Below are 47,630 nucleotides of genomic sequence, written 5' to 3'. Positions count from 1 at the left end.
GCGGCGGGGGAAATCGACTGGGACATCTCGGTGGACTCCACCATCGTGCGTGCGCACCAGCATGCCGCGGGCGCCCGCACCGATCCGCCGCCGGCCCCCGCGTCAAAGGGGGCCGAAGTCCCAGAACACCAGGGCGAAACGCCGTGGCAGAGCCTGGTCGCCCGCCTGGTGGAGGTGGTGCTGGAGGTGAAGGTCTGGGCCGCTCGCGCGGCGGATTCACCACCAAGCTCCACCTGAGTGCCGACGGCAGCTGCCGCCCGCTGTCTCTGATCGTCACACCGGGCCAGCGGGCGGACTGCACGCAGTTCAAGTCGGTCCTGGAGAAGATCAGCGTCCCGCGGACGGGGCCGGGCAGGCCCCGCGCGAAACCTGACTCTCTCGCGGCCGACAAGGCATACAGCAACCGGCCCTGCCGCGAGTACCTGCGGCGTCGAGGGATCCGGCACACCATCCCGGAGAAGGTCGACAGCCAGGCCGCCCGCCTCCGCAAAGGCTCACGCGGCGGACGACCACCCGGCTTCGACGAAGAGCGGTACAAGAAACGCAACACTGTCGAACGGGCCATCAACAAACTCAAGCAGCACCGGGCGGTGGCCACGCGCTACGACAAGCGCCTCTACGTCTACCTGGGCACCGCAACCGCCGCAGCCCTCACCATCTGGCTCCGCACATGATCGGCCGGACAAGTCCTAGCCGCTTCCACAGAGCTCGCCGTCTGGTACGAGCACGTCGCGGCCGACGATCTACTCCAGGAAATCGGTAACGCGCTGCAGCGCGCGCGGCTCCACCGCACCCTGGATCGGGCACGGGAGACCGGCAGCAGCAAGGCGGTCGCGGAACTCACCAAGCCTGGTCCTGACGGCACGCCCCGGTTCGTCCATTCCCCGCCACTGATCGAACCGGTCGACGATCAAGGCCGCGCCGTGGTCGAGCACGTTTTCGAGGACTACCGTGCCAGCCTGCCCTTGGCACAGGCCCGGCTACTGGACCGATTCCGGATCGTGGATGCGGCCCGCAAGGTGGTCGGCATCGGCAGTGTCGGTACCCGCTGCTACGTCCTGCTGCTGCAGGGACGGGCCGCAGGCGAGTTCCTGCTGCTACAGGCCAAGGAGGCTGAGCCCTCGGTCCTCGCCCCGTACGTAGACGTGTCCGTGACCCACCAGGGGCAGCGGGTGGTGGAAGGGCAGAGGCTGCTGCAGGCCTTCGGCGACATCTTTCTGGGCTGGTCCACCGGACCAACGGGACGTCACTTCTACTGGCGGCAACTGCTCGACATGAAAGGCTCCGCGAACACCCAGGGCATGTCCGGCAGTCTGATGCACCAGTACGCCGGACTCTGCGGCCGGGCACTGGCCCGCGGACACGCCCGCTCAGGCAACCGCGTTCCCATCGCCGCCTACCTCGGCCACGACACGACCTTCGACCAGGCCATCGCCACGTTCGCCCTCGCCTACGCCCAGCAGACCCAAAACGACTACACCACCTTCACCCAAGCCCTCAGCGACGGCCGCCTGCCCAACGCGCCCTCCTGACACCAGGGCGAAGGCGCAGCGCACACGGGAGCGCTCCGCCTTCGCCGACAGCTGGCTGCCCCGATGAAGTAGATCGCCGCGCTTCTCGGACAGCACCACCGGTGCCTTCGGCGGCGGGGTACGTTCGGCCGTGCGGGGTGCGGCGCTGGCGCCGCGTGCCGTTCGAGCGTCCGTATCGGCGGCTCTACGGCGGCCAACGGGGCGAACGGCCCTGCCACGGCTTGTCGGACGCCCGCTTACTCCACGGGCGAGGCCGGGCGGAGCGCAACGGCTACGGGGACTTCGGCTGGGGAGGACCCAACCCGCCGGCCGGCGACCAGGCGCACAAGTACTTCTTCCGCATCTACGCGCTGCCCGAGCCGGTCTCCCTGCCCGACGACGCCACGGCGGACGACGTGCACGCGGCCGTAACAAGCGCCAGTTGGCCAGCGGCACGCTCATGGGGCTCTACCACCGCTGAAGGCCAATGACCCACAGGTACCGGCAACAGGCGGCGTGGCCTTGGCCGCGCGGCCTGTTCAGGTTGGACCTCGGAGCGGTCAGTCTGTCGTCGGGACCACAAGGGCGCTACGAGAGCATTGGCGTGAGGATCGCTGCGATGACGATCTGGAGAGTGTGCCGGATCCCGTCGATACCGCCGGTGTCGCGCACGCCGAAGGCGGTGGCAAGCGCGTTGCCGCAGAGGGTGTCGGCGATAGCGAGGACAAACGTCAGCTTCAGAAGTGGGCTGGGGTCCGGGCACGATCCGCTTTCCTGCCCGCCTTGCCCGGCGTCGATGCCTCGCCCGGTGGCTTCCCGCAGTGCATGTCCGCCACGTAGAACCGCGCCCGGTGCACCGCACCCTGTACCGGCCCCATGAGCACGCCCCCGCGCCGGACACGCGGCGACGCGCTCACCCCCAGCCAGCCGTTGCAAGGGCAGCCACCGAAGAGACGAACGCACCCGAACGTGACCTCGTCAGGAGCCGGCCTTGCGACCACGCGACCACTTCGCCGTCGAGGACCAGGCCGTACGGGAACTGGCGCGCGGCAGGCGACCAGGTCGGGGAAGTGCTGGAGTGTCCGCGCCAACCGAACAGCATGACTCGCTACCCGCTGAGCGACACAGCCGTCTGTGCCCCTCACAACGCCGTCACCTCAGGAGGTATGCCAGGGCCGTGCGAATGCTGCACTGCAAGACCGGAAGCAGCAGTTACAGGCCCGTGCTGTGGGGCGCCCGCCTGGCTGCGGGGTGATCAGCCAGAGCCGGAGGCGCTGGTCGGCCTTATGGCGGGCGAGGTCGTTGGTCCCCTGCTGTTGTCGTGCACCCGTTTCGGATAAGCGGCACCCGCACCGCTGCCATACCGCCCGGCCCGGCTGCGCTGACCCGAGAGGCTGCCTCGTATGCCCGGGCAGAGAGGCTGTGCTGCGGCACCGAGTCGCTCAGCCACGCGTCTCATAGGCCGCGGGCGGCTCAGTCTTGCGCAGCCGTGTGAATGGCACAGCTGAGGCGAGCGCGAGAGCGACCACGCCCACGAGCAAGAGAACGAGCCAAGCGCCGGACCTGTCGATGACCACACCAGCTGCGGCGGATGCCAGCGACGCGCCGAGGTTTACGGAGGTGTTGATCCATGTCGACGCTTCCGTCCGGCTGGTGTCCGGAACGATGGTGTCGGCAATGAGGTATCCGGTGATGAGGGATGGGGCGAGGAACAGGCCGACGAGCGCGAGGCCCGCGGCAAAGAGACCGAGTGTGTCCAGTTGGGACACGAACACAGCGGCAAGTCCCATGCTGACGCACAGGCCGAACAGTCTCTTGCCGATGCCCGCCTCAAGGTTCAGCTGCCCATGAAGAAACCCTCCGAGAGCACTTCCGCCAGCAAAGGCCGCAAGGAGCCAGCCTGAAGCTGCCACAGCATCATGCTGCGCAGCGACGGCCGGCGCTGTGATCTCAGCGACGCCCAATACACCCCCGACGCCCAGCAGAACGATCAATACCCTTGCGAAGCCCGGCTGTCGCAACGGGTGATCACCTCGGGCGCCACTCCCGCCCGTGCTTCCCCGCAGCGCCTTCGACGATGCACTGGACGTCATCGCTGCAGTGCCGAGGCAAACCGCTGCCGCGGTCACCCAGAGCCCGATGCTGGGAGAACTGGCCACGACAACCGCGGTGATAATCACGGGACCACCGACAAAGAGGAGCTCTTCGCAAACCGCGTCGATGCTGAATGCCTTTGTTCGCTGGTAACCGGCCGTCGTGAGCGATGCCCAGACCATTCGCATCGCTGCGCCCAGGGGTGGAGATGTCAGGCCGACAACCACGCTAAGGACGAGGAACCACATAGCCGCAACCCCGTCGGCCTCTGTGATGAGCGCGAGAGCGATGAACCCCGAGGCTTGACCCGAGGCCATCGTGGTGAGCGGGATCCGTTGACCGAATCGATCGATGGCCCGCGCCCGCCAGGGGGCGGCGATGACGTTGGCGATTCCGAACGCCGCTGTTGCGAACCCGGCCTGGGTGTACGAACCCGTACTGTCCTGGACGGCGAAGAGGAGAGCAAGACCTCCCATCGCGAGAGCGGACCGACCGATGAGGGCGGGGAGGAAGGCGCGAAGCGCGCCGGGAAGGAGAAGCACTGCGAGCACGAAGAAGCTCCGATGATGTGCGACCGACGCTGAACGCGCGGCCGCCAAGAATCTGACGGTTATCGAGGTCCGGAGGGCAGGACAGACCGCACCCTCAACGGATCAGAACCTGGACGGGAGAGACCCAGGACCGTCAGATGAACATCACGATGAACATCCGGAGAGACTAGCAAGGTGCGGGTCGCCAATGGCGGTTGGGGCATTCATGCCGCCGCGAAGCCGGATGATCTAGGGCCTGTGTGATGTCATGATCAGTTGCTGGGTTCTGTCCTCTTTGTGGGGTGGAATCCGGTAGGAAGTGTGGTCGTGACGCGCAGCCAACTCACGCATGCGCAGTGGAAGTTCATCGAGCCGTACTTGCCGATCGGTAGATCCGGTCCGTACCCCGAGCGGTTGCGGGAGCAGTTCGAGGGGGTGATCTGGCGGTTCCGGTCCAGCGCCCAGTGGCGGGAGATGCCTGCCGAGTTCGGGCCTGGGCGACTGTCTACGGACGCTTCCGCGTCTGGCGGGACGCCGGTGTCTTCACTGCCCTGCTGGAAGGCTTGATCGCCGAGAGGGCCCGCGTGGGAAGGACGGACTTGTCGCTGGTCAGCGTGGATTCCACGACGGTCCGCGCCCACCACGACGCCGCAGCAATGCGGGTCAGCAAGCACCTCATGGAGGCCCTCGAAGAAGCCGCGCAGGAACAGGAGACGGCCCGCCAAAAGGGGCAGCGCAGCCGCGGCACCCTGGCCCCGGCTTTGCCTGCGGGAACTGACAGCGCTTATTCATCGGTGCGGGAGGCGTATGGCGGTCGCGGCTGCGCCGCGATGTTCACGGGTTGCGATTCTGGCTCAGCTTCGCGAAGTGCACACAGTGAGTGACGGCTGGCACTGGTTCGGGCCTCTGGAACATTGCCTGAGAATGATCAGTCGCCGTCGTGGTATGGCCGATAGTTCACGGCGGTGGAGGAGACGACGCTCCGGCTGCATCTGTTGTTCCGTTGGTTGCTGATATGGGGGTGCTGTCCGTGGACGTGGACAACAAGGCGGTTCCCATTGAGGCTTCGCAAGTCGGCGGTTGGGGCTGCGTGTCCTGCTGTGACAGTTGGTCGAGCCGAATACACAGCTCTTAAACATGATGGGGTAGCAGCCAGTGCTTCTGAAAACGTTCGGCTGGTCGTTCGCGGTCACCGCGCTCGGCCTGGTCGCGGCGCTGTTATACGGAGGGTGGACCGGCTTCGGGATCGTGGCGATCCTGTCCATCCTCGAGATCTCGGTGTCCTTCGACAACGCCGTGGTCAACGCCGGGATCCTGAAGAAGATGAGTGCCTTCTGGCAGAAGATCTTCCTAGCGTCCAGCGGCCCGCGGACCAGCTTTGCGTGGTCCTGGCCGTAGACCCGGCCGCGCAGCAGCTGCTCGTCACCGTCAATCAACCCGTTTTCCAGCCACCACCGACAACGCGGTCCGGGCGTCCGCCCCCGCCACAACTGATCGTCGACGGTCGTGACCTGCGGCGATGACGCAGGGAGCAGCCGTCCGTCGGAGACCTGGCTTTGTACGTGAGTAGCGAGAGCGCGTGTTGGTCCGGGGTGAGAGCACCCCAATCCCCATGGAAGTGATGTCTCGAGATTCGAGAGCACCTGAGTGCTTGCTCCGGGAGCGAAGCTGTGGTCAGCACTACGAGGTGGCAGGGGCCCGCGGCGATTCGGTGGCGCTGACTCTGAACTTCACAGGTTGACGCTGGTGGCGTGCAGCCTGCACCTGCTGCGCGTGGCGGAGACGGTGGCGATAGTCCAGGCCGCCGCCCATACGGCGCCGACGAGCAATGCCGTGAGCGCAGTGAGCATATGCGGAGGGGTGGCGCCCAAGCTCGGTGCCAGGCCCGCCGCGCGGGCGCCGAAGCCGAGGACGCCCGCTCCCACCATTGCGATGCCCGCCCAGGAGACGACTAGCGCTGGCCATCGGACGAGCGGGGTCCGCGGCAGGCGCACGAGGAGCAGCGCAACAACGGCCATCAGCAGGCCAAGGGCCGCGTTAGCCAGTTGGGCGGTCTCGACGTCGGCGACGGCGGCGTAGGCCTCAGCCGGCGCAGGGAAGCCTGGCATGCCCAAGTCGCCCTCGCGCGCCAGGTCCACCTTGCTGACGGTGTAGGCGAGGGCGCCGAGGCAGGCGGTGAGGGCTGCGGCCAGGTGCTTCTTCTGTGATTGAGGCATGGGTCCATCCTGCAGTGAGCAGCGGCCGGGCCACCTCCTCCGCAAGGATCGACTCCCTCCCCCGTCCGGGCGAGAGAGTCTGACTGTCACCGTGCGTCGGGCATGCTCCCGTAAGCCAGGCTCGGCAGCTCTCATGGTGCCTTCGGTGTCGTGTCGGCCGACGCAAGTTGATCAGGACCGACGCCGTGCTTTCCAAGCACGGGGGTCGAGTGGTGCACCGGATCTTCGCGTCGGCTCGGCCGTGTGGCAGCCCTGGGAACGCACCCGATCTTTCGCGGTCGAAGCGCCGAATCGACATCCGACCTACCTGGCCGACCGCCCCCACCGCTCCCAGGTGCTGCTACTTCTCATCGACATTGCTGAGCATGTCGAGTGAGAGCCGATGCCAGGAACCACCGACATCCGCTCTTCGCTCTCACCTACGTGGCCAGAGACCCCTGAGGGTCGCACTGAGGCGGTCGGGCGTCGGGGACGGGGACCAGGTGACCGCCGGTCAGGCTGGGCAAGCCTTGGGCTTGCCCGACGCGTGACCGGTCACCGCCACGGGCGTGACAGATCCGTACCCCGCTGTCGGTCAAAACGCACGACAGTGGCGTGACCGGTCCGTCAACTCTCAGCCGGATAGGTCACCGTTCACCGTGCCGTCGGCTGACTCGGTCAGCCCTTCTCGGCGCTGGGATGCATGGAGTTGAGACCGATGAGCAGGACCAGGGCCGGATCCACCTGTCCGCCGGCGGATGTGTACGGCAGTGCGCCTTCCGTCACCGCCTGAAGCAGCACCTCGAAGTCGACGTCGGCGAGGACGCCGGTGGTGACCGTTCGGCACCGGCGGCGGCGAGAGCCGCTCCGGCGGCAGCCCCGCCGCCCCGGTTCCCGGACCCTGCGCCAACGCCGGCTTCGCCGGTTCCGGCGGCCGCGGCGGCAACTTCGGCATGGACGGCAGCGACGGCGCAGCCGGGAACCCCGGGTGTGTCATCATCAGGTTTCGGTAGCCGCAACCGCTACGCGTACCGCAGCCTGTCGATCAAGAGCGAGTACGAACGCAGAGCGCATGGTGAACGTGCGAGGGTCGTGGTTGGCATCGGCCCCGGCACCGAGCGTCAGCTTCAGCTCGCCGTCCTCGCGGATCACGTTCGGGATCCATCCGCTCGTACGCGTGAAAACGACGTCGCTCATGGACTCAGTCTCTCCTGGAACGGCACCGGCTGGCATCACGGCGATGGTGCAGCCCCATCTCGCACCATCTGTTCACAACCACCGTGCAAATTCGACGTCGAGGCGTGCGTCGGTGCGCACCCAGACTTCGCCCCCGGCCGCCTCGGCCGGGGCGTCGACTCGTTCAACACCGAGGAACTCGATCAACCTGAGCAATTCGGCTCGTTCGGCTCGGTCGTCGTCTACACCATGCGAGTCGAAGAACACATAGAACTGGTCGCTCGGGTCCACGCAGCCCGAATCCCCCCAGATCCGAGCGACTTCTTCGATCGCCGCTGCTTCCGTCGTAATCGTGGCGGCGCGGGCGGCCCCGCGAGTCTCCGGTGACGCATCAAGGTCGGCGAGGTCGGAGAACCACTGGCCGAAGTGGCGGAGGCCAGCAAATCCGTTCTCGAAGAACAGCATCGCGCTCGGAAGGTAGCGATTGCCCCTGTCGACCCGGAGGTACTCCGACCGAGGCGGGTCCCCGTCTTTGATCCGGGAGATCACACCTTGCCCGGGCATGAGTACCAAACTCTGCCCCGACAATTCATCATTGATGGTGTAGGTGTCAGAATCTCGACCACGGAAGAACGCAGAGAATGCCACGTAGGCTTCCTGAGGGTCGCTCACGGAGACCTGTTGGTCGTTGCCGTCACCGACAGCGAAGACGAACTGTTTCGGTCCGGGGTCGTAGGGGCGAGCCATATGCGTCCTTCGTTCACGTGTGATAGCTCCACCACCGTAGTCGAATCAGAGCGGACGGACCTGCCGTTCATCGCCGACGAACACAGCCAGGAGAAATGGCAGATCAGCCTGCCCCCGCGCCCCATCAGGCCCACCTCGTAGGCGGCGATGGCAGCCTCCACCCGGTTGCGTACACCGAGTTTGCCGAGGGAGCGCTGAAGCGGGCCCTCACCGTGCCCTCGACCAGGTGCAGCCGCGCACCGATCTCGGCGTTGGAGAGCTCCCCTCACTCCCCGCCGCTCACGAGCAGCCATTTGAACGTTTATGCACAGCGTTAGGTCACGGCATGGTCGAAGGGTCGAGCGCGGGGGCACCGGGGCTCCCCGACCGAAGCTGCTCCGCCCGCACGGACTGCGGCCGGGTCACCCGCTGGAGGGCTGTACCCCTTCCCCGAATCTCGGCACCTCGGCCGCGGGGACGTCCAAGCGGAGCCGCACCAAGAGCAGCGGAGGGCTCGGCGCCCGGCGCCCGATCGCGGTGTCCTCGCTGCTTCCTCGACCCGCTCGGCAATGACGGGGCTGACATAGAGGGGTTCGCGGCTGCCCAGACGAGGGAGAAGCACACGCCGGTCAAGGGTGGTCGGAACCGGTCTGGCTGATGTGGTCGGTCAGTTGGCGGGGCGGGTCCGGCTTGAGTCCGTCGGTGCTGGTGGCCGGGTGCGGCCGGCGGACCAGTGCCAGCCGCCCGCTCAACAAGCGGCGCCCGTCTCCACGTCGTCCGGCTCTTAGCGGGCATCTCGGGCATCGTCGCCCGTACGGGTGGTCGTACGTCAGCCGGCGAACCAACCGTGCGAGGCGCGCGTCAATCCAGGCATGGAACAGGTCGACGAGCAGCACATCCGCGAGCCGGGGCTGGTAGTCCTGGACATCACCGCCGCCGACGAAGAGACCATCCGCGTGGTGATGGCCGGCCTGCAGCGGCAATGGGCCACCCCCGGCATCACTCCGGTATGGCGCACCCCAGGGGAATCCGGGGTCAAAGCGCGGATGTACGCGGACATCCGACGCCCCGGCACGATGATGTAAGCCCGCCCCGCTTGGGCTCGGGCGGCATTCCGTCCTGGTGTAGGACGCATTGACGGGATCTGGCGCAGCCCGCTATTGCTGTCGTTGACCGCGCGGCCGTGCAGAGCAGGGAGGGAGAGCACCGTGATCGCGATCTGGTGGGTGACCATGCTGGTTGCCCTGGGCGTCGGTTGGGCGATCTGGCGGCTCATCCGATTCCCGGGCGGATGGACGTATGCGTTCCATGAGGAGCATAAGGAGGAACGGCAGGCACTGGCTGCTGCCCGCAACGCCGTGCGAGAACTGCGGGTCGCAGCCCGTCGCGAGACGTGGCAGGCCCGAATCGCGGTGAAGCGGGCCGAGTGGGCCTATCGGCGCCGGGTCCGCCGGGCGGAGTTCGCCCTGGAGCAACGGCGTACACCGCACTGCGGTGCCCGGATCGAGCAGCTGGGCGGGATCATTTTGCACGAGCACGCGGTCTTCATCGGTGGCGATGAGGTGCCTTTGGCCAGTGTGGGTGTCCGGTTCAAGCTCGCCCGCTCCAAGCACGTCTCCTACGTGTACCTGAAGCAGCCCGACGGGCAGGAGCGCATGGAGCGCTACGAAGGCAAGGATTTTCCCGAGGAGGCGGTGCGCCGGTTCAGCATCCAGATCCAGAACGCAGCTGTCGCTGCGCAGCGCCTGCAAAGACGGCGTGCTCGCGACATCCGCACGCTGAAAGCGGAGCTGGATGAGGCACAGAAAGCGACACAGGCGATAGCTGTGGCACAAGAGCGGCTGGAGAAGACACTCGCCCGCCACGACGCCGACATCAAGCTCCCGCAGGCACGAGAAGCCCTCGACGACGCCCGGAAGGCGTGGCAGGACGTCACCGGGCGCCGCCCTCATTAACCACGACACGCGACCGACCAAGCGACCGCCTTGGCACATGACACACCAGACCAGCCAACACCCCACACACCGACGATCTCCCCTCCCAGCGTCACCCGACGCGGACACCCCGGCCACGGCGCCGGCCCGGGGCAGGTAACGGTGGCGCTGGGCTGCTGCACCCTGACCTCTCCGAAGCGCCTGAGCCGCCACGTGACCGCCATCCTGGGCACGCCGCGTGAGTCAGTTACGGCGCCTTCGGCGCTGCCACCGACGGACGGTGTCAGCCGACCGGTCCGCTCGCGGCGTCTCGGGCGGGGAAGTACGGCATGCCGCTGACCCCCACGGCAGTCAGCGGCAGCGGTAAGAGGCGTTCAGGTCAGGTGTGGTACGACACCGAGGACCCCTCGTACCGCCCTCGTCATGAGCTCGATGTCGTGGGGAGATTTGCCGGCGACTTCGATGGCGACCGATTCAAGGACCGCGAGGAGGGCGGCTGCGGTCAGCCGGGCCGGGGGGCCTGGAGGGATGGAGCCGTTACGGCGACCAGCGCTGATCAACTTTGCGCATTCCGTCTCGAGCTGATCGTAGGTCTCGTCCATCGCGCGCCCGACTGGATGGTCCTGCCCGGTGAACTCGACCCTCAGGGTGAGCATCACCTTGGCTCCGTCGTGGCGACGGCAGTAGAGGGTGTGCCCCCGGGTCATCGCCATGAGCGAGGCCAGGGGGTCCTCCTCGCGGAGGGCGGGCCGGCGCACCTCGGCATCCCACGTCTCGCTCACCCACGTCACGACGTCGAGCGCGAGCTCCTCTTTGTTGGCGAACAGGTGGTACAGGGCGCCCCGGGTATAGCCCGCGTCCCTGGCTACCTGCTCCAGCGCGAGCTTCGCGTACCCGTAGGTCGACAGGCCGCGCGCCGCGGCCTCCAACAGTGCCCCTCGCGTCGCCGCGCGACGGTCGGCCTGCGTGCGACGCGTCACCGTCTCGCTCATGGTCTTGATCTCCGTCTCCGGCCGCTTTCTTCACCAGCATACATACAGTGGTGCATGCATGTAAGGCAGCGGGCGGCGCCTACCTCCATCCGGACGCGCCGGGCGTCGCCGGGATCGGGGTCGACCGACCGCCGAGGGTGATCACGATTCCGGGCCAGTCCTGGCCGGCCGCCTGTGTGCCGGCCCCTGGGAAGAGGGTGCCGCTGAAGCCCCCGCACTCCAAGGGGGGGTCGGCCGGCGTCATGGCGGGGTACCTGGCCTGCACCTTGTCCCGCACCGACGCACTCCACGTTCGATCAACGCCTGTGTGCCGAAGGCGCGTTGACTTACATACATACATGACCGTATGTTGGCCTCATGGGAAGTCAGCTGACTGGGGAGTGTTCAGTTCCGCCCCGTCTCCGGTTCTCCGAGTACCTCCAGGGGCAGCCATGAGGCCGAACCGACCGGCCGGCGCCGAGCACACCGTCCGCCCATGGAGGATCCACCGAATCGCGCTTGATCTCGAGTCAAGGGCGTATGGGCCTACCGCGCACCGGATGCCGGACCTGACCACTTCCGCGTCATGGTTGCAACGCTGCGCCGCGCCGCTGGTCTCAACGAGAATCCGCCCTGGTCAGCCTCCTGTTCGCGGTGCGCTGGAAGCTTGCCGCCCTGTTCGGCTGGGACAAGCCCTACGGAGGGCTCGCGGACCGGATCGAGTCGCTTTGCGACCCGGTGCCTGTCGATCTGCGCCAGGACTCGGCAGGAGCAGCGGTGCCGAACACACCGTTCAGTCCCCACCTCGTCCGGAACGCCGTGGCGCCTCGCGAACGCGACGCCCACATCCAAGTCGCACAACAGCGCTGGGCCGCGTCCCGCAGCCCAGCAACAGGAGAGAAGGTTCCCCATGATCAAATGGGCTGGTCGGCTCATCGTCTTCTACGGGGCCGCGCACACCCTCGGCGCCCTGACGGTTTTGGGCGCCGCACGCCGTCATGCCGGGACATGGTTCAGCCGGGAAATGTGGGACGAGGACCTCTCCGACATGAGCCCCGCCATGAGCGCCTACTGGCTGAGCGTGAACAGCTTCGGCCCGCCGCTCATCCTGCTCGGCCTGACGGTGTTGTGGCTGAACCGCCGCGGTATCACGCCCCCACCGTTCATCGCATGGTCAATGGCCTGCTGGATCGGACTCGGTGTCCTGATCGCAGGACCGGGGATCGGGCAGGACCTCATCCTCCTGACCGCTTGCGGTCTCCTGCTCGCCGGCCCCCGTCGCTCAGCGCGCCACGACGACCCGGCGCCCCACCCCGTCGCGCCACGATCTCCTTGACCGCGGGCACGAGGAACCGGCATGAGGCGTCGCGGGGAGCGGGGAGCGGGGAGCGGGGAGCGGCGGAATGGTCAGACATTCGCCGACGATCCGCCCCCGTACGTTCACACCGGCGCGACCGTGCGCGGCCGCGGTGCCCGGAGACGACCGCGGCCGCCGCACGGGCGTCGTCGAGCGCTTCCACCGCACCGGCCGCGACGCTCAACTCGCTCTACGCGAGATTGAACCAGGAACGCGGCGTGTCGCCCTGGCACGTGGTGTCCTTCAGGCCGCGAGCGCAGCGGGCTCGCCGAGCTTTGGGCGGCGGTGCCCCAGGCCGCGGTGACGGCGTGGTGCGCGGCGGCGCACGCTGAAGCGATTTCGGGCGGCAGCTGGAGGGGACAACGAGTGAACGTGCAGTCGGGGAGCACCGGGCGAGGGCTGTGAGGAACGCGGCCACCTGCTTGGTACGACTGCCGGAGGTGATCCGGCGGGGACCGGCCTGGCCGATCGGAATGATCAGACCGCTGGAAGCGGTGGTGCCGGCGAGCGGGGCCGCTGTGGAAGGCTTCTGCGGCGCCCCTGCGGCCATGCGCCCCTCGCCGCAAGCGAGCAACGTGGCGGCCGGCTGTGAGCGCCGAGCTGCCCCGAGCTTCGGCGACGCGGCTGGTCCGGCGGTAGACGGGGACATGGCCGTCTTGTTCCAAGAGGTACCGCAGGACGGGAATGCGGCGCAGTGCGGCCAGCACGAACCCCGAATCCACGAGGGAGATGTGGTTGGCGACGAGGATGCCGGGGCTCCCTCTGCCCGGGGCAGCGTGTCAGGTGCTGAGCCTGCCCGTCCGCGTCGTGCTCGTACTTTGTCGCGGGCTGCTCGGGGTCGGTGACCGTCGTCGTGCCGGCCTTGGAGCCGTCTTCGGCGGTGTAGGGGTAGGTGTAGGTGGGGCCGGTGTGGCCGGTGCCGTTGAACTCGGTCGCCCGCAGCATAGACGTGAGCCGGTTTTGGGCGTCGTAGGTGAAGACCGTCACCCGCCCCTCCGGGGTGTTGATCTTCGTCAGGCGCCGGGACGAGTCGTAGCCGAAGACGGTGGCTTTGCCCTCGGTGTCCGTCGTCTTGGCCAGGTCGCCGGCCGCGTTCAGGTCGAAGACCGCGGTGCGGCCGGTGTGGTCCTTCGCCTGCCACTGCGGCGCGTTGGTCTTCACCAGGTCCACCCACCGGCCAGAGCGGGTCTCCGTCAGCTTGAAGCCCTTGTGCTCCGTGCCCTCGTCGTGCTGCGTGACGGTGATGGAGCCGTTGTTGCGGTCGGTGACCTTCGTCAGCGTGCCGTACTGGTTGTAGGTGTCCTTCGAACCGGGCTTCGTTTTTTGAAGGTCGTTTTCCAGAACACGGCACCGCGCTCGAAGGTCGCCGCCCCGAACACGGCGTCGCCCTCAAAACTCGCCCACTCGAACCCTCGCCGTGGAAGATCGCGAACTCGAACCCGGCGTCGCTCTTGAAAGTCGCCGACTGGAACCTGGCTTCCCCCTGGGGGGTTGCCGACTCGAACCAGGCGCCGCCCTGGAAGGTCGCCGACCGGAACCGGGCGTCGCCGAGGCGGGGGTATCTGGTGACAGGGTCGCGGAGGGCGTCGAGGAGCGCATCGAGAAGCGGTTCAGTGAAGGTGGTGCCACGGTGGTCGATGTCGCTGCCCGGGGTCAGGCCCGACAGGCAGGCGTCGCGGTCGGCATCCGCCAGGTGGGCGAGGCAGGCAGTATGGCCGGGGACGTGGATAACGGGGCAGCCGACCGGGTCCTCCGAGGTGGTGCCGTCACCACAGTGCGGCCAATCAGGTGGACTCGAGGACGGTTCAGGGCTCGGGTGTGGCATACCCGAAGGCCGATTGAGCACGGCGGATGGTTGCCGACCTCGCCTCTGAAACCGCCGGGGTGTCCACGAGGATGTCGCGGGTCAGTGCGGCGGGGTCGGCCGGCGGCGCGGTGGGCGCGCAGGAGGTGGTACTTGCAGTGCCAGTCCGCGCCGTGTGGGAGCAGCCAGTGGGGGGTCGATCGCCGTGAGGTCGGCGGCCCCGGGCGCAGGGAACTGGTCGCGGGTGGTGAGGTGGCGGTGCTCGGCGAGCCAGGCGCCGAGAAGGTGGCGGGTGCGGCGAGGTGGCCGTGCCCGGCTCCTCCTCCACCACCGCCAGCAGGGCGGCCAGGCGCTCGCGGTATGAACGACCGGTCTGCGGCCCTGGGGTGAGCCCTGGCCGTGCGGAACCGGGCGCTCGGGGTCGCACGTCTCCCCGTACATGCTGATCGTCCTGGGGATACTCTTCGCCGTCGCGCCCGCCGTCGTCTGGCTGACGATCGCCCGCACCCGCCCCGTCGGCTTCGCGATCGGCGGCGCGCTGCTCGCCGGAGCCGGTCTGCTGATCAGTGTCCAGCAGGGCTGGATCGACGCCCCCAGACCCGATGCCCATCTCGTATTCACGGCTCTCGCGCCCCTGCTCATCGCCTGCGGCGCGGGACTGGAAGGACGGCACGAGAACTCCCCTCCCCCGGAATGGACATCCCGCCGCAACAAAGCGATCGGCTTCCTGGGGACGCAGTTCGCCCTCACCCTCCTGGTCGGCCTCCTGTACGCGCTGCTGATCAGCGAAGGCTCGGAAGCCCCGCCGTCCAAGGCCCTTCCCCCACTGCCGCCAGGCATCAGCATGGTCAACGAAGGCACCAGCTGCGGTTCCGGCGGCTGCTGGCGCGCCGCGACAGTCACCAGCGAGAACGGCCTGTCCCACCCGGAGATCATCCGCGAACTGGGCCTCAAGCAGGAGAACTGCCGCTCCAGCGGCTGGCTGCTCGACTGGCGTGACGTGTGCGTCGGCGCCAGAACCAACGGCGAGAACGTCACCATCTACGCCACCTGGGGATACTGAGAGGTCGTTTCCCAGCCGGCCACGGTGGTCCCGAACGAGGATCTGTGACAAGCCGCCTGCCTCACTGATGAAGAGCAGGCCGCTTCGTCTGGTCTCATACACCGGCTCAGTCAGCTCTGCGGGTGACAACTGCCGTGCTCCGGCCCACCGGCGCGCTAGTACTGGAGCCGGACCTCGGTGTATGCCCTGGTCAACGGCCTAAGCGCGGTGATCGCAGCGGGATGAGCCCGGGCGAGGGCGGGTTGCCCGGCCTCAGCACGAACCAATGCTGCAGAGCGGTAGTTTGACCACCGCGTCGACGCCGAGCGCAGCCTCAAGGAAGCGAGAGTCAGCAGCTTCAGACCTATTGGCGGGCGTCGAGGCGGTGCTGGAGCGCGCCGTCCGGGCCAAAGACGTCCATCAAATAGCCCCGCCGCAACGAAAGCCCTTCCTCCCGCTCCAGATACCCCGTGATGGACCCCTTGAGGTCATCGAAGGTCTCGGCGTCTTCGTCCGGATCGTGCGTCCACACAATCAGCAGGGGCACGCCGTCCGGACCGGAGCTCCGCTGTATCCCGTACACATCATTCTCTCCGCCGGACTTGCGGTAGCGCTCGGCCACCCGGACTGCGGCATCAGGCGCGACGGTAGAGGTGATCGTGGGACCAGGTGCGAATGATGAGCGACTTGGGCTCGGAGCGCCGTTCGTGGTGCAGCCGGCCAGGAACGCGGCACTTGCGAGGCAGGCCAGTGCAGTCCAGCGGGTTGTCGGATTCATGACGCCATTCTCGTCGGTCCCCGAACGGCCGACTTCACCCCCGTCAGTGCGGCGAGAAATGGAGGCAGTTCACGGCTGTTGACGCTGGCGCCGCAGACCCGGTGCTGACTCTCACTCCAGCGACCCCGGCCTTCTCAACAGGCGTGCCGATGCTCCTCACGCACCAGCGGAAGCACAGGCCGACCTTGTGCATCACCGACACCGACATGAGACGACGCCAGGGCAAGCTAGGTAGGAGCGGTCAAGCGACGTCTGGCTTGAGGGCCGTGACAAGCTCGCGCACCCCAGCTACTTGGCTGTGCCGTGAGCGCAAGTCGCTGACGATCTTCCGGATGGCCGGCCGGTCACGGACCTCGGCTGGCGAGACCCGGAGAGCGGAAAGCAGCTCGGCGGCCGTCTGCTCCGGCTTGCCCCGTTGCCACCAGGCCCGGCCAAGGTCGGTATGCATGCGTCCCTTGCGCTCGGCGGTCTTGAACTGGGCGGTGCGCAGCCCGCGACCCGCCTCCAGGGCGGCACCTGCGTCACCCAGTGCCCAGTGGACCCCGACGGCATACAGATTCACTGCGGCAGGGGTGATGGGAAACAGTCGCCCCTCGGGTGCCTGATGCGGGAGATCTCGGGCAGCACGGGTGGCTTCCTTGATCATGGTGAGTGCCTGATCCCGATCACCAGCGCGGGCCGCGGTGTAGGAGGTGGTGCACAGCATCTGCGCGTATGCCGAGGCTTGCGCTCCGGTCTTAAGCCCGGTTTCCTCCACTTTGGCGACCGCCGCGAGGATGTGTTTCTGCGCTGCGGCCGGCTGGTCCTGATGGCGGAGCACGATGCTCAGTTCCCGGGCCGCCGCCGCGGCGACGAGCGGTGAGCCGGACAAGTCGGCGTAGATGGTCGCCCGGTCGGCGCTGAGCCGCGACTGGTCGTATTTGCCGATCTTCGTCAGTACCTGGGAAGTCAGGCTGTAGCAGGCGGAAAGCCGTGCGAGGTCGATGTCCTGCCGGCTATGGGCGGCCTGACGGGCATCGGCCAACAGCCCGGGCAGCGCCCGGAGAAGCTTGCCGTGCTGGCCGGCATCGAAATAGCCGCGGGCTGCGGTGATGCGCCATTCCAGGGGAACGGGGGATCCGGTGGGGTCGGGCATGCTGGCGAGAGCATCGTTCAGTCCGGCCAAGAGAGCGGCGGGGGCTGTGAGGCCGGCGGCAGCGAGTAACGTGCGGCGACGCATGGGGTCCTCCTCGGCGCAGCGTGGCCCATCCGCCACGACTCTAGCGGTTGACGCCGCCGCTAATCCGAGCGACGCGGTGAGGACGTCCGTTGGCACGCCGACCTCTTGGGCAGCGTGCCGGATCAGCGCCAAGTCGGCGTGACTGCGGCGCTGCTCCAGCCGGGAGACCGTAGAGGCTGAGCAGCCGATGCGTGCCCCGAGGTCCGCTTGGCGCCAGCCGCGTTCCTCGCGCCCTATCCGGATGAGCGCGCCTGTGTCCTGGCGGGCGATGAGCATGCTGACCTTGCCCGAGTTCCAGAGCGGATCGGTGCGCATGGGGCCTCCCACTCGCCAGGGGCCGAAGGGCTGCCTGTCCACGGTAGGGGCCGTTCAGCGGGGTGCATACGGCGCGTGCAGGACCTGCAAACGGCTTGCGCCATGCGCACGTTGGCGATCAGGCGGCTGCGGTCGGCGCTTTGCTTGGGGCGTGGCCCCGCTTCGGGCGGGCCCCGACATCCCGGAGGACAGCATGGCGACAGCAGTCGAGACCACAGTCCGTGACCCGCGGGACTACGTGCAGCCCGAGGTCTGGGACCGCGAGATCCAGCTCCTGATGCGTGACTATCCGTTTGACGAGGTGATGGCGACCCGGCTCTTCCACGCCGCCGTCTCCTACTTGATCACGGCTATCGACAAGTGGGGCCAGGGCCTGGAGATGTGCTGCGGCCGTACGGTCGACATCGCGGTCCACGTCTTCATCCTGGACACCAAGAACTACCGCGAGTTCTGCCACGAGCACTTCGACGGCAAGTTCCTGGAACACATCCCGGAAATCGAGTTCAAGTACGACGGCAGCGTCGAGCGCACCGCGCAGATCATTGTCGGCAACGGCTTCGAGGTGGACTGGAAGCTGTGGGAGGCGGACTACGGCAGGTGCGGCCCGTGCAGGCCGGGCGAGAACTGCCACTGAACCGCGGCAAGCGGTCGGGCCCGGGGGTGCCGTGAGCATCCCCGGGCCCTCGCGCGCGCCCGAACGGGCATCGTTAGGTCATTCGCGCGTGGGCGGGAGGCGGCACCGGTACGGTGACCAGCTTGAAAGACACTGGTCCCGCTGCCCCCACAAGGAGCGTCATGCCCCGCGAGCCCCACACTCCGGCCGAATACTGGGACACGTACATGCCCTACCGGGGCGAAGGGGAGCAACCCGCCCCGGTGGTCGACCGGTTCGAGTGGACGCAATACCCCGGTCACGGGCCCGGAGCCGAACTCCTCGGGCAGCCGCGCCGCGCCCTGGACCTCGGGCCGGCGGAGGGCAAGGAAGCCGTGTACCTGGCCCGCCAAGGGGTCGAGGTGACCGGCGTGGACCTCTCCCCCGCCCAGGTCGAGCGCGCCCGTAGATGGTGGAAGGACGTCCCCCGCCTGTCGTTCATCCATGCGGACGTGTGCGACCACCTCGTGTCCGGCGCGGCGCCGTACGACGCGATCTACTCCGTGTGGGGCGCGGTGTGGTTCACCGACCCCGATGTCCTCCTGCCGCTGGTCGCCAAGAACCTGACTCCACACGGAGTCTTCGCCTTCAGCCAGGCCGAACCGGCCCCCGGCGCGTACGGAGCGCAGCCGATGCGCGGCAAATGGCTCGAAGGGCGAGAACGCGAGCTGACCGTCCTGCGCTGGCAGTACACCCCCGAAGCCTGGGCAGACCTCCTCAAGCGGCACGGCTTCACCACCATTGATGCCCGCATCCTGCCGCCACCGAACTCACAAGGCTTGGGCACGCTCCTCGTACGGGCACGGGGCCCGGAATAACAAGCCAGACGCCGACTCAAACCGCGCACGACTTGTCTCCTGCCCGCAGGCGGTTCACGTTCTCAGGGGCATGCCCGCCGGGGATGCCCTCACTCATGCAGGAGAGACCACAGCCGGAGATGCTGCGCGCCGCATGCTGGCGCGCCGCTCGCGACGGCTGAGCGGAGAGAGCATCGACCTGGACACCGGCCGGCTCGAACCGACCGCCGTACACCTGGACCGCCTGTGGGACACGGCGCTGCCCGCCGTGGCGGACGCCGACGACCATACGCTCCTGCACGCCGCACACAAACGCCTCGCCACTGAGGGCAACGGCGCCGATCGCCAGCAAGCGGCCTACCGCCGGCGGAACAGTCACACCGACGTCGTCGACCACCTGATCCAGACCAGCGCCGCCGCTCAGGCTTGATGCGCGGGGACAGCATGGTGTGCGCGCAGGGAAAGGATGGCCGTGAGGCTGCCCCTGTGGTGGTATGTCCTCTTATGGAAGAGTACGGAGCCGCTCATCCCACCTCCCCCGCGACGCCAGGGGTGGAGCACAGCAGGCACGCAGGGTGGTTGGAGCTGTTCTTCGACCTGGTGTTCGTAGCTTTGGCCGCCCAACTCGCGCACTCGCTGCACGGCGACCCGGGACCGGCCGACTTCGCGATTTTCCTGGCGCTGTACTTCCCGCCCTGGTGGACGTGGATCAACCTCACCGTGGCGGCGAACCTCTTCGAGGAGGACTCCACACGCCGGCGACTCCTCATGCTCACCGCCATGCTGTGCCTGGCGGTGATGACCGTCGCCGTGAGCGGAGCCACGGATGAACGCTCAGCCGCGTACGCCCTCGGGTACGCGGGTTCCCGCATCGTTCTGCTCGGCCTCTGGTGGCCCTCCACCCACCGCGCGCTCGTCCCCGGCGGATCCCTCGTGCCGAGGTGGCGGCCCCTGACGTACTGCCTGGCCTCGGCGGTCGGGTGGGGCGCCTCGGTGCTGGTGCCGCCCCCGGGGCGGTTCGTGATGTGGGCCGTACTGCTCTCGGCCGAGATCGCAGTGCTGCTCACGGCACGGCCCGGAGGAATGCCCCGCAGGCTGCACGTGGGACATCTGGTGGAGCGGGTGGGACTCTTCGTGATCATCGTGTTCGGTGAGTCGGTCATCGGGCTGATCACGTCACTGGACGCCGAGTGGACAGCAGCCGCGGGTTGGGTCGCTCTCATCGGTTTCGTCATGCTGGCCGCTCTATGGTGGTCGTACTTCGACTTCGGATCGGCGGCCGCGGAGCACGTGCTCAGCGCGGCGACGGAGCGGACGGCGTTCCCGCTGGCCCGAGACGTCACGGGATTCCTCCACTTCTTCGTCACGGCTGCCGTGGTCGCCATGGCGGGCGGTCTGGCCACCGCGGTGGAGGAGGCAGGACAAGGGCATACCCACCTCGCCCACGGCGCGGTGGTCGCCCTGGCCGGCGGTCTGGCGCTCTACCACGCGGCGCACGCGGCCATCTCCCTGCGCTTCGGACGCCGCCTGCTGATCGTGGCAACCTGGGCCGGCCCGGGCATCGGCGTCCCGCTCGCGGTCATCGCGTTCGCCGGGCACCTCGCACCCTGGCAAGTAGTAGGACTGCTGACGGCGGAGGTCGTGGCCCATCTGCTGTACGCGCGGTGGGCGGCCGCACGAGTGCTCGGCCGGCAAGCGGCGTGAGGGTGCTGTGGCCGCCGGGGGACACTGCGTTGCGGCGCCGCCGCGCGCCTGGGAAGTTGGGCTGCTGTCCGCTGTGGGCGGCAGCTCCGGCGGCGAGGGGGGAACAGCCGCAGGAGCCCGCCGTGAGGTGCGTGTGCCCCCGAAGCCCGCGCACCATGCGCCGGACCGGCTTCGTCGTCCTCGTCAGGCCATGAGCGCCACCGGTCACCCATCCATGGCCCCGCGCCGGTCGGCAGGGGCTCGACCAGCCAGGTCGGACGCGTGGGGCACGATGGCGCCATGGCTCAGCAGATCTCTTCCCCGGCGGAGTCCTGGCGCCGGATCGACGCCTGGCTGGCGACCCACGTGGCATCCGATGCCACCCTGCTCAATCCGGCGTCGAGCAGGGGCCACACCGCGTGTTCGGGTGACGCGACGCGGATAGGGGCGGTCCCGGCGACGAGGCAGTGCCCTTCGGGAGCCATCAGGGAGGCGGCCGCTGTGACGGCGCTGCGCAGCGGTTCGGTGATGGGGCCGATGCGCCAGCAGCCCTGGCCGTGGAGGGTCAGGGCGGGATGGAGCATGCACGTGAGGGCCAGGCGGATGGGGTGGCGCCACCCTCTAACGGAAGCGTGCTCGCCCTCACGCGCGTCGAGGAGCACGGGCAGGGCGAGGCTGAGCGGTACGGTCGGCAGAGTTCCTGCGATTCGCCCGCTCGCTCGCCCCCATCAGCGTCATCACGGGATCACGCCGGCCCTTCGTCTCGACGACCCTGCTGGTCTTCCTGGGAGCGTTCACCATCGCCCTCGCCCCGGGAACGGCACCAGCCATCCTGCTGACCGTCCCCGTCCCCATGCCGGCGCCCCCGTCCACGCCAACGGACTGCCCACCACACTCGTGGCTCTGGGGTGCCCCGGCGGCGGCATCGGCTTCGAGGTGATGAGGCGAGCCGCCGGGCTCGAACAGGGTCGCATGGGGCGCTGACAGGCCGAGGTGTGGTCAGCGTCCAGAGGGGCGGGCCGAACGGGAGGGGCACCGTGGTTCCTACGCGCTGGCAAGAACTGTTCGTACGCCGTCGGTGACGCCCGGCAGGTCACCGGTCGAGGCCGCCCACTGGTGCAGGTCGTGTTCGGTCAGGATGACCGGCCCGGTCTCGGCAACGGTGACGGCGGAGTTGAACTGGCGGGTGATGGTGCCGCGGCTGTTCTCGTAGTCAAAGTGCCCGAGGTAGCGGTCTACGGAGGAGACGGTAAGACCGGTTTCCTCCCGCGTCTCGCGGCGGGCCGCGTCCAGGATGGTCTCCCCGGCGTCCACGTGCCCGGAAGGGTTCTCCCACAGGCCGCCCATGAAGTCGTCCGGCTTGCGGCGGACCAGGAGGATGCGGTCGGCGTCGGTGACGACGGCCGCGGCTACGAAGGTAGTGATGCCTTCGGCTTCGGCCTCCTCTACCAGTGTTCGGGCGAGGCGGAGGTCACGGTCACAGAAGCTCCTTGTGGTGTTCGCTGGCCTTCCTGGCCGCGCTGACGTACTGCTCGGCCAGTTCCAGATCCTGTTCACGGTGCCAGACGGGCAGCTTGATCGTGTGCGTGTGCGCCTTCTCGGCGATGGGGAAGTCGCCGGGCTGGTAGCGGCTGCGGGTGTTCGGGTAGCCGGGGAAGAGGTGCGAGGGGTGCTGGTAGAGCGGGACCCGCTCCCCTACTGGCGGTGGCCGAAGAGGAGAGGGTGGGACCCGGGGTCAAGGGCGTCACGGACGGCGGTCAGGATGTCCTCTGCGGCGGCGACCGGCCAGGGGCGTCTGGTTCTCTTCCCCTCGGACGGTCGTGTGGTCGTCGTGGACACGGCCACCGGCGCAGAGAAATGGAACATCCGCGACCAGGGCACGGCGGCCCTCCGTCCGGCGATCAGCGAGGGCACGGTGTTCTTCGGGGGCAGGACCCTGTGCGCGCGCTCGCTCGCCACCGGGAAGGAGCTCTGGTTTGTGGACGCGGAGAGCAAGGTCGGGCAGGACTCCGGCGGCTGGGGGCCTCCGGCGGTCAGGGGCGACGAGGTGTACGCCGTCGGCCACCTGTACCTCCACCGCTTCGAAGCGGGCAGGGGTGACCAGAAGTGGAAGACGTACCTGCGAAGCTACGAGGGCACCCGGGCGCTACCCGTCGTCCAGGGCGGCACCGTGTGGGTCGCCGAGGCCAAGGGTTACGGACTCACCGCCGTCAGCGCGAGCACGGGCGACGACGTCGAGGGGTACCGGTTCGGCGGCGACACGGCCGCCCACACGACAGCGGGCGACGGCAACCGCTTCTTCGCCGCGCACGACGGCTCCGTGGTCGCCCTGCCCGTGCGCCGCTAGGCGCCCCCGGTCCCGCCCGGAATCCGCTACGCGGAGGAGTGACCACCCTGCGGGCGGATCGGCAGCCGGTTGACCGGGCGGCTCGTCGCCGCGCGGACCGCCGAGGCGATCGCGGCCGGCGACGTGACCACCGGGACCGCGCTGGCCGGCTTCGCGCCGAAGGGGGCGACCACGTCGCGCTCCTCCACCAGGCTCACTGCGGATGTCCGGGGCGTCCAGGGACGTCGGGAGCGCGTAGTGGGTGAGGTCGGGGTGGCGGAAGCGCGCGGCGACCAGACCGCCGGGCGGCCGCATCCGGTAGAGGCCGTTCTTGCCGTACCGGATCACCGCGACCTCGTCCTCGATCCATTCCAGCACCCGCTCGATCGCCCGCTCGTGTGCGGCCTCGATGACCCGCCGGGTCTCCTCGTCCCCCAAAGCCCACAGGAGGTAGATCGTCGGCTGCGGCCGGGAACACGAAAACCACGCCCGTGACCTTCACCCGGCGTCCGAGGGCGCCGGCCTTGAACACCTTCGCCGGGAAGTCGCCCTCGGCGAGCCGGTCGGCCTCGATCCGGTCCGCGTACGGGTGCCGGCCCCACTCCCCGAAGAGGTTCCGCAGCTGGCTCTCGGTGACTTCCTCACCCGGTGCGAGTCCGAACGCGGCCAGGCCGCTGCCCATCCATCGCCCGGTCGGGACACCAGCCTGCTCCTGGGCGGCGCGCAGCGGCGTGCGGGCCGGGCGGCGGCCGTCGCCGACGACGGTCTGGCGTAGGTAGTAGCGGTACATCTGACCGGCCCGGATGACCCTGCTCTCTGCTGTCACGGAGACCACGTCACACGGCTCTGACCTATGAGGAAAGGCCGGTCAGCGGTACGTCCCGTCAGGCGGGAGCAGGGGCCTGACTTCTTCACCGGTGCCCGCCGGGCGGGAAGCGGCCCCGGGCCGGACGCCAATGTCATCGCTCTCCGGCAGTTCTCACTTCACGACCCGTACGACGCCAACAAGCACCACTGAGTGTCCTGTGACGTCGAAAGCGGCGGATTGAGGCTTCACTTGAATGCCGACGCGGCGGACTGGTAGCAGCGGGGCATTGACATCACTGGTGCGTCAATCACCATGATCTTGGTGTTGGTCCCGGGGTGCCCCGCGATGCAAAGCTGAAGCCTCGCCCTCCCCCGGCGATCTGGCGTGCAACGAGAGGCAGTCTGCCCATGGGTACCTTCAAGACGAAGAACGGCTCGGTCCAAGGCTTTCGGATCTCTACCGAAGTCGTCGCCGTCCTTGGTATCCCCTATGCCGCCCCGCCGTTCGGCGCCAACCGGTTCCGGGAACCTCTCCCGGCACCGGCGTGGACCGGGGTGCGGGACTGCACGGCCTTCGGACCGGTCTCCCCGCAGTCGGCAGAACTGCCCGGCGCACCCGTGTGGTCGCCCGCCGACGAGGACATCCTCACCGTCAACGTATGGACCCCAGCCCCCGAGGTCGGCCACCTGCCCGTCCTGGTCTGGATCCACGGCGGTGCCTACACCTTCGGGTCCTCAGCCCAACCCGATTTCGACGGTACCGCGCTGGCCCGCGCCGGTCTGGTCGTGGTCACCCTCAACTACCGGCTCGGCTTCGAAGGTTTCGGCCACATCCCCGCCACCGAAACAACCACCTACCCAGACAACCGCGGTCTGCTCGACCAGGTCGCTGCCCTGCGCTGGGTTCGTGAAAACATCGCCGCCTTCGGTGGCGATCCCGGCAACGTCACGGTTGCCGGCCAGTCCTCCGGGGCCGCTTCGGTTGCCTGCCTGATGGTGATGGACCGCGCCCGCGGCCTGTTCCACCGTGCCATCGCCCATAGCGCCGCCAGTCCTTGCTACACGCTCGAAATAGCTGCGGCGACCACCCGCGAGATCGCCGCGGCAGCGGACTGCCCTGCCACAGCCGAGGGCCTGACATCTGCGACTCCACAGACCCTGGTCCTCGCCTCCGACCAGGTGGTCGACAACTACCGGCGTGACCCCGCCTCCGGATCCCGTCACTACGACCCCGGGCTCTACGCCCCCGTCCTCGACGGCGACGTCCTGCCCACCGACCCCCTTACAGGGATGGCATCCGGTGCGACCCGGGACGTGGACCTGCTGGTCTGCCACACCACGGAGGAATACTGGCTGCTCGACGCCGTCGGCAGCAGCGCGAAGATCACCACCGACGAACAGCTGCTCCTCTTCGCCGAAGACTTCCACCTCCCTGACGGCCTGGTCGCCGGCTACCGCGCCGCGATGCCCCACGCCCCGGTGCTCGACGTCTACCTCGCCGTCTTCGGCGATCTCCTGTTCGGCGAGTACAGCAACCGACTCGCCGAGTGCCACGCCCAAGCCGGCGGCCGGGCCTTCCTCTCACGGTTCGATCGCCGGCGCACCGGCCCGAACGGGGCCGTGCGGGCCTGGCACAATGCGGACATCCCCTTCGCCTTCGGCAACCTCGACACCGACTGCCTGGCCTTCCTCATCGGCGGCGCACCCACACCCGCAGACCACGATCTGGCACGCCGCATGGGCCGCGCATGGGCCGATTTCGCTGCCACCGGCAACCCGGGCTGGCCATCGGTCGACAACTTCATCACCCAGGCCAAAATATGGAGCACCGAAGACAACCCCGCCGATGACAAGGCCGCCGCTATCCGCGCTCTTTGGGTTAAGGCCGACTTTCCAGTCCTGTGTCCGTGAACCGGGAACCCCCAGCAAGCGACCACATGCAACGCTCAGCCTTTCGACGCTCCCGCTAGAACGGTCCGTCGGCGATGCCCCCTGACGCGGCGAGGGCCTGTGAGAAGGCACGTATGCGTGCGGTTTCGTGGCTGTGGTGCCAGACAAGGCCGAGGAAAGAATCCTCGAGGCCGGTGATGGGCACGAAGGTAATGGCTCGCCGGTTGTAGTACTCGCCTGTGGGGTGGCACAGGAGCATTGCGCCACGGTCGGCCGCTACCAGGGCCAGGCCCTCCTGCAGGGTGCTCACGGTCGGCCCGGTCGGGACCTCGCGGCCGCTCGGCGTGAGAGTGGGAGCTTGTGCGCGCCGCCAGTACTCAGGGGCGGGGCCGCGGACCCCGATCAAGGGGCAGCTGGCGAGGTCCTCGGCCGTCAGCTTCTCGTACGACGCGAAGCGGTGGTTTGTGGAGACAGCGAGGGTCTGCGGCTGCTTGGAGAAGATCTGTCCGAGGACAAGGTCGTTCTCCTCCACGGGCAACAGCACGATCGCAGTGTCGACTTCGTGGCGGTGGAGCGGGCCGAAGGGGTCGGAGATGGGGATCTCCACGATCTCGGTGGTGCAATCGGGGTGGCGGTTCTGGAAGAGCGTGACGGCATTCATGACATGGTCGTCAGCCGTGCCCTGGAAGCCGATGCGCAGTAGCCCGCCGACGCCCCGTGCCGTGCTACGAGCGGTATCGAGAGCGGTCTGCAGGGAGTTGTAGGCAGGGCGGAGGTCCGCGAAGAGCGTCTCGCCGAGCGGGGTGAGGCGTACACGGCGGCTGGTGCGCTCGACGAGGCGGGCGCCGATCCGGCCTTCCAGGGTTCGAAGGAGTTGGCTGATGCGGCTCTGCGACACGTACAGGCGCTCCCCCGCCCGGCCGAAATGCAGCTCTTCGGCCAAGGCAAGGAACGCCTCCACCTCGCGAACTTCCAGACTTCCCACGGCCCCCTCCGCTCTTCCACTCCCTTGGCCAGGCACTTTGTCGATCTATGAGTGCCCCTCATGGAACGATGAGAGGTTGGCCGTTGTTCCTCTACTGCGTGGTCGATTGACTCAACGCATGTCGCAAGTTGAAGAAGTCGAAGAAAGATCAGCACCGCAGGGGCGTACGACGCTACGCGCTTGGCTGGGCGTAGTGACCGTGGCTATCGGCACGTTTACGGTCGTCACCTCGGAGATGCTGCCCGTCGGGCTGCTGACTCCCATGGGTGACTCCCTCAAGGTCGCCGAAGGCGTGGCGGGTCTCACACTGACGATCACAGGTCTGGTGGCGGCGGTGTCCTCGCCCCTGTTGACGTCCGCCCTGGGCCGGTTCGACCGGCGTATTGTGCTCTGCGCGCTCATGGCCGTCCTGCTGAGCGGCAATCTGGGCGCCGCGTGGTCACCGAACTTCGGTGTGATGGTCGCCGCGCGCGTACTGGTCGGTATCGGCATGGGCGGCGTATGGGCCATCGCGGCAAGCATTGCGGTGCGCCTGGTGCCGCCGAGTTCGGTGGGTAGGGCGACCACCCTGGTCTTCAGCGGAATCGCAGTGGCATCGGTCCTCGGCATTCCGGCGGGTGCGTTCGTCGGGGCCCTGGCCGGGTGGCGCGCGGCATTCGTGGTCGCCGCCGTCCTTGCACTCCTGGTCCTCCTCGCCATGGCCGTGCTGCTGCCGAAGCTGCCGGCCGAAGGGACTGTTCAGCTGGGCGGGGTGATGAGACTGTTCGGCAACCCGCAGGTGCGGACCGGCCTGATCGTCGTGGCGTTTCTGGTCACCGGGCACTTCGCCGCGTACACCTACGTCCGACCCGTTCTCGAGGACGTCTCCAGAGTCAGCGCCGGGATGATCGGCACGCTCCTGCTGGTGTACGGAATCGCTGGTGTCGCGGGAAACTTCATCTCCGGTGCCGGCGCGGGGCGTTCGCCGCGCAAGACGCTCCTTGTGATCAGTGTGGTCATGGCCGCGACGGTGCTCCTGTTTCCCGTCGTGGGCGGGTCGCCGTGGGTGGCGGGCGCGTTGATGGCGGTGTGGGGGCTCACCTACGGCGGAGTCTCCGTGAGTACGCAGACGTGGATCCTGGCCGCATCGCCCGATGCCCGTGAGGCAGCTTCCTCCCTGTTCGTCGGCGTGTTCAACGGCGCCATCGCGCTCGGCGCGCTCCTCGGCGGCCAGGCGGCAGACGGCATCGGCATCACCTCGGCGATGTGGGTGGGCGGTGGGCTTGCGCTCGCTGCTCTGGTCGCCACCGCGGTGGGCCGTGCTCCGACCACCGGTCGACTCTGACCTTTCGGATTCGCGGTAGGCAGGGCGACGAGAACACCCACCCGTTGAACCATAGACGGAAAGCGCTTGCGTGCTCCGGCGCACGACCCCACGCGCCACCCCGCACACCACCCCACCCACAGGGCCGGATCTTCGTAACAGTCGTTCTGCACGTTTCTTCGCACACCCGAACCCACGCCGCACACACGCGCGAAGAAAGAGGACGGGCGGCTCCTGCAACGACGGAATAACAACCGCAGGAGCCCGCCCTGACCAGCTGCCCCCGAAACCCGCATGCATACCCATCCGGCGCCAGAGTGCGCACGAGGGCCTGAGCGGATGGCCTGACGGCATGAGCCGGCACCGCCTCTTCTGGTGGGCTTTCGTGAACGACCCCTTGCGCTTTTGGTGACAGCATGTGACGAGCAGTGATGGCTGCCGGTCAGAGCACGGCTGTTCGTTCCACCGGCCCGGAATGCAGGGGTGGTCTGTATGGGCAACACGACGGGTGCGATGGAGTGGCTGGCCGACGCGGCATGGGATCCGGTCGCCTGCGCCAGGCAGTGGCGGCGTCACCAGCCGGACGTCGCCCTGCTTCCAGCCGGCCGACGTTGGGACGTCGTCATCACACCCGAGCGCCTCGGCTTCGCCCTCCTGCGCGCCATAGGGGCATGCCGACTGCGGCCCGGACCGGTCCTGTTCGACACCTGCGCCAGGCAATCCGGGTTCTTCGTGCCGCCGGGCGCCACTACCGGCTGGTTCGCCTCCGGAATCCGCTGCGCCGGCGCAGGCGCCTGGATCGCCACCCGTGGCCGCGGCCCACGCGCGGAGCTCCAGTCGGTGCCACCCGTGCGCGGCAAACGCGGCCGACCCCGGCGCCGTCCGGACATCGTGCTGGGCGCGGCTACGACCACGACAAGTACCGCCGTCTCGTTTGGGACCTCGGTGTGAAGCCGCTGATCGCCCGCCGCGGCACCGCGCACGGTTCCGGCTTGGGGGCTCAACGGTGGGTGGTAGAGCGCGCGTTCGCCCACTTGCACTGGTTCCGCCGACTTCGCATTCGCTGGGAGAAACGGGACGACATCCACGAAGCATTCCTCATCCTCGGCTGCGCTCTGATCTGTTGGCGGCGCTTGAAGACGCTGCGATAGCGCTTCCGAGCGGCGGTTGCAGTCAGCGACCCCTCAGTCCCGTTCGGTCGTTTCGGAGCGGGCCCGAGGCCAGACCCGTAAGCCCCACACCGACGAGCATGACGGCACAGACGACGACGGTGACGGTGGCGCCCTGAAGGTCGACGAGCGCACCGAGCACGTTGTTCATCAGCAAAAGGGCCAAGCTCTGCACAAGTACCAGAACCGCCTGGATTCGCGACAGGTGGGAGTCGGGTGATGACGCCAGGACCAGCGGCGCGATGTGCGTGGAAAAGGTCCCGTTACCGATTCCGATGACCAGGCCGCCGACGACGGCGACGGTGGCACTGGGGGAGAGACCGAGCGCGAGCACGCCCCCACCCGCCAGGATCAGCGCGCTCGCCGCCATCAGACCAGGCCTCCCCAGCGGGCCGCGCTTCACCACCACCAGGGTGACCGCGACCATGCCCACGCCCTGCGCTCCGAACACCAGCCCGGCGGCTCCCGCGCCCCACTCCTCCTCGCGTGCAAGCAGGGGGACCAGCAGAGAGAGCACGGGCAGCAGGAAACCGGCTGCTGCCCCGGTGAGCCACAGCCCCGGGCACAGCACCGGATGGGAGAAGGCCACCTTCACCCCGCTCAAGGCTTCCTTCAGGAGACCGTCCGTCTTCGGAGCCGGAGGCACGTGCTGCTGGGGGCGGACGGCAATCAGGACAACCAAAGTGAAGGCGAAGGTGACCGCGTTGACGAGAGCGGCGCCCGCGAACCCCGCCAGGCCGACCAGCACGCCGGCCAACGGACCGCCTCCCATGTTGATCACTTGGCCGCCGACCTGCCGGAGGGACAACGCACGAGGCAACTGAGCCTTGTCCACCAACCGTCGGGGCATGGACCCTGAAGCTGGCAGATAGAACGCGTCGACGACACCGACCACAACGCCCGCTGCAATGAGCAACAAGGGCGGGGCCCCCAGGGAGTAGGCGACAGCCGCGAGAACGAGCGAGAAGATCAGCATCGCCGCGTCGCCGGTGATCAGCACGCGGCGTGCGCTGACGCGGTCGCTGACCGCCCCTCCGACGAGAAGGAACAGGACGCGAGGCAGCGTGATCGCGCTCAGGGCCAGCGCCGCGACGCTCCCGCCATACTCGCTGGCCGCCCAGCCGAGGGCGAAGTAGAAGACCGAATTGCCCACGAGCGACACCAGGATGCCGACGAGCCACAGCGTGTACGCCCGAGGCAGCCGGTCCTCGCCATGCCTCTCGTCGCACACCCCCGGGACTGGGGCGACACCGGTTTCCATGGTCTCCTCGGCCGCCTCATCACTGGCCGCCATTGGGTCCCCCGATCGATCCGACGATGAAGATGATCACGAGGCGACAGTGCCACACGGCACTGACATCCGGCCCAGTCGGCGTGGTGTCCGCCGCGGGGAGAACTGCTGTACCCGTTGAGGATTGCTCGCTCTGGTCAACCTCCAGGTCTTATTTCGTTAGGAGTTCTAAGCGATCTCACCCTCGGTGGGCTCCTCAAGCACCTCGCGGGGAACAGGTAGCAGTACCGCATGACCGACGACGAGACGTTTCTCGGGCTGCTGGAGCAGTACCTGGCCGATGCCCGGGCGACTGAAGAGGCCGTGGCGGCCCTGCCGGATCTGAGCCGGAGCGTTCCGCTTCCGCGGACTCCGTGGTCCCCGCGGGAGACGGTCCACTGGTCTGCGCGCCGGGATTTTGCTCCACCTGATCAGGGAAATCGCCCAGCACGCTGGCCACGCGGACATCATCCGTGAGGCTCTGGACGGAGCCAGCACCACCGCACAGCGGTGAGCGCCCCGACAACGTCTCCCCGGACACCCGGTGCACCCAACTGACGCACGTCAGGGCCGCGCCCTGCGGACGCAGCATAGGGCCGTCGGCGATGCGCCGGGAATGGGCTGGGACTTGCACGAGGGGCGGCACCCGGCCTCACTCACCTCGGTAAGGCTGATAACGAAGTCCCGGCTCAAGCCGGAGAACGTCCGCAAGTACTTCCATCCCTTGCTGGAAGCTGTGGCCGAGATGCCCAGCCCCCCGCGCCCGGCGGCAGGCGGTGACCTTGTTAGCCCGGCGCCGATGGCGCATCAGTGTGGGTAGCGCACAACCAACAGGGCCTCGACGTCTCCTGCGGGCGCCTGATACACGTGCGGGACATCAGCAACCCAACTGCCGTGCATCCCCGGGCCGACCAGGGCAGGCTCGGTGAGAACACCGACGCACGCAATGCCGGTGAGAACGATGATGTGCTCTGTCGTACCGGGGGAATGGGCGGCGGATTCCTGCGTCGTTCCGGAGCGGATGCGAACCCGGTAGGTCTCCGTGACGGAGGTATCAGCCTCGAATCGTTCGATCAGCAGGGCTTCGACGGCGTGACCGGAGACCTTGGCGGGAGACGCGAGATCCTGCAGAGCGGTACTCAGAGGCACCTTGAGCGCTGTCGTAAGAGCGTAGAGCGTTTCCAAGGTGGGGTTGCGCCGGCCGCTCTCCAGTTCGGAGAGCGTCCCCTTTCCGATCTTGGACCTGCGCGCCAGCTCGGACAACGAAATCCCCTGCGCCTCGCGCAACTTCCGCAAACGCAACCCGACGCTGGCAGCCAGATCCATGGAGTCCCCTCCCCTCCCCCGGGGCCGGTTGATCCAAGCCCCTGAGAGGGCTATCGTTCCACACACAGAACGTTCCGTATACGGAACGGACAATGGGCTCGCTTCACGAAGGAGTTACATGGCGCCCCAGGAAGGCACGTTACTGCCCGTTCGAAGCATGGAGGTGGCCCGCGTCCTCGCTGGGGCCGGAATCGGGGGCCAGGTGCGGGAGTTGACCGAGTCGGCGCGCACGGCCGCCGAGGCCGCCGAGGTCCTGGGGTGCGATGTGGGCGCAATTGCCAACAGCCTCGTCTTCATCTCCGACGATGAACCCGTTCTGGTCCTGACGAGTGGTCGGCACAAGGTGGACACCACAGCGCTCGCTGCCCGGTGGGGACGTGGCAGGCTGCGGCGCGCTGCCCCGGAACAGGTACGTCAGGCCACCGGGCAGGCGATCGGGGGCGTGGCTCCGGTCGGCCACCCCCAGGTGCTTCCTACCGTGGTTGATGCAGCCCTGACCGACTACCCCTGGCTCTGGGCTGCCGCCGGGACTCCCCGCACGGTCTTTCCCACCACCGCCGATGAACTCCTGCGGCTCACGGGAGGGCTCCTGCTCCCCGTCGGGCCATGACCAGTGGTCCTGTCGGCCCGGGGACTGATCTGACCGGGCAGGTGGCGCTGGTAACCGGGGGCTCGACCGGGCTCGGCCGGGCCATTGCGCTAGGACTGGCGTCCGCCGGATCCGCAGTGGTGGTGGCCGGGCGACGGCTGGAGGCATGCCGACGTACAGCCGATGACATAGTCGCCCGCACCGGCGGTACTGCTGTGGGTGTGTCCTGCGATGTGACCGAGGACGATTCGGTCCACGATCTGGCCCAGAACATCGTCAATCGACACGGCCGCCTGGACGTGCTCGTAACCAGTGCCGGAGTCCAGGCCCGAGGAGCCCTCGGCGCGCTCGACGCCACCACACTACGACGCTGCTTGGACGTCAACGTCGTCGGAACCTTCCTGACCTGCCAAGCTGTTGTGCCAGTGATGCGGGAGGCCGGGTACGGTCGCATCGTCACCCTGGCCAGCGCCCTGGGCCTGGTCGGCGCCGCAGGCCGGGCAGGCTACGCAGCCAGCAAGGGCGCGGTGGTCCAACTCACCCGTAGCCTCGGCGTGGAACTCGCAGGTACCGGCATCTGCGTCAACGCGCTGGCTCCCGGCCCCTTTCGCACACCGCTGAACAACGGCGTCGACGACGACCCGCATGTCCGGCACTTCCTCGACCACCAAGTCCCGATGAGACGCTGGGCCGACCCCGAAGAACTCGTCGGCGCGGCCCTCTTATTGGCCAGCCCAGCTGCGTCCTACCTCACAGGTGCGGTGCTGCCGGTCGATGGCGGATGGACCGCCCACTGACCGCGTGGGCGCCCTATGCCGTGCGTCACAGATCCGGCTTGAGAACGATTCGGAACACTCCGAGGTAAGTGGTGCTGCAGCATACGACCTCGGGGCCGAACGGCGCGTTCGAGCCGCAGCCAGTGGGCGCACTTTGGCCGGGTCCGGGGTGCAGAGAGATGTTCAGCCGGGTTTGCGGCGGGACATGAGCCGTCAGGGACGGTCGGCTTCGGGAGCCGTGAGGCGCCACGACCACTCTCCCCGCCTACAGCTGCGGAGCACGCAGGCCACGGGTCCGTTGGCTAGCGTAGACGTGACGCTTTTCCACTCGGCGGCGCGGCCCGGGCCGTCGGGCAGGGGCCGTGGGGCCGCCGAGGACTCTGTCGAACTGGGTCGACTGAGTGTCCCCGACGGCCGGGCCGTCCGTGTCGAGCGCGGCATGCCCCGGCGGATCGCCACGGCGCACACGGCCCTGCACCAAGCCGCCGCGCCCTGTGCTGTCGGCGGTACCGCGGCGCTGAGGAGGCCTGCCTCCCCAAGTGCAGCAGGCGACGACTGGTGCCAGGAGTTCGGCGGCCTTGCGGACGAGCGCAGGTTCCCCTGCCGCATCGGCTTCGCGCTTGGTCGTGAGGACGGAGGCGACGACCGGTGACCCCTGCGGGTCCAGACGATGCCGACGTCGTTGGTGTTTCCGTAGCTGCCGGAGCCGGTCTTGTCCGCGACGGTCCAGCCCTTGAAGCCGGCGCGGAATTTCTCGTCGCTGGTGGTGTTGGCGAGGAGCCAGCCGGTCAGCCGCACACGGTCTGCCAGGTCGGGCGTTGCCGAGGATCCATGTATTCCTTGCTCTGCGGGGCGATGGAGTAGGTGCGGTCGAAGTGGACGGGGTTGACCTGGTCGAGGTCGATGAAGCCGGTCATGTCGATGGTCTGGGACTCCCCGGAGCGATCTCTTCCAACTCGTCGGGTCCCACGACGACGTACTCGCAGGTCGTAGCCCCTGACGATGTCGTCGGTCTCGACTTCGCCCTCGGTGCGTTCGTTGTCACCTCACCGCCCCGCCCGGTCGGCAGGCGCCGGCCGAGTCAACCGGCGCGGCCCGGGTCGGGCGGCCTGATGATGGCCACCGGCTTGCCGCCGGACTTCCCCAAAGGCTTTCAGCGCTCCGGCATACATTCATGCATGTACGCATGTATCATCGAGGTGATGGCAGCCCCCTTCACAGAGGAGTGCGGCATGCGGCACCAACCGGCGCGGTCCGCTGATCCCGAACAGAAGCGGAGCGAGTAGGCGATGCAGGAGACGACCAAAGACAGGCGGACCCAGGCGGACCGCCGGCTCCGAACCCGCACCGCGCTTCTCGAGTCAGCCGCGCGGGGCCTGTCGCGCTTTGGCTACGGCAACCTGGTCCTGGAGCAGGTCGCCAAAGACGCCGGATACACCCGAGGGGCGCTTTACCACCAGTTCAAGGACAAGCAGGAACTGACCCTGGCCGTCATCGACTGGGTCATGGAGACCTGGGACCGGGAAGTGGGCCGGTCCGTCGAGCAGCAGCCTGACCCGGTCGCGGCCCTGCTCACCCTGGCGCGCGGCCACGCCGTCTCTCTACTAGTGATGTTGAACCGGTCGAAGCGTGCACATTCGCGTATTTCGGATTGCTCGCTCAGGGGGCCTCAAACGGACCGGGGCCCCCACCCTCGTTTCGCTCTCCTTGCCGTCACTGGATGTCGGGCGAAGTTCAACATCTCCGTGATCTGCCTGCGTATCGGCAGCTTCGAGGAGACAGCCACCGAGGCCTGCCACCTCGCAACCTGGCTCAACCCACAACGGAAACGCCTTGATGGGGGGGCGTTGACCGTCTCACCCTGCGCAACAGTGTGAGGGCACTCCCGTCCCTCACCTCTCGGGTACACACCGCCGTGTCGGTGGATCGCATGTACAAGGGCACCGGCGGCTCCCTCCCCCCGTAGGTTCGACGCGGGAGGGAGCCCACCCCCCGAGTCCATCCGCAGAGTCCTACAAGCCGCACTCGCCTCAGCCAGCAGGTTCGGGCCGGCTGACTCCGGTCCGGTTACGTCCGACGGGCAAGCGGCGGGAGCGTGGCGAGTTCGCCCAGGACGTGGGCCGCCGACGCCGGGGCGACCAGCCACTTCAGGTGGCTCCCCTCCAGCGTCCGGACGTCGTACAGGTTCTCCGGCGTCAGCTCGTTGCCCTCGCGAATCAGTCGGTCCTGTAGGGCGAGAGGCAGGCTCGTGTCGTCGGCCAGGCGGATGTAGGTCTTGGGTATGCGGCCCCAGGTCGCGGCCTGCGCCCGGTCTGCGGAACCGCCGACGTCCAGGTTCTCGTCGGGCTGGAAGGTGTTCAGGAAGGTGAGGAACTGCTCGTCCGTGCCGTCGGCGAAGAAGGCCGCCTTGAACGCCCCGAGCGAGTCCGGGTTGGCGGTACGGAAGTTGACCCGGAGCAGGCCGAGCTCGGCAGGGTTTCCGGCCAGCGCCGAAGCGAAGGCGGCGGGATCCGCCGTGGCCATCTCCGGCTCGGCGTAATAGTCATTGACGTCCATGCTGACCGGGGCCCAGGCCGAGACGTAGACGACGCGGTCGATCAGATCCGGGCGCGCGTTGGCCGCCGCCGTGACCGTGACACCGCCGCGGCTGTGGGCGACGAGGATCACGGGGCCGTTTCGCTTCGCCCGTTCGAGGATCCCGATCAGGTGCGCGGCGTTGTCGGCGAGCGTGACGCCCTTGATCGAGCCGGGCGCGGTGGCGAGCCCTGAGGGGTCCTGAGGCGACTGGTAGGCGCTGGTGAACGTCGCCTGAAAGCCGTGGCCGGGCAGGTCGACGGCGACCGAGCGGTGGCCGAGGAGGCCGAGTTCGGCCTGGAGGGGCGCGAAAGAGAAGGAGTTCGCGAAGGCTCCGTGGACCAGTACGAAGGTCGGTTGCATGTGTGTGCTCACTTTCCGAAGGTCTGGGGGGTCTGGCGCAGGACCAGGCAGAGGAAGCCGAAGCTGTCCCGGTATCCGTGCAGCCACTGTGCACGCTGAGTGTCGGCTGTCTCCAACACCTGTGCGCCGACCGGATCGGCGGAGTGGTCCAGAGCCCAGTCGGCCAGCGAGCCCCAGCAGGCCCACTCGTAGGCATCCAGCTCACCGCGGGTACTGACATGCCCGTGGACGGGGGTCCATCCGTCGGCGACGACGCGGTCCACCGTGGTTGCCAGGTCCGCGAGGTCACCGAACATCTCGACGGCCGCAGGTGAAGGGGTGCGGTCCCAGAAGGACTCGCCGATCAGGACGCGGCCGCCGGGGGCCAGGTGCTTGCGGGCCGCCGCGAGGGTGGCGAGCAGACCGCCGAAGGCGTGCGTGGCGCCGACACTGATCACCAGGTCGAACGGCTGCGCGGTGGCGAAGTCGGCGGCCTCCTGCTGGTGGAGCACCAGGCGCTCGTCGACCCTGAGTTCGTCCGCTGCATGGCGGGCCTGCCTCAGGGCAACTTCGGAGACGTCGACGCCCTCGGCGTGCAGGTTCGGCCGGCTCGCCAGTGCGCGCAGAAGCCATCCCGCCGTGCCGCATCCGAGGTCGAGCACGCGTTCGCTCCCCCGCGGGAGGCCGCGTTCGAGCAGTGCGTCGACCGATTCGTCGTCGAGCGGGGACTTGATCGGATGGTCGGCATGCGCGATGCCGGATATCTCTTCACGGCTCAGCGGCGCGGTGTTCGCTGCGTCGAGGAGCAGCTTCGCGGCCACTGTCGCCCCGTCGGTGCGGATCGTGGCGGCGACTGCCTTCGCCTGTGTTTCCGTCTCGGGGGCCAATGCCGTGCTGAGTGCGGCCGACAGGGATTCGAAGGTCGGGTTCGGACCGTCGTGGGCGGCTCCGACACCCAGTTCGGCGACCCGGGCGGCCCAGTGCGGCTGGTCCACGAACTGAGGGACCGCGACTTGGGGCGTGCCGGCCCGGGCGGCCGTCGTCGTCGTACCCGCGCCGCCGTGGTGGACGACCGCGGCCACTCGGCGGAACAGCGCCTGGTGGCTGACGTCACCGACGGCGAAACAGTCGTCCGCGTCGTCAACCAGACCGAGCTCGGCCCAGCCGCGCGAGACCAGTACGCGCCGGCCCTGCGCGCGAACCGCCTCGACGGTCACCTTGGCGACGTCCGTCGCCGTGCGCATGGGCATGCTGCCGAAGCCTACGAACACCGGTGGTGTGCCGGCGTCAAGGAAGTCCTCCACGTCGGCCGGCAGTGGGCGCTCGTCGGGCAGGATCCATGCGCCGGTCTGCACGAGGTTGAGGTCGGTCAACTCCTGCCACGGCCCCAGGACCGGGTCCGCCGCCAGCCACGGCCGGTCGCCGAAGACGTGGTCGCGGACGTTGTCCACTGGTGGCAGCCCGATCTTCGCCCGGTGGGCGTTGAGTGGCGTGAGGTACAGGGCGTTGACCTTCTGGACGTCCAGGTTCCACAGGGCGCGGTTGTCGGTCGGGGCGACCCCGTCGGCGGAGACGCCCGGGCCCGGCCGCGGCGATGGGAAGTAGTGCGTCGACGGTATCTCGAACGGGTGGAAGCAGGCGTACACGTAGCGGATGCCCAGCTTCTCGGCCACCGACCGGGCGCCTGCCGGCATCAGGCCGGTGGCCACCAGTACGTCGCATCCCTCGGCGGCCGCGGCGACCGTTTCGAAGTGCTCTGCGACCAGCTCGGCCGCGAACTCGGTGGCGAAGCCGGGCGAGGGCGGCGCGCCGGTCACCAGCGGGCGCACCGCTCGGCCGAACGGCACGTGCTCCACGCCGACACCGGCCAGCAGCTGAGCAAACTCCTCGTCCGGAGGTGCGCACACACGTACCTCTGCGCCGAGCTTCCGCAGCTGTGCCGCGAGGGCGGCCGGCGGCATGATGTCGCCGCGTGACCCGTAAGCCATGATCAGCACACGCATGTCGTCAATCTCGTTTCTGTGTACTTCCGGCCTCGGCCGGCAATGGTGCGGTGCGGTTTCCGGGTGGTGCCGGAAGCCGCCGAGCTCAAGCTCGTTGGCAGTGGTCGCGGTCACCGGGCCCACGGAAGCTCGCGGGTGCCCACTGCGCCCGGCACGGAGGCGACGCCGTCGAAGCGCATCGAGACGTGGGCCTCAGCCCGTTCGGGAGCGTGGATCCGGCGGACGAGGGCCGGTGGCAGGATCAGGCTCTGGCCGACGCGCACCTTCTCCGTACGGTCGCCGCAGGTCACTTCCAGAACGCCCGCGGTGACCGTCCAGACCTGCTCACGGCTGATGGAATGCTCGGGTCCGGTCGCGCCGGCCTCCATCGCGACCGTCCAGGTGCTGAGTTCGGCGCTGCCACGGCTGGGGGCTGCGAGGCCCGACATGGTGGCGTTCGGGGAGGCGGTGACGTCGTCGGCCGTGGGAGTGACCACCCGTACGGAAGTGCTTTCGCTCCCGTCCGTATCGGGGTGGGGGACGGGCCATTCGACGAGTTGGACGACGACTCCGTTGGGGTCGGTCATCTGCAACAGCCGTTCACCCCAGGGCTCCTCCCGCAACGGCATGGTAATGGGGGCTCCCGCCGCGCTCAGCCGGGCCTCTTCTGCGGCGAGGCTGGTGACCGTGAGGGCGACGATCAGCCCGCCCGCCTCCCGGTTCCGGTGCTCGACGGGCAGTATGTCGATCCCCTTGCGGAGCAGGACGATGTCGACGGCGGCGTCCTGGCGGGTCAGTGAGCAGAAGCCGTCGTCGGCCATGGCGACCTCGTAGCCGAGGTGAGTGCGGAAGAAGTCACGGGAGGCATCAACGTCGGCGACGGTGAGGGAAACGGTGGAGGCGGACACGTGCATGGCAGCAGCTCCTCGAAGGGTTCCTGTGGTGGTGGGTGGAGGCAGAGACATCGGGGGGATGCGCAGGTTCCGGTCGTCGCTGCGGACGGCACACGAAGGGGGAATGGGTGAGGCCGAGCCTGAGACCCTCCGGGGTGCCGGAGCGGAGTCTGTTTGCGTAAAAGTGCTGTCGAACAGGCCGGTGCCCAGGTCCGCCCTGTTCCCCGAGCACACGGACGAGCATGACCGGCGCGTTCCCCCGTGGAGTCCGCCGGTCCGGACTAGTCGGCGGGCGGGAGACGGCGCACTGCTTCGGGGCGAACACGAACCGGCATCGCACCGCCGAAGGGGGGGGCAGCCGCGCGGGCCGAGGCGTCAAGGTCCAGTGGCGCGACCGTCGATGGCGGCGACAGCAGCTCGGCCGGCGAGCCTGAGCGCTTCGTACCTTCATCGATCCGGTTGGTCCGAAAGCAATGCGTCCACTGGGGGGATCAGACCGGGGGCAGGTCGAGCTGGAACTCGAGGGTGCGCCGGTAGGAGCGGAATCCCAGACGCTGGTTGACGGCCAGCATGTGGACATTGTCCTCGGCGTTGTCCGTCTCGATCTCGACGACGTCGGGATGTTCGGCGCGCAGGCGCTGCACCATGGCGTTCTTGACCCACACCCCCAGGCCGTAGCCGCGGTGCGCGGGCACGACCGCCGTGTCGTACTGCTGAGCACGCGGCCCTGAACCCTGAGGGAGCAGGACCTCGGTGTAGCCGGCCATAGTGCCGTCATCGTGGACCGCTGCCAGGGTCAGCAGGGTGTCGCCACGGTCGTCGATCACCTTGGCCATGGCGCGAACGCGGTCGGCGTCCCAGGCCACGCTGCCGTAGTCCATGTCACCGACGGGCATGTCGTTCATGGCGGTCTTGGCCGAGGCGAAGGCGTCGGCGAACTCGTCGGGGACCGTGCCCGTCCAGCTGACCGGCCGGTAGCCGAGGGGCGCCTCGTCGGCGGCCAGTGGCAGGCCCTCATCGGGCAGCTCGTCCAGGCGCAGCAGGAGGTGATCGAGGGTGAGCGCCCGGCTGAAACCCCGCTGTTCGCTGAAGGCTTCGCCGGGGCTGTCGGCCGCGGCTGCAGTGATGAGGCTCCGCCGGTTCTCGGCGTAACAGGCCGCCACGGCCTCCGACAGAAGGAGAGAGCCAATTCCTTGGCGCCGGTGCGCGGGATGAACGTGCAGTTCCAGTTCGCACAGGTGCTCCTGGCCCGGAGAGGTGAACACTCGCAGGCCGACTACTCCCACGGGACCCCCGTTCGCCCCCGTGGCGAGCCAGGACAACCGGCGGCTGCCCAGAGCAGGCTGGGTGAGCTGGGCGTGGACTTGTCCGGGGCCCGGGGCCGATACACAGGGCAGGTCATGGGCCATCGAGGCCGCGACGACCTGATGCCATGCGGCGGCCTCGGCGACCGAAGCGTGCTGAAGCGAAATGAGATGCACAGAGGCAGGCACAGACGAAGGCAAGATCGGACTTTCATGGTCGATTCGGTCCTACTTTGGAGGGTGACGAGGTCGGGCTCGCGTGGCTATGAGGACCAGCGAAAGTGGCGGTTGCCGGTCAGTGCGTGACACCGGGACCCCGTCGGTCGAGAGCGGCATCCTCCACGCTCTACCGGGCTCCTCGGTCTACCGGGCGGCGCAGTCGACGCGCACGGCTACGGGCAGCCGGGCCAGTGGCCTCAGTGCGATCGGTTCGCAGCAACTGCACAACGATCGGCTCTAACACAATGCACATGTGCACTCACCCCACGACACGGCTCCCTTGGACAGCAGACGAAACCAGGCGCGACGATCAGCAGAACAGGAGGTGCCCCTGCTCTTCTCAATGGTGTCACCCCGTTGCTTCGACGCCTGATTAGACATCGCGTGGCCGCAGTCGCAGTATGCAACTTGTGCGGAGTACCTTCGCGTTTCGTGCAGACTGCTTGACCGCGACGCACGAATCCGGCTGTCGGTCCGCCTTCGGTGAATCCCCCGGAGTGGCAGGCTCAATCGGTGCCATGAGCACCGCTGTTGACGACAGGCTTCTCCACCCCAGCCGGCGCACCGTCCACACGCGGTACCGTCGTTGACGCGATGTCGCCCAGGGCCTTCGGCGGCAGCGGTTCCCGGCCCCCTCGCCCAAACCGCCCTCGTGCCGCCTCGGAGCGGCAATACGAGGTGGAGCCCGGAGCCGAGGCGCCGGGCTTGACCTCGAAACCCAATGTGGATCATGAGACGATGCGGCCAACTGGCCTGTTTGGCATGATGCGTATACGGGGGTCCTGTGGGTTGGTCGAGAGTGTCGGCTTCGGCCATGTCGCCGGCGGACAGATTCGAATGGTTTCTCGAAACCGTCTCCAATGAGGTCATGCCCTTGTCGCTGAGTAGTGATCGAAGGGACAACTTCCACGCAGACATCCAGGACACATCGCTGGGCTCCGTGGCGTTGTCGGCGTTCGAGTTCTCCCCGATGCGGGCGTGGCGGTCCGCAAAACACATCCGACAAGGCGATCCCGAAGGCTACCAACTCGTACTGGTGACCCAAGGCAGCTTCCGGGTCTCCCAGGAGGGCCGGGAAGCGCTGGTGGCAGGTGACTTCGTCCTGTCCGATACTTCCAGGCCCATGCTGACCGAGTGCCTCTCCGACGGCGACCCGGTTCACGCCCTGACACTGCAGATACCGCGTTCCGCCCTGCCGCTGTCCCCTCGCAGTCTTGAGCCACTCCTGGTGCATCGCCTCCCTGCACAAAAGGGAGCGACCGCAATTCTCGCGGGGTTCGTGCGCACCCTCCACACCCAAGCAGCGCACTGCGGAACGGAGGCACTGCATTCCATGGGCTCCGCCACGATCGACCTGGTCACCGCATGCCTTGCCCAGCATCTGGATTCCTTGGACGGGGCACCGATCGAGGCCCGATCCGAGCTGATGCTGCAGCGGATCCTGCGTTTCATCGAGCACAACCTTGGCGATCCCGACCTCTCACCTCGTACGATCGCCGAACGGCACAATGTCTCCCTGCGCACGCTCTACACACTCTTCGACAGCGAGCCCACCAGCATCGCGGGAGTCATCCGACGCCGACGCCTCGAACGCTGCCACACTGACCTCGCCCGCCCGGAAATGGACCACCGAACCGTGCAAGCGATCGCAGCCCGCTGGGGCTTCACCAACCCCACTACCTTCAGCCGTGCCTTCCGCGACGCTTACGGACTCACCCCCACCGAACACCGCGCCCACGCACGACAGCACCGCAACACAGACGCAATCAAGTAAGAAGTCACCTCACTTGGCTCGGCAGGCTATGGGCCGTGGCGGGGATTCATCGTTAAGCGGCTGCTGCATGGATCTCCCGCGCCCGGGCACACCGCAGGGGGCAAAAGGATGCCAAACAGCCCAGAGTGCCGCCATACGTTTTGAGTTGTCGTGGTATCAGCCGTGTTGTATGGTCACGGTCGTGATCATGCGTTTGATCATGGGGAGCAACAGAACTCTGGGGGGAGTTACGGTGCTGTGGCCGCCTGTCGCCATCGCTTGCGCGAGCTAGCCACACCCCAATTCCCCGCCGATGCAGATCCCCTGAGCTTGCTTCACCGGTCGATATAGATAGGTGTGGCTCGTCGCGCCGTGTGCCGGTAGGGCTTCCAGCCTTGCGGTTACGGCGGCATGCAATCAAAGGATGGACCCCTGGCCGGGTGCCGGAAAGCAGTGGCCAGGGTTCCTCTTGAACCGGAACCCCACATTTGGAGGATGCATTGAGCTCCATCGGCCTGATACGCACCAAGCGCGCGGCCACGACACTCGTTGCTGTTCCCGCAGCTCTCCTGCTCGCCTCTGCCCCTGCGCAGGCGGCCGGCGAGACGAAGGTCGTCTACACCGCCGACACCGGAGTTGTCGGCGGCAAGGCACTCTTCACGGGGGGAACCCACCCGGAAAAGTTCCAGGTGTGTGATGTGGACGCGGACGGCATGGCCGTCCGCGCCATGTTCTGGTGGGACGGTGAAAACGGAGGACCGGACGGGTACATCAGGCTCACGGACGACAACGGTGCGACGGCATTCTGCGTAGGCGGGGAGTTCGTCTCGACGTGGGATGTTCATGAGGGCGCCCATGTTCAGATCACAGTGTGCCGCGTCTCGGGGGGCCGGGAACAGGACTGCAGGGAAGACTGGGCCTGGGCGTAATCTGCATGAACCCCGGGGGGGGCAGCCGACTTTTGTGCAGCTGCCCCCTCAATGCCGTCTCGGGCTACCGATTGACGGCGGGCAGGATGCTCTGCCGCTGCGCGCTGCCGTTGAGCGCCTCACGTGGAAGCGGGCCTGGCGGGAGGCGGAGACGGTCGATCACCGCACTGATCAAGGACCCCAAGGCGCGGCAGCTGAGCGATCTGATCGACCAGGAGAAGATCCGGGCCGGCCGCGAGCCGCCGACCGGTCCCAGGTCGGCAAGGACCGCACGACCAGACGGATGAGCGTGTCGGCGGAGGATCGAAAAAGCGGAGGTTCACCGGCAAGCCAGCGTTGGGTGCCGAGTCCGGAGCCGTATCCGGTGCCCGCATCGCGTGATCAGTGGATCAGGTGTTTGGCCCCAGCTCAGCGTTACCGCCACTATTGCCCCCACGACCGTGGCCACACCGCGCAGAGCATCACCACCCGCCACGCCCCCAGGACCGCCTCCCGTGCCGACCAAGCGAACGCCTCCGCTATTGTGAACGGCCCGGTCACGCTCAGCCTAGGTGTATTGCCCTGTGAGGTTGGGGACGCGGCTGGCGGGTGGTTGGCTTTGAGCGCGGTGTGTCCGCGGTGGTGATTGTAGGTGTGCAGCCAGTTGGGGCAGGCGTCGCGTCGTTCCTGTTCTGAGCGGTAGGGCTTTGCGTAGGCCCATTCGTCGAGCAGGGTGCGGTTGAAGCGTTCGGCCTTGCCGTTGGTCTGCGGCCGGTAGGGCCGGGTTCGCTTGTGGGCGATCCCGGCCGCTGCCAGCAGGTCGCGCCAGTCGCGTGAGCGGTAGCAGGAACCGTTGTCGGTCAGCACCCGCTCGACGGTGATCCCGGCCTGGGTGAAGAACGCCTGGGCGCGGGTCCAGAATCGGGTGGCGGTCTCTTTCTTCTCGTCGGTGAGGATCTCGCTGTAGGCGAGGCGGGAGTGGTCATCGACGGCGGTGTGCAGGTAGCTGTAGCCGGCGTTCTTGCGGTTCCTGCGGCCCGCTTGGCGGCCCAGGGCTTTGTGGCCGCCGCCGTCGGGGATGTTGCCGAGCTTCTTGATGTCCACGTGCACGAGTTCGCCGGGGCGGTCGTGTTCGTAGCGGCGTATGTTCCGGCCGGTGGCACGGTCCAGGTGGGTCAGGCGGGCCAGGCCGAAGCGGGTCAGGACGCGGTGCACGGTGGAGGGCACCAGGCCCAGCAGATGGGCGATGCGGGCCGGTCCCCACCGCCGGGTGAGGCGGACCTTGATGATCCGGCGTTCGGTCCGGGTCGGCGTGCGCCGAGGGGTGTGGCGGGGGCGGCTGGAACGGTCGCTCATCCCCGCCTCGCCGAGTTTGCGGTATCGCCCGGCCCACCGCTGGGCGGTGGTCGGCGAGACCTGGAAGCGTTCGGCGGCCCGGCGCAGGGGCCATCCGTCATCAACCACGCAGCGGGCCAGCCGCAGGCGTCCTGTCTCGGTCAAGGGTGCATTACGGTGGGGCATGAGGGCCTTTCGGGCTGGTGTAGACGTCGCAATCCACACCGAACCCGGAAGGCCCTCACTCGTTCAAGATCCCCAGACGGTGATCACTGTCACCGCCCCCAACCTCCGTGGATAGAACAACTAGGGCGCGTATCGAGTCGTGATCAATCCACAGGATTCACCCTCGCTGCGAGGCGCGATCCGGTAGATCGTCTTGCGTGACACGAGTGCAACTGACCGATGCAGTAGTGAGAGTTCGTCGGGCCGTACCTGCCGATCGGCGAGTACGGCCCGTATCCCGAGCGGCTGCGGCAGCAGTTCGAGGGCGTGATCTGGCGGTTCGAGACGGGCGGGCAGTGGCGAGAGATGCCGCAGGAGTTCGGTGCCTGGTCGACCGTCTCCAACCGCTTCCGCCAGTGGCGGGACGCGGGAGTGCTCGAGGCCCTGCTGGAGGGCCTGATCGCCGAAGCCGGGAAGCGGGGCGAGGTGGACCTGTCGTTGGTCAGTATCGACTCCACCACCGTGCGGGCTCACCACGACGCTGCCGGGATGCATCTGGACGAGGACGTGCTTACCGCGCTGGAGCAGGTTGCCCCCCCCAGGAGGAGAAGGCCAGGTACGTGGCGACGAACCGCGCGCGTGGACGGACATCCACGCGGCGATCGTGGACCCGCTCGCGGGGAATCTGCTGGCAACGGACCGGCGGTAGCGCTCTCCCGGGTGGCGCCCGTGCCGGAGCTCTTCGTGGGCGGCCACGGGGGCCGTTGTCAGAGGCGATTGGCAAGATTGCGGCCATGAATGTCACTCCGCCACGGCCGATCGACGTTGCCGCGGTCTTTCCCCAACTGGCTTCGCTGGCCCGCACGGCGACCCGCCTGCACCCCCGCTCTGGGGCGCCGACGCGGCACGACAGCTCGATCGGCGGGCCGATGCTGTGGCCCGCTGAGGAGCCGTGGCCGCACTGTGAGGAACCGCATGTGGTGGATGGCATCAACCCAGCCCAGTCCCCGGCGGATCTGCGGCTGCAACGACGGATCTTCGCCGCCTCGCACGGCCGGGACCTGACTCCGGAGGAACGGGAGACTCTCGAGCGGATCCGGCCCCCTCGGACGTATCCGGTGAGGCTGGCGGTCCAGGCGTACGACGGCCCCATAGCGATGCTGCCCGTCGCGCAGCTGTACGTACGGGATGTGCCGGATCTGAGCCCGCCGGAGGGCAAGGACCTGCTGCAGGTTCTGTGGTGCCCCTTCGATCATCCGATCATGCCCAGGACCCTGCTCTTCTGGCGTTCGGCAGCCGCCGTCACCGACATTCTCGACACGCCCCCCGAGCCGCCCGCGGTGCAGTTCGACGGCTATCTACCGGAACCGTGCGTGCTCGAACCGGAGCAGATCACCGAGTACCCCGACCATCTGGAGCTGAGCGAAGAACTGCGGGAGCAGCTCAAGCAGTGGAGTGTGCCGCAGGCCGCAGAGGAAGACATGGACCCGGACACGTACTACGACTGTGTGCTGTCCAACGCACCCGGCTGGAAGGTCGGCGGCTGGCCCGCTTGGGACTCCACCGACCCCAGATCGCAGCCCTGCTCCGAGTGCGGCACCGGCATGGAGGTCCTGATGACCGTCGCCACGTTCGAGGAAGGGGACGACGCCGGGAACAGCTGGTCTCCGCAGCCTCACCCAGGTGCCGGACCGTACCCCGGCCACCGCGGCTACAACGCGACCGGGGTCCAGATAGGCAGCGGCTACCGGCAGCACCTGTTCGTCTGCCCGGCAGAGCCCGAGCATCCGCACATCGAGTTGATGACGTAGCCCGTCCGCAGTGTGCAGCCGGGGCGTCACGGTGCGGGCATGCCGTGACGCCGGGTGGCCGCGAGGCTCAGGGGGCCTACCTGCGGACCGACATCCGAGAAGGAAGCAGGCCATCCCTGACACGAGCGTCCCGGTGAGCTCGCCGGTCGATGCGCTACGAGTCCGACCGGGTGATCACCTGCGTCCTTTGCGACCTGGTCCGACCCGTCGGGCGACGCACCAATGACGGACCGCTCTGTCGTGCATGCTCCCGACCGACGTTGCGGATCTGTTGGTTCTGCGGCAGGGGCCCTCGCCGCTGCTACCGGGCCGCGACCGGCATGCCCCGCTGCGACACCTGCTCACGCACGCGACACACGTGTGTGGGCTGCGGCAAGAACAAGTACGCGCTCGCCCGCACCGAAGCTGGCCACCTCTGCGGGGACTGCTGGCGAAAGGACCCTCTCTCATACAACCCCTGCCGGCTTTTCGGGACGATCGAGTATCTGCACAGCCAGAGCAGCGCCCACCAGAGTGGTGCGGCCCCGGGCTCGCCCGCGTACGAGCAGAACGCCATGCGCAGACCTCGCAACAGCGCTCACGACCGGCGGCTTGGAGCTGGTTCATCACCTGCGGGTGTGGCCAGCACAGCCGATGCGCGACACATGGCTCGAAGGGCGAGAGCGCGAGCTGACCGTGCTGCGCTGGCAGTACACCCCCGAAGCCTGGGGCGGATCTCCTCAAGCGCCACGGCTTCAGCAACATCGACGGCGATTGGCGCGGTGGTGGGGGTTTGGGCAGGTGTGGGTGAGGGGACGGGCTCGCCGGTCGGCTGCAGCGCTGCTGCAGTTCCGCCGGCGCTGCTGCCCATTCCATTCGCAGTCGGAGCTCTGCTGCGGGCACCACGCGTGACGTGCTCGGCCGTTGGTTCCCGGTCAGGCCCAGAACGCGTCGGTGACGGTGATCTGGGGATCGGCGTGACGGCGGATGAAGGTGAAGATGAGCCAGCCCCGGCCGCCGGCGAGGTCGGCGATGTGCGGGCCGCCCGGACTGGTCGAGGCCAGTGGGCGGACGGTGAGCCAGTGCGGCAGGGACGCGTCGGCGTCGATGCCCCGGTAGTACGGATCCGATGCTGTGATC

At 68.1% G+C, this 47,630-nt stretch carries 37 protein-coding genes and 14 pseudogenes; 26 read left to right on the top strand and 25 right to left on the bottom strand.

Features of this window, described 5'->3' with window-relative positions:
* The 4 genes and pseudogenes from ACWGH0_RS27280 to ACWGH0_RS27265 form a co-directional block, all read left to right on the top strand.
* On the top strand, positions 1-237 hold a 237-nt coding region (locus ACWGH0_RS27280), incomplete at its 5' end, for a hypothetical protein (protein ID WP_453406887.1).
* Positions 144-674 (top strand): IS5 family transposase, encoded by a 531-nt coding sequence (locus ACWGH0_RS27275; RefSeq protein WP_453406886.1) that lies wholly within the window; start codon positions 144-146, stop codon positions 672-674. The genes ACWGH0_RS27280 and ACWGH0_RS27275, both read left to right, overlap by 94 nt.
* 30 nt (positions 675-704) lie before the next feature.
* Positions 705-1,532, top strand: a pseudogene (locus ACWGH0_RS27270) (DUF2252 family protein); the annotation flags it as partial.
* 251 nt (positions 1,533-1,783) lie between these two features.
* Positions 1,784-1,992: pseudogene (locus ACWGH0_RS27265) on the top strand (YbhB/YbcL family Raf kinase inhibitor-like protein); the annotation flags it as partial.
* 961 nt (positions 1,993-2,953) lie between these two features.
* Here ACWGH0_RS27265 and ACWGH0_RS27260 read toward each other — a convergent pair.
* The gene (locus tag ACWGH0_RS27260; protein ID WP_453406885.1) at positions 2,954-4,156 is read right to left on the bottom strand and encodes an MFS transporter; all 1,203 of its coding nucleotides are present in this window, start codon (positions 4,154-4,156) and stop codon (positions 2,954-2,956) included.
* A gap of 306 nt (positions 4,157-4,462) precedes the next feature.
* Between ACWGH0_RS27260 and ACWGH0_RS27255 the strand changes: the two are divergent.
* Together ACWGH0_RS27255 and ACWGH0_RS27250 are read left to right on the top strand one after the other, a co-directional pair.
* Positions 4,463-4,863, top strand: a pseudogene (locus ACWGH0_RS27255) (transposase); the annotation flags it as partial.
* Positions 4,864-5,290: 427 nt separating this feature from the next.
* Positions 5,291-5,488 (top strand): annotated as a pseudogene (locus tag ACWGH0_RS27250) (DUF475 domain-containing protein); the annotation flags it as partial.
* Positions 5,489-5,865: 377 nt separating this feature from the next.
* On the opposite strand, the gene ACWGH0_RS27245 reads toward ACWGH0_RS27250, so the two are convergent.
* From ACWGH0_RS27245 to ACWGH0_RS27230, 4 genes and pseudogenes are all read right to left on the bottom strand, one after another.
* Positions 5,866-6,351, bottom strand: a complete 486-nt coding sequence (locus ACWGH0_RS27245) for a hypothetical protein (protein WP_453406884.1) — start codon at positions 6,349-6,351, stop codon at positions 5,866-5,868.
* Positions 6,352-7,404: 1,053 nt separating this feature from the next.
* Positions 7,405-7,527 (bottom strand): annotated as a pseudogene (locus tag ACWGH0_RS27240) (DUF6357 family protein); the annotation flags it as partial.
* Between the two features lie 72 nt (positions 7,528-7,599).
* Complete coding sequence (locus tag ACWGH0_RS27235; protein WP_453406883.1) at positions 7,600-8,253, bottom strand: hypothetical protein; 654 nt, start codon at positions 8,251-8,253, stop codon at positions 7,600-7,602.
* A 110-nt stretch (positions 8,254-8,363) separates the two neighbouring features.
* A pseudogene (locus ACWGH0_RS27230) lies at positions 8,364-8,512 on the bottom strand (response regulator transcription factor); the annotation flags it as partial.
* 592 nt (positions 8,513-9,104) lie between these two features.
* On the opposite strand from ACWGH0_RS27230, the gene ACWGH0_RS27225 reads away from it, so the two are divergent.
* Together ACWGH0_RS27225 and ACWGH0_RS27220 are read left to right on the top strand one after the other, a co-directional pair.
* On the top strand, positions 9,105-9,317 hold the full coding sequence (locus ACWGH0_RS27225; protein WP_453406882.1) for a DUF6207 family protein: 213 nt from the start codon (positions 9,105-9,107) through the stop codon (positions 9,315-9,317).
* A gap of 123 nt (positions 9,318-9,440) precedes the next feature.
* Positions 9,441-10,187: a hypothetical protein gene (locus ACWGH0_RS27220; protein WP_453406881.1), complete on the top strand. Its 747-nt coding sequence runs from the start codon at positions 9,441-9,443 to the stop codon at positions 10,185-10,187.
* Positions 10,188-10,540: 353 nt separating this feature from the next.
* On the opposite strand, the gene ACWGH0_RS27215 is transcribed toward ACWGH0_RS27220, so the two are convergent.
* The gene (locus tag ACWGH0_RS27215) at positions 10,541-11,158 is read right to left on the bottom strand and encodes a TetR/AcrR family transcriptional regulator (protein WP_453406880.1); all 618 of its coding nucleotides are present in this window, start codon (positions 11,156-11,158) and stop codon (positions 10,541-10,543) included.
* 889 nt (positions 11,159-12,047) lie between these two features.
* On the opposite strand from ACWGH0_RS27215, the gene ACWGH0_RS27210 reads away from it, so the two are divergent.
* The gene (locus ACWGH0_RS27210) at positions 12,048-12,473 is read left to right on the top strand and encodes a DUF6463 family protein (protein ID WP_453406879.1); all 426 of its coding nucleotides are present in this window, start codon (positions 12,048-12,050) and stop codon (positions 12,471-12,473) included.
* Between the two features lie 798 nt (positions 12,474-13,271).
* Here the strand turns inward: ACWGH0_RS27210 and ACWGH0_RS27205 are convergent.
* Positions 13,272-13,823: pseudogene (locus ACWGH0_RS27205) on the bottom strand (RHS repeat-associated core domain-containing protein); the annotation flags it as partial.
* Positions 13,824-14,737: 914 nt separating this feature from the next.
* On the opposite strand from ACWGH0_RS27205, the gene ACWGH0_RS27200 reads away from it, so the two are divergent.
* Positions 14,738-15,361, top strand: coding sequence for a hypothetical protein (locus tag ACWGH0_RS27200; RefSeq protein ID WP_453406878.1), 624 nt, complete (start codon positions 14,738-14,740; stop codon positions 15,359-15,361).
* A 343-nt stretch (positions 15,362-15,704) separates the two neighbouring features.
* Here ACWGH0_RS27200 and ACWGH0_RS27195 read toward each other — a convergent pair whose 3' ends face one another.
* Together ACWGH0_RS27195 and ACWGH0_RS27190 are read right to left on the bottom strand one after the other, a co-directional pair.
* The gene (locus ACWGH0_RS27195; RefSeq protein WP_453406877.1) at positions 15,705-16,118 is read right to left on the bottom strand and encodes a hypothetical protein; all 414 of its coding nucleotides are present in this window, start codon (positions 16,116-16,118) and stop codon (positions 15,705-15,707) included.
* 241 nt (positions 16,119-16,359) lie between these two features.
* Complete coding sequence (locus ACWGH0_RS27190; protein ID WP_453406876.1) at positions 16,360-17,652, bottom strand: helix-turn-helix domain-containing protein; 1,293 nt, start codon at positions 17,650-17,652, stop codon at positions 16,360-16,362.
* Between the two features lie 193 nt (positions 17,653-17,845).
* Here ACWGH0_RS27190 and ACWGH0_RS27185 point away from each other — a divergent pair, with 193 nt between their 5' ends.
* The 4 genes from ACWGH0_RS27185 (at position 17,846) to ACWGH0_RS27170 (ending at position 20,805) form a co-directional block, all read left to right on the top strand.
* Positions 17,846-18,286: a hypothetical protein gene (locus tag ACWGH0_RS27185; RefSeq protein ID WP_453406875.1), complete on the top strand. Its 441-nt coding sequence runs from the start codon at positions 17,846-17,848 to the stop codon at positions 18,284-18,286.
* Positions 18,287-18,447: 161 nt separating this feature from the next.
* Positions 18,448-19,122 (top strand): class I SAM-dependent DNA methyltransferase, encoded by a 675-nt coding sequence (locus tag ACWGH0_RS27180; RefSeq protein ID WP_453406874.1) that lies wholly within the window; start codon positions 18,448-18,450, stop codon positions 19,120-19,122.
* A gap of 133 nt (positions 19,123-19,255) precedes the next feature.
* Positions 19,256-19,531, top strand: coding sequence for a hypothetical protein (locus ACWGH0_RS27175; RefSeq protein ID WP_453406873.1), 276 nt, complete (start codon positions 19,256-19,258; stop codon positions 19,529-19,531).
* 149 nt (positions 19,532-19,680) lie between these two features.
* Positions 19,681-20,805 carry a low temperature requirement protein A gene (locus ACWGH0_RS27170; RefSeq protein ID WP_453406872.1) on the top strand — a complete coding sequence of 375 codons (1,125 nt, stop codon included), beginning with the start codon at positions 19,681-19,683 and terminating at the stop codon, positions 20,803-20,805.
* A 284-nt stretch (positions 20,806-21,089) separates the two neighbouring features.
* Here ACWGH0_RS27170 and ACWGH0_RS27165 read toward each other — a convergent pair whose 3' ends face one another.
* Positions 21,090-21,368, bottom strand: coding sequence for a hypothetical protein (locus ACWGH0_RS27165; protein ID WP_453406871.1), 279 nt, complete (start codon positions 21,366-21,368; stop codon positions 21,090-21,092).
* 460 nt (positions 21,369-21,828) lie between these two features.
* Positions 21,829-22,341 (bottom strand): NUDIX hydrolase, encoded by a 513-nt coding sequence (locus tag ACWGH0_RS27160; protein ID WP_453406870.1) that lies wholly within the window; start codon positions 22,339-22,341, stop codon positions 21,829-21,831.
* 205 nt (positions 22,342-22,546) lie between these two features.
* On the opposite strand from ACWGH0_RS27160, the gene ACWGH0_RS27155 reads away from it, so the two are divergent.
* Positions 22,547-23,131: an outer membrane protein assembly factor BamB family protein gene (locus ACWGH0_RS27155; RefSeq protein ID WP_453406869.1), complete on the top strand. Its 585-nt coding sequence runs from the start codon at positions 22,547-22,549 to the stop codon at positions 23,129-23,131.
* Between the two features lie 26 nt (positions 23,132-23,157).
* On the opposite strand, the pseudogene ACWGH0_RS27150 reads toward ACWGH0_RS27155, so the two are convergent.
* Together ACWGH0_RS27150 and ACWGH0_RS27145 are read right to left on the bottom strand one after the other, a co-directional pair.
* Positions 23,158-23,527 (bottom strand): annotated as a pseudogene (locus ACWGH0_RS27150) (relaxase domain-containing protein); the annotation flags it as partial.
* 151 nt (positions 23,528-23,678) lie between these two features.
* A pseudogene (locus tag ACWGH0_RS27145) lies at positions 23,679-23,900 on the bottom strand (relaxase domain-containing protein); the annotation flags it as partial.
* Positions 23,901-24,325: 425 nt separating this feature from the next.
* Here ACWGH0_RS27145 and ACWGH0_RS27140 point away from each other — a divergent pair.
* Positions 24,326-25,828, top strand: a complete 1,503-nt coding sequence (locus ACWGH0_RS27140; RefSeq protein ID WP_453406868.1) for a carboxylesterase/lipase family protein — start codon at positions 24,326-24,328, stop codon at positions 25,826-25,828.
* Between the two features lie 55 nt (positions 25,829-25,883).
* Here ACWGH0_RS27140 and ACWGH0_RS27135 read toward each other — a convergent pair whose 3' ends face one another.
* The gene (locus ACWGH0_RS27135; protein ID WP_453406867.1) at positions 25,884-26,792 is read right to left on the bottom strand and encodes a LysR family transcriptional regulator; all 909 of its coding nucleotides are present in this window, start codon (positions 26,790-26,792) and stop codon (positions 25,884-25,886) included.
* Between the two features lie 118 nt (positions 26,793-26,910).
* Here ACWGH0_RS27135 and ACWGH0_RS27130 point away from each other — a divergent pair, with 118 nt between their 5' ends.
* Together ACWGH0_RS27130 and ACWGH0_RS27125 are read left to right on the top strand one after the other, a co-directional pair.
* Positions 26,911-28,116, top strand: coding sequence for an MFS transporter (locus ACWGH0_RS27130; protein ID WP_453406866.1), 1,206 nt, complete (start codon positions 26,911-26,913; stop codon positions 28,114-28,116).
* An 810-nt stretch (positions 28,117-28,926) separates the two neighbouring features.
* Positions 28,927-29,246 (top strand): annotated as a pseudogene (locus ACWGH0_RS27125) (transposase); the annotation flags it as partial.
* Between the two features lie 22 nt (positions 29,247-29,268).
* Here the strand turns inward: ACWGH0_RS27125 and ACWGH0_RS27120 are convergent.
* A complete protein-coding gene (locus ACWGH0_RS27120; RefSeq protein WP_453406865.1) occupies positions 29,269-30,558 on the bottom strand; it encodes an MFS transporter in 1,290 nt (429 codons plus the stop codon).
* Positions 30,559-30,952: 394 nt separating this feature from the next.
* Here ACWGH0_RS27120 and ACWGH0_RS27115 point away from each other — a divergent pair, with 394 nt between their 5' ends.
* Positions 30,953-31,048 carry a mycothiol transferase gene (locus ACWGH0_RS27115; protein WP_453406864.1) on the top strand — a complete coding sequence of 32 codons (96 nt, stop codon included), beginning with the start codon at positions 30,953-30,955 and terminating at the stop codon, positions 31,046-31,048.
* Positions 31,049-31,341: 293 nt separating this feature from the next.
* On the opposite strand, the gene ACWGH0_RS27110 is transcribed toward ACWGH0_RS27115, so the two are convergent.
* Entirely contained in the window at positions 31,342-31,860 is a 519-nt protein-coding gene (locus ACWGH0_RS27110) for a helix-turn-helix domain-containing protein (RefSeq protein ID WP_453406863.1), read from the bottom strand.
* Between the two features lie 118 nt (positions 31,861-31,978).
* Here ACWGH0_RS27110 and ACWGH0_RS27105 point away from each other — a divergent pair, with 118 nt between their 5' ends.
* Together ACWGH0_RS27105 and ACWGH0_RS27100 are read left to right on the top strand one after the other, a co-directional pair.
* Positions 31,979-32,470 carry a YbaK/EbsC family protein gene (locus tag ACWGH0_RS27105; protein WP_453406862.1) on the top strand — a complete coding sequence of 164 codons (492 nt, stop codon included), beginning with the start codon at positions 31,979-31,981 and terminating at the stop codon, positions 32,468-32,470.
* A complete protein-coding gene (locus tag ACWGH0_RS27100; RefSeq protein WP_453406861.1) occupies positions 32,467-33,246 on the top strand; it encodes an SDR family NAD(P)-dependent oxidoreductase in 780 nt (259 codons plus the stop codon). The genes ACWGH0_RS27105 and ACWGH0_RS27100 overlap by 4 nt, the downstream gene beginning before the upstream one ends.
* Positions 33,247-33,438: 192 nt before the next feature.
* Here ACWGH0_RS27100 and ACWGH0_RS27095 read toward each other — a convergent pair whose 3' ends face one another.
* Both ACWGH0_RS27095 and ACWGH0_RS27090 read right to left on the bottom strand, forming a co-directional pair.
* Positions 33,439-34,023, bottom strand: a complete 585-nt coding sequence (locus ACWGH0_RS27095; protein ID WP_453406860.1) for a serine hydrolase — start codon at positions 34,021-34,023, stop codon at positions 33,439-33,441.
* Positions 34,014-34,250 (bottom strand): annotated as a pseudogene (locus ACWGH0_RS27090) (Ku protein); the annotation flags it as partial. The pseudogene ACWGH0_RS27090 and the gene ACWGH0_RS27095, both read right to left, overlap by 10 nt.
* A gap of 264 nt (positions 34,251-34,514) precedes the next feature.
* Here ACWGH0_RS27090 and ACWGH0_RS27085 point away from each other — a divergent pair.
* Complete coding sequence (locus ACWGH0_RS27085; protein ID WP_453406859.1) at positions 34,515-35,102, top strand: TetR/AcrR family transcriptional regulator; 588 nt, start codon at positions 34,515-34,517, stop codon at positions 35,100-35,102.
* A 190-nt stretch (positions 35,103-35,292) separates the two neighbouring features.
* Here the strand turns inward: ACWGH0_RS27085 and ACWGH0_RS27080 are convergent, their stop codons facing one another.
* The 5 genes and pseudogenes from ACWGH0_RS27080 to ACWGH0_RS27060 all read right to left on the bottom strand — a co-directional run bounded on the left by ACWGH0_RS27080 (position 35,293) and on the right by ACWGH0_RS27060 (position 40,425).
* Entirely contained in the window at positions 35,293-36,162 is an 870-nt protein-coding gene (locus tag ACWGH0_RS27080; RefSeq protein ID WP_453406890.1) for an alpha/beta fold hydrolase, read from the bottom strand.
* An 8-nt stretch (positions 36,163-36,170) separates the two neighbouring features.
* Positions 36,171-36,920: an SAM-dependent methyltransferase gene (locus ACWGH0_RS27075; RefSeq protein WP_453406889.1), complete on the bottom strand. Its 750-nt coding sequence runs from the start codon at positions 36,918-36,920 to the stop codon at positions 36,171-36,173.
* Between the two features lie 12 nt (positions 36,921-36,932).
* Positions 36,933-38,144 (bottom strand): annotated as a pseudogene (locus tag ACWGH0_RS27070) (glycosyltransferase); the annotation flags it as partial.
* Positions 38,145-38,254: 110 nt separating this feature from the next.
* Positions 38,255-39,037: a VOC family protein gene (locus ACWGH0_RS27065; protein WP_453406858.1), complete on the bottom strand. Its 783-nt coding sequence runs from the start codon at positions 39,035-39,037 to the stop codon at positions 38,255-38,257.
* 470 nt (positions 39,038-39,507) lie between these two features.
* Positions 39,508-40,425 carry a GNAT family N-acetyltransferase gene (locus ACWGH0_RS27060; protein WP_453406888.1) on the bottom strand — a complete coding sequence of 306 codons (918 nt, stop codon included), beginning with the start codon at positions 40,423-40,425 and terminating at the stop codon, positions 39,508-39,510.
* 928 nt (positions 40,426-41,353) lie between these two features.
* Here ACWGH0_RS27060 and ACWGH0_RS27055 point away from each other — a divergent pair.
* Both ACWGH0_RS27055 and ACWGH0_RS27050 read left to right on the top strand, forming a co-directional pair.
* A complete protein-coding gene (locus ACWGH0_RS27055; RefSeq protein WP_453406857.1) occupies positions 41,354-42,313 on the top strand; it encodes an AraC-like ligand-binding domain-containing protein in 960 nt (319 codons plus the stop codon).
* Positions 42,314-42,792: 479 nt separating this feature from the next.
* Complete coding sequence (locus tag ACWGH0_RS27050; protein WP_453406856.1) at positions 42,793-43,221, top strand: hypothetical protein; 429 nt, start codon at positions 42,793-42,795, stop codon at positions 43,219-43,221.
* Positions 43,222-43,768: 547 nt separating this feature from the next.
* Here the strand turns inward: ACWGH0_RS27050 and ACWGH0_RS27045 are convergent.
* Positions 43,769-44,721 (bottom strand): annotated as a pseudogene (locus ACWGH0_RS27045) (IS481 family transposase).
* Positions 44,722-44,918: 197 nt separating this feature from the next.
* Here ACWGH0_RS27045 and ACWGH0_RS27040 point away from each other — a divergent pair.
* A pseudogene (locus ACWGH0_RS27040) lies at positions 44,919-45,345 on the top strand (transposase); the annotation flags it as partial.
* Between the two features lie 332 nt (positions 45,346-45,677).
* Positions 45,678-46,511: a hypothetical protein gene (locus ACWGH0_RS27035; protein WP_453406855.1), complete on the top strand. Its 834-nt coding sequence runs from the start codon at positions 45,678-45,680 to the stop codon at positions 46,509-46,511.
* Positions 46,512-47,425: 914 nt separating this feature from the next.
* Here the strand turns inward: ACWGH0_RS27035 and ACWGH0_RS27030 are convergent.
* The coding region (locus ACWGH0_RS27030) for a hypothetical protein (protein WP_453406854.1) at positions 47,426-47,630 on the bottom strand (205 nt) is incomplete at its 5' end.

Source organism: Streptomyces sp. NPDC054887, from assembly GCF_053610585.1.
Note: the sequence above shows the minus strand (reverse complement) of the source record. Positions and strands in the feature narration are given on the sequence as shown.

Coding starts and splice junctions, on each gene's coding strand:
- ACWGH0_RS27245 (WP_453406884.1), bottom strand. CDS start 6,351: ATGCCTCAATCACAGAAGAAGCACCTGGCCGCAGCCCTCACCGCCTGC.
- ACWGH0_RS27235 (WP_453406883.1), bottom strand. CDS start 8,253: ATGGCTCGCCCCTACGACCCCGGACCGAAACAGTTCGTCTTCGCTGTC.
- ACWGH0_RS27225 (WP_453406882.1), top strand. CDS start 9,105: ATGGAACAGGTCGACGAGCAGCACATCCGCGAGCCGGGGCTGGTAGTC.
- ACWGH0_RS27215 (WP_453406880.1), bottom strand. CDS start 11,158: ATGAGCGAGACGGTGACGCGTCGCACGCAGGCCGACCGTCGCGCGGCG.
- ACWGH0_RS27210 (WP_453406879.1), top strand. CDS start 12,048: ATGATCAAATGGGCTGGTCGGCTCATCGTCTTCTACGGGGCCGCGCAC.
- ACWGH0_RS27200 (WP_453406878.1), top strand. CDS start 14,738: ATGCTGATCGTCCTGGGGATACTCTTCGCCGTCGCGCCCGCCGTCGTC.
- ACWGH0_RS27195 (WP_453406877.1), bottom strand. CDS start 16,118: ATGAATCCGACAACCCGCTGGACTGCACTGGCCTGCCTCGCAAGTGCC.
- ACWGH0_RS27190 (WP_453406876.1), bottom strand. CDS start 17,652: ATGCGCACCGATCCGCTCTGGAACTCGGGCAAGGTCAGCATGCTCATC.
- ACWGH0_RS27185 (WP_453406875.1), top strand. CDS start 17,846: ATGGCGACAGCAGTCGAGACCACAGTCCGTGACCCGCGGGACTACGTG.
- ACWGH0_RS27180 (WP_453406874.1), top strand. CDS start 18,448: ATGCCCCGCGAGCCCCACACTCCGGCCGAATACTGGGACACGTACATG.
- ACWGH0_RS27175 (WP_453406873.1), top strand. CDS start 19,256: ATGCTGGCGCGCCGCTCGCGACGGCTGAGCGGAGAGAGCATCGACCTG.
- ACWGH0_RS27165 (WP_453406871.1), bottom strand. CDS start 21,368: ATGCTCCATCCCGCCCTGACCCTCCACGGCCAGGGCTGCTGGCGCATC.
- ACWGH0_RS27155 (WP_453406869.1), top strand. CDS start 22,547: ATGTCCTCTGCGGCGGCGACCGGCCAGGGGCGTCTGGTTCTCTTCCCC.
- ACWGH0_RS27140 (WP_453406868.1), top strand. CDS start 24,326: ATGGGTACCTTCAAGACGAAGAACGGCTCGGTCCAAGGCTTTCGGATC.
- ACWGH0_RS27130 (WP_453406866.1), top strand. CDS start 26,911: ATGTCGCAAGTTGAAGAAGTCGAAGAAAGATCAGCACCGCAGGGGCGT.
- ACWGH0_RS27120 (WP_453406865.1), bottom strand. CDS start 30,558: ATGGCGGCCAGTGATGAGGCGGCCGAGGAGACCATGGAAACCGGTGTC.
- ACWGH0_RS27110 (WP_453406863.1), bottom strand. CDS start 31,860: ATGGATCTGGCTGCCAGCGTCGGGTTGCGTTTGCGGAAGTTGCGCGAG.
- ACWGH0_RS27105 (WP_453406862.1), top strand. CDS start 31,979: ATGGCGCCCCAGGAAGGCACGTTACTGCCCGTTCGAAGCATGGAGGTG.
- ACWGH0_RS27100 (WP_453406861.1), top strand. CDS start 32,467: ATGACCAGTGGTCCTGTCGGCCCGGGGACTGATCTGACCGGGCAGGTG.
- ACWGH0_RS27085 (WP_453406859.1), top strand. CDS start 34,515: ATGCAGGAGACGACCAAAGACAGGCGGACCCAGGCGGACCGCCGGCTC.
- ACWGH0_RS27080 (WP_453406890.1), bottom strand. CDS start 36,162: ATGCAACCGACCTTCGTACTGGTCCACGGAGCCTTCGCGAACTCCTTC.
- ACWGH0_RS27065 (WP_453406858.1), bottom strand. CDS start 39,037: ATGCACGTGTCCGCCTCCACCGTTTCCCTCACCGTCGCCGACGTTGAT.
- ACWGH0_RS27060 (WP_453406888.1), bottom strand. CDS start 40,425: ATGGCCCATGACCTGCCCTGTGTATCGGCCCCGGGCCCCGGACAAGTC.
- ACWGH0_RS27055 (WP_453406857.1), top strand. CDS start 41,354: ATGTCGCCGGCGGACAGATTCGAATGGTTTCTCGAAACCGTCTCCAAT.